The following is a 57,671-nucleotide window of genomic DNA, read 5'->3' on the forward strand; positions in this document are numbered from 1 at the left end:
GCTTTCACCGGGGTTTTGCTGGGACATGTTTAGAGTTTATCCAAAAGTCAGATACAGGAAGGGCCGCTAAGTGCGGCCCTTGCATGGTTGTTGCGATTCTGTCACCACCGGGAGCTGTACTTGGCGGTTGTAGTGGCGGTGGATCACCGGGTATCTGTTTTCGAAACCGCTGTGAATACATCCCTGTACGCTGCGTGAGCGACGTCCCTGTCGCTCACGCTTTCGAAAACAGATACCCGGCACTCCACCTTCGCGTCGAATTTCGGTATGGCTGCTCGGGCTTTACTTGCTGGCCCCCGCCGCCTCCACCTGTTTGTTGATAAACCAGGTCTGGGCGATGGAGATCAGGTTGTTCGCAATCCAGTACAGAACCAGACCCGCCGGGAACCACAGGAAGAAGAAGGTCATCATAACTGGCATCAGCTGCATGATCTTGGCCTGGGTGGGATCCGTGGGCTGCGGTTGCAGCTTCTGCATCAGCCACATGGTCAGGCCCATGATGACCGGCAGAATGAAGTAGGGGTCTTTTACCGACAGATCGTGAATCCAGCCGATCCAGGGCGCGTGGCGCAGCTCGACGGTTTCCATCAGCATCCAGTAGAGACCGATAAACACCGGCATCTGCAGCAGGATCGGCAGACAGCCTCCCACCGGGTTGATCTTCTCCCGGCGGTACAGCTTCATGGTCTCTTCCGCCAGTTTCTGGCGGTTGTCCTTGTACTGCTCCTGCAGCTTTTTCATCTGCGGCGCAAATTTGCGCATGCGCGCCATGGAGCGCAGGCCGGCGGCAGAGAGCGGGAACAGCAGTGCCTTGATGAACACGGTCAGCAGGATGATCGACCAGCCCCAGTTGTCCACGATGTGGTCGTGAATCCAGTTCAGGACCCGGAACATGGGTTTCGCCAGCCACCACAACCAACCGTAATCCACGGTCAGATCCAGGTAGGGCGAAGTTTTCTCCAGAGTGAAAACGTCTTTCGGACCAACATAAAAGAGTGCGTCGACAGTGCCTTGCTGGCCGGGCTCAATACGCTGCTGCGGGCTGGTAAAGCCCATGCTGTAAAGTCCGTTGCCGATCGGTTGCAGGTTAAAGGTATTTCGCTCTTCCTGGTTGGGAATCCAGGCACTCAGGAAGTAGTGCTGCACCATGGCTACCCAACCGCCCTGAATGGTTTCGGTGGTCGGCTTTTTGGCGATGTCTTCAAAATCCTGCTTGAAGTAGTTTTCTTCGCTGGTATGCAGAGCCGCACCAAGGAAGGGGGATACGCCGATGCCCACGTCCACCGGTGGCTCCAGGCTGTCGCGTACTATCTCGCCACAGATGCCGGCGAGCAGCGGCTTGCTGCGGCCGTTGTCGACCAGGTAGGAGACTTTTACCAGGTAGTCGCCGCGGGTAAAGGTGAAGCGCTTGGTAAAACCGATACCGCCTTGCTGCTGCTTGAGGTCGACGGTCAGGGTGTCCTTGCCTTCCTGCAGGGCGTATTCACTGGCGTCGCTGGTGAATAGCGGGCGTCCGGCAGAGCAATTGCCCTTTCCGCCCACCAGGCCGCTTTTGGCGACATAGGTGTGGCTGCGGGTCTGGTTGAGCAGGATCAGCGGGCGATCCGGTGTATTCAGCTTCTCGTAAAACTTGCGCAGGGCGACCTTGACGATATCACCGCCGTTGGGGTCGATCAGCAGGGTCAGGGTGTCGGTGTTTACCGTGATCAGCTGTGGCTGGCTGCTGCTGGCGCCAACTTCCGGAATGGCTCCTTCTTCGGGCAGCTCGCTGCTGCCGGCATTGCCTGGTTGTGCCTGGCTGCTGGGCAGGGTTTCGGTGTCACTGGCCTGGTGGTGGACCACGGTTTTCTGATCCAGGGTGGGGGCATGCTCTTCTTTGAAAGCATTCCACTGGTATATCAGTGCCAGGAGGACTGCGGCGATGCCGCCGACCAGCGTGTAGCGTTGCCAATCCATTATGTCGATAGCCTTTTTGCGGCGGCGGTCAGTCGGCCGCCGGAGGTTTATTGGTGGGTTGCGGGCCGGGAGGGACGTGATCCAGGCCGCCTGGATGCCAAGGGTGGCATTTTATAAGGCGGCGCACCGTTAAATAACCCCCTTTGCAGAATCCGTGGGTTTTTAATGCTTCTTCAGCATAACGGGAGCAGGTGGGGTAGAAGCGGCACTGATTGCCGACCCAGGGGCTGGCAATCAGGCGGTACAGGTGAATCAGCCGGATAGCCAACCAGGTCACTGCTGGTCCCCGCTCGTCGAAGTGTTCGGCGGCTGGGCTTGGGCGCTGGTCCTGGACTTGCCGCCGCGCCTTGGCTTGCGCCCCTGATTCGCCCGGGGTTTGTTGTTCTGGCCGTTATCCGGTTGCGGATTACGGGCCCGTTGATCCAGTTTGCGCCAAAGCTTGTTGAACACCTTGGCCAGTGCGGCACTGTCGAGCTCACCAGCGCCGGAACGTGCGAGTACTACGGCGTCCAGTGCAAAAAGCTGGTGCTGTTGCAGGCGAAAGGTTTCGCGGGCAATGCGCTTGATCAGATTGCGGTCGCAGGCGTTGCGAACGTGTTTTTTGGCGATGACCAGACCGAGTCTCGGGTGGCCGAGATCGTTGGGGCGGGCGAGGATCAGGAATTGAGGCTGTGCCGCGCGGACCGGGGCACTATCAAATACGGCGCGATACTGCGCCGCATTGAGCAGCCGCAGCGGCTTGGCGAATGCGAAGTCGCTGCGTGGGCACTGCATAGTGATTCAGAGCGTTGTAAAAGGTTGCTCGCTAAGCGGCAAACTTATGCGCACAGAACCTTGCGGCCTTTGGCACGACGACGGGCGAGTACCTTGCGTCCGCCTTTGGTGGCCATGCGAGCACGGAAACCGTGGGTACGCTTACGCTTCAAGTTGCTGGGCTGAAATGTACGTTTCATGGTGTTACTACCTGGAGTTATGTCCCGGAGTTATGTCCTGGAAGTTTACGAATCTGGGCCGCTTGCGGCTCTAGCCCGTAAATGCGGCACGCCTCTCCGGAATCCCTGGGGAAAGCCTTGGAGGCACTCCTTCGAAGCGGGCTATGCGCAGCGAAGGCGGCGGATTGTATAGAAACAAACCAATCAAATCAACGGAAATGGCCGATTAAGCGCAGAGAAATGCCTGCGCTGTTCCCGCGGACATTGCCCCTTCTATATATAAGGGGTGGTCGGTGGTATCGGGCGTCAAACAGATGGGACAGGCGTAAGCCCTTGTATTGCTTCGGGTATTCCTTGCGGTGCACCGGTTTACCCCAAGGTATCCACAAATGGCTGTGGATAACTTTTGCGAGGCTGGATCACTGGTCGCACGAAAATTATTCAAGTGTTTGATATTACAGGGCTTTCCCAGCGGGCGTGATCGGTAAAAGTCGTATTATTTGTGGATAACCCGGGGTGCAACCGATATACTGTCGGCCTTCTTTGAGGTGCTGCCCGGCGTTTTGGGATATGCCTGTTTTTTTGGCTTTTTCGCACCTCGATCCGTCTTTTAGGGGGTTCCTTGTCTGATTCCGTTTGGAAGCAGTGTGCTGCCTGTTTGCAGGATGAACTGTCACCGCAGCAGTTCAATACCTGGATTCGGCCACTGCGCGTCAGTGACGACAGTTCCGAGGGGGAGCTGCGCTTGGTGGCGCCAAATCGTTTTATCATCAATTGGGTAAGCGATAAGTTTCTCGATCGTATTCGCGAACTGGCGCAACAGTTTTCCGGTCGCTCTCTGCTGGTCGAAGTGGTAGCGATGGATCGTCGCACCTCGCGTTTCCGCCGTAACCTTTCCGGTATGGGCGCTGGACCAGAAGGGCATTACGACTCCCGTGTCTCTGCCCGTCAAGGCAACGATTATGGTAGCTCGCCCTCCGCGGGCAGTTTTTCTGCACCGGCACCCTCGCAGAGTGCTCCGGTACCCAGTTATCAATCCAGCTTTCAATACGGGGCTCCGCAAGCGCAGGGTAATGCCGGCGGTTACAGTGATAGCGGGGTGGGGCGGTCCATGTCGAGTGGGCGAGGTGGATCCGTATCGCCGCTCTCGTCACCTGTTTCTTCCGAAGTACACAACAATCTCGCGGCGGAAGAGGCCGGTGTCGATTCGTTGACCGCGGCCGAGCGGCTGCCGGCGGATCTGCATTCCGGTAGCCAGGTGATTGCCGCGCCGGTCAATAATGCCGGCCAGCGCAAGGTGGAAGTTGAGGGGGCGATCAAGCACGGCAGCTCTCTGAACCGCGGTTTTACCTTTGCTTCGTTTGTGGAAGGTAAGTCGAACCAACTGGGCCTGGCGGCGGCGCAGCAGATCGCCGATAACCCCGGTGGTGCCTATAACCCGCTGTTTATTTACGGCGGTGTGGGCCTGGGCAAGACCCACTTGATGCACGCTGTGGGTAATGCGCTGGTCGACCGCAACCCCAATGCCAAAGTGGTTTACCTGCATTCCGAGCGCTTTGTGGCGGATATGGTGAAGGCGCTTCAGCTCAATGCAATCAGCGATTTCAAGCGCTATTACCGTTCGGTGGATGCGCTGCTGATCGATGACATTCAGTTTTTTGCCGGCAAGGAGCGTTCCCAGGAGGAGTTCTTCCACACCTTCAACGCCTTGTTGGAGGGCGGGCAGCAGATCATTCTTACCTGTGATCGCTACCCCAAAGAGATTGATGGCCTCGAAGAGCGCCTCAAGTCCCGCTTCGGCTGGGGTTTGACGGTGGCGGTCGAGCCACCAGAGCTGGAAACCCGTGTAGCTATCCTGATGAAGAAGGCCGAGCAGGTCGGGGTAGACCTGCCTCACGACTCCGCGTTCTTTATTGCCCAGCGTATTCGCTCCAATGTGCGGGAGCTCGAGGGGGCGCTGCGCCGGGTGATCGCCAACGCCCAGTTCACCGGTCGCGCCATTGACGATATTCTGGTGCGCGAGGCGCTGAAAGACCTGTTGGCCCTACAGGACCGATTGGTCAGTGTGGACAACATCCAGCGCGTAGTGGCGGAGTATTACAAGATAAAAGTGGCCGATCTGTTATCCAAGCGGCGCAGTCGGTCTGTGGCGCGCCCACGGCAAGTGGCGATGTCTCTTGCAAAAGAGTTGACCAACCACAGCCTGCCGGAGATCGGTGATGCTTTCGGCGGCCGGGATCATACGACCGTGTTGCACGCCTGCCGCAAAATTAAGGAACTGCAGGAGTCCGACGGGGATATTCGTGAAGATGTGCGGCTGTTGACGCGCTCCCTGACAACCTGACGTTTATTGACGGATGAACTTGCCGGTGTAGCCATGGTTTTGAGTGGCTCACCGTTGAAAACAACGACTAGACCAATATCAAGGCAATAATTATGAAATTTAGCGTAAGCCGTGATGCCCTTTTGAAGCCGCTGCAACTGGTCGCTGGTGTGGTGGAAAAGCGCCAGACCCTGCCGGTGCTGGCCAATGTTCTCCTGCAGCTGCAAGGACAGGAGCTTTCGCTCACCGGTACCGACCTGGAGGTGGAGATCGTCGGCCGCCTGCAGCTGGACCAGCCGGCAGAAATGGAAGGCGAGGTCACGGTTCCGGCGCGCAAATTGCTGGATATCTGTCGCTCTTTGCCGGACGGTGCCGAGCTGAAGTTCGAGCGCGATGGTGAGCGCCTGGTTTTGCGCAGTGGTCGCAGCCGTTTCCAGCTTTCCACACTGCCAGCCAGCGATTTCCCGAACCAGGAAGAGACGACCGCACAAAGCCGTTTCAGCATCTCCCAGCGCGAGATCCGCCGCCTGATTGAGGCTACCGGTTTTGCCATGGCGCAGCAGGACGTACGCTATTACCTGAATGGTTTGCTGCTGGAGTGTCGCCCGCAGCAGTTGCGTGCGGTCGCTACTGACGGCCACCGCCTGGCGCTTTGCGATCGCGACGCGCCCGGGTTGAATGTTGAGTCCCCCATTCAGGCAATCGTGCCGCGCAAAGGGGTTCTGGAGCTGGCGCGCCTGCTGGAAGACAGCGATACCCCTGCAGAAGTGGTGCTGGGTAATAACCATATTCGGGTAAACAGCGGTCCATTCACCTTCACCTCCAAGCTGGTCGACGGTAAGTTCCCGGATTACGAGCGTGTTCTGCCCCGCGGCACTGGCAATGAGGTATTTGCGGATCGTCTGGCTTTGCGTCAGGCGTTCCAGCGTGCAGCGATCCTTTCCAATGAAAAATACCGCGGTGTGCGTTTGCAGTTGTCCGAAGGGCTGCTGCAGATAGTGGCAAACAACCCGGAGCAGGAAGAGGCTGAAGAGCAGTTGATGGTGGATTACCACGGCGATGCGCTGGAGATCGGCTTTAACGTGGGTTACCTGCTGGATGTCACGGCAGCGATTCACAGCGATCAGATTCGTATCGGTCTTGGTGATGCCAACAGCAGTGCGCTGCTGCAGCAGCCGGAACAGGGCGATGCGGTTTACGTCATCATGCCCATGCGCCTTTGATGTTCCTGTTCGGTTGGTGCTTCTGATTTTGATCTTTTTCAGTATCCAGCACGACAGCGCAAGTACACGAAAAACCGTCGCCCCCAAGGGGTGGCGGTTTTTTGCTATTGGTTGCGGTACTTTGTGTCGCATTTTTCCGGCGGCTCCGAGGTGTTCTTCATGGCATTGAGTCGTTTGCTGTTGAATAACTTTCGCAATATTGCCTCGGCAGATTTGGATCTGGCACCTGCGGTCAATCTGTTTTGCGGGGTAAACGGTAGTGGTAAAACCTCGTTGCTGGAAGCGGTACATATGCTGGGTACCGGCCGGTCTTTCCGATCGCGCCAGAGCCAGACAATGATTTCCTACGAGCTCGACAGCCTTTCGGTATTCGGGCGACTGATGGATGGCCTGTCCCTTGGTATTGAAAAGCGCAGGGATGGCCAGGGGCGAATCCGGATCAATCGGGAGCCTGCAGAATCCAGTTCTCAGCTTGCGGCCTGCTTACCCCTTCAGGTCATCAATAGTGACAGTTTCGCCGCGCTTGATGGTGGCCCGGGTGTTCGTCGTCAGTTGCTGGACTGGACAGTGTTCCACGTGGAACATTCATTTTCGGCGCACTGGAAAGCGTATCAAACGGCGTTGAAGCAGCGCAATGCACTGCTTCGTCGTGGTAAAATCGACTCTAATTTACTGGCTCCTTGGGACCAGCAGTTGGTCGCTAGTGGTGAATTGGTCGACGAGCATCGCCGAGAGGTCTTTACGAGACTGCAGCAACTTTTTAGGAGGCGGCTCGAAGATTTACCACCATCGGTATTCGGGTCTCTGGAATTGAAGTACCGCAGTGGCTGGAAAAAGGGGCTTCGTCTTGCGGATTCACTTTCCGAATCTTTGGAAGGTGACCTGAACCAGGGTTTTACCCGGGTGGGGCCGCACAGGGCCGATTTGCGATTCACCATTCACGGGCAACCGGCACACGACGTGCTTTCCCGGGGCCAGCAAAAAATGGCGGTCTGTGCATTGAGAACCGCCATGGCCGCGGTGATTGATGCTGACAGGAACCAGAGACCGGTGTTTTTGGTGGACGACCTGCCGTCGGAACTGGATGACGAGAATCAGCTGTTATTTGCCCGCTGGGTAAGTGATTGTGCCAGTCAGGTGTTGGTTACTGGTATCGATACTGCAGTGACTGCCGAGCCCTGGAGAAAACTGCCGCTCCCCTGGTCTCACCCCAGAATGTTCCACGTGGAACATGGGAGTGTTTCCCGCTGGCCAGAGCAGCAGAGCGACCAACAGTAACAAGTTACAGAATTGATCGGTTGAGGGCAGGGTGAGTAAGGTCTGGCCCGCTAGCAGTAAACAAAACAACCGCCGAATATTGAGATGAAGAAGGCCAGGCAAACGCCGGCGTTAATGGAGCAACAGAATGTCGCAAGAGAATAACTACGATTCCAGTAGCATCAAGGTACTCAAGGGCCTGGATGCGGTGCGCAAGCGCCCAGGAATGTATATTGGCGATACCGACGATGGCACCGGCCTGCACCACATGGTGTTCGAAGTAGTGGATAACTCCATTGACGAGGCGCTCGCTGGTCACTGCGACGAAATTAGAGTCACTATCCACCCAGATGAATCCGTCAGTGTTTCCGATAATGGCCGCGGTATTCCCACCGAAATGCACTCGGAAGAGGGGGTTTCTGCCGCGGAAGTGATTATGACCGTACTGCACGCTGGCGGTAAGTTTGATGACAACACCTACAAGGTATCCGGTGGTCTCCACGGTGTGGGTGTCTCGGTCGTAAACGCCCTGTCAGCAGAGCTGAAACTGACCATTCGTCGCGGTGGCAAAATTCATGAGCAGGTATACCGCCACGGTGTACCTGACGCGCCCCTGGCTGTCATTGGTGATACTGACAGCACCGGTACCGCGGTCCATTTCAAACCCTCTGCAGACACCTTCTCCAACATCGAATTTCACTTCGAACAGCTGGCCAAGCGCCTGCGTGAGCTGTCCTTCCTGAATTCCGGCGTGCGTATCGTGCTGAAGGACGAGCGCAGCGGTAAAGAGGAAGTCTACGAGTATGAGGGTGGCCTACGAGCTTTCGTCGAGTTCCTGAACCAGAACAAGACCCCCATTAACAAGGTGCTGCACTTCCAGAACCAGCGCGAAGACGGTATTGCCGTAGAGGTGGCGCTGCAGTGGAACGACTCCTTCCAGGAGAATATCTACTGCTACACCAACAATATCCCCCAGCGGGATGGCGGTACCCACCTGGCGGGCTTCCGTGCCGCCCTGACCCGGGGGCTCAACAACTACATTGAAAAAGAGGGCGTGGGCAAGAAAGACAAGGTCGCCACTACCGGTGACGATGCCCGTGAAGGCCTGACCGCGATCATTTCGGTCAAGGTTCCGGACCCGAAGTTCTCATCCCAGACCAAAGACAAGCTGGTTTCCTCGGAAGTGAAACCGGCGGTCGAGCAGGAAATGGGGTTGTCATTTAACGACTACCTGCTGGAAAACCCCCAGGAAGCCAAGGCGGTTGTCGGCAAAATGATCGATGCCGCACGCGCCCGGGAAGCGGCGCGCAAGGCGCGCGAAATGACCCGCCGTAAAGGCGCGCTGGATATCGCCGGTCTGCCCGGCAAGCTGGCGGACTGCCAGCAGAAAGATCCCGCGCTCTCCGAACTCTACCTGGTGGAGGGTGACTCCGCCGGTGGCTCTGCCAAGCAGGGGCGGGACAGACGTACCCAGGCGATCCTGCCATTGAAAGGTAAGATCCTGAATGTCGAGAAGGCCCGTTTCGACAAGATGCTGTCCAGTGCTGAAGTGGGTACCCTGATTACCGCCCTCGGCTGTGGCATCGGCAAGAGCGAATTCAACCCGGACAAGCTCCGTTACCACTCCATCATCATCATGACGGATGCGGACGTGGACGGTGCGCACATCCGGACTCTGCTACTGACCTTCTTCTTCCGTCAGATGCCGGAGCTGATCGAGCGCGGCCATATTTTTATTGCCCAGCCGCCGCTGTACAAAATCGGCAAGGGCAAACAGGAGCAATACCTCAAAGACGAGGCCGCCCTGACCCAGTTCCTCACCAATGCGGCACTGGAAAGCGCCACCCTGTTTGTAAACCCGGAAGCGCCGGGCCTGTCCGGTACCGCACTGGAATCCCTGGTAAAAGAGTATCGCTCGGTCATGGCCACCATTGACCGCCTGTCGCGTCTCTACCCGCAGGAAGTCCTACAGCGCATGGTTTACCTGCCGACGGTCAAAACCGAAGACCTGCAATCTCAGGCCGCCATGGAGCAATGGGCAGAACAGATGCAGGAGCAGCTGGAGCAGGAAGGGGAAGGCGGTGGTCGTCGCCACCAGGTTTCTGCGGTCCTCGACAGTGAGCGCAACCTGTATCTGCCCAAGGTCGATATCGTCGCCCACGGTGTCAGCAGCAGCTATACCGTGAGTCACGAGTTCTTTGACTCCGCCGAGTACCGCGCCATCTGCGGCCTGGGTGAGAAGATGCAGGGGCTGCTGGAAGAGGGCGCCTTTATCCAGCGCGGTGAAAAACAACAGCCGGTCTACAACTTCCCGGAAGCATTGACCTGGCTGATGAATGAGAGTCGTCGCGGCTATAGTATCCAGCGCTATAAGGGGCTGGGTGAGATGAACCCGGAGCAGCTGTGGGATACCACCATGAACCCGGAGAGCCGCCGTATGCTGCAGGTAACCGTGGAGGATGCCATCGCTGCAGACCAGATCTTCACCACTCTGATGGGCGACCAGGTAGAACCCCGTCGCGAGTTTATTGAAAGCAATGCACTGGCGGTGGAGAACCTGGACGTTTAAGTCTGCTGTCTCCGCCCCGGCACCAGATGCTGCAAAGCCCGATCCGCATAAGCCGATCGGGCTTTTTTATGCCGGGCACGTTCATTCACATCACTTAACCGGGTTAGCGAAAGGCCAGGCCAGCGAGCAAGTAGCCTCAGGCCACCCGGCAATTCATCTGGATCTCGTCCTGGTTTGCGGCTTTGTTATACGAACGTCCTGTTTCTGAAAAGCCGTGCTGTTGCAGGAAATAGCGACCGTGCAGGTTCTCTTCGAGTACACGGGCCTCCAGCTGGATGCGGCCGAATTTTGCCTGCGCCATCAACTCACTACCTACACCACGCCGCTGCTCGCCAGGGGAAACAAAGATGGTTTCCACCCGCAGATTGTCGCTGATGGTCACCAGTCCCTCGGCAATGTCACTTCCCGGGCGCGTGTAGACCCAGTGGCTGCTGCCGCCGGTGCATTCCGAACTAGCAGTGCGGCTGCGGCACTTGGCGGAGAGTTCACGCCTGAGTGCCCGGGCCTGTGCCATCCAGAACCTCACCGGCAAACTCGGGTGGTTGCTACAGGCCAGGTGCAGCCAAAGCTGTGACAGGCGTTCGACATCGGATTCCTGAAGCGGTCTCAGCATAGCCCCTCCGTTTTGGTGCAGAGTTAGCGCCAAATTTTAATCTGCCACTTCGTTGCTCCCAATTAGTGGTCTTGTCTTCAGAGGTTAGTTGGCACGCCAGTCTGTAAAAAAGTGGAAAGCAGACCCTGACAATTATGTTATAAAAAAATATAATCGTTCTCATTAATAAACACGATGATGAGACGCCAGACTAATAACAGCTCTTACGAGTGAGTCTTGCGAATAGATAAGGAGAGCCCGTGCGCCGATTTCCCCTCGCCCCGATCACTGTTGCCATCGCCTTTGCCTCCGGACTTTCTGGCCAAGCCGCCAGTGCCGAAGAATCGGAAGTCCTGGAAACCATTTCAGTGCTCGGTTCTGAACTGGAAGTGAAGAAACTCCCTGGATCCGCACATCTGGTCAGTGCGGAAGACCTGCAAAAATTCGAATATGTGGATATCAACCGCATGATTCGCGCGGTACCCGGTGTGTATGTGCGCGAGGAAGACGGCTACGGCCTGCGCCCGAATATCGGTATTCGGGGCGCAGATGGTGGCCGCTCTGGCAAAATCTCGCTGATGGAAGATGGCGTGTTGGTGGCGCCGGCGCCTTACTCGGGCCCGGAAGCCTACTACTTCCCCACCGCTGGTCGCCTGGACAGCATTGAAGTACTCAAGGGCCCGGCAACCCTGAAATACGGCCCCTTCACCGTGGGTGGCGCGGTGAACATGATCAGCACCCCAATCCCCACCAGCAGCGCCGGCGCGGTAAAACTGGAAGCGGGGCAGTACGGGGAAAATCGCCTGCATACTTACTACGGCAGCAGCAGCGACACCACCGGCTGGCTGGTGGAAACCCACCAGCAACGAGCCGAAGGTTTCCGCGATATCGACCGTGCCGGTGAGGCGGATATCGCCAAGGAAGACTACCTGCTGAAAGGGCGTCTGAAGTCGTCCGAAGGCGCAGCCAACGCACAGCAGCTGGATGTCAAATTACAGTATTCCGAAGAAGATTCCGGAATGAGTTATCTGGGGCTCACCGATGCCGACTTCGCCGCCGACCCCAATCGCCGCTATGGCATCAGCGCCCTGGATGAAATGCAGAACCGCCACAGCAGCATACAGCTGAACCACAGTATTGCGCTCAGCGATGGCTTCAGTGTGAATACCCAGGCCTACTACAACAAGTTCAAGCGCGACTGGTTCAAGGTGAGCCTCGGCGGCCTGATCAGTAATGCCAACGGGGGAGACGCCGACGCCCAGGCCATTCTGGACGGCACCATGGACTACGATTTTGGGATAAAGCACAACGATCGCAGCTATATGGCGCGCGGTGTGCAAGTAAGCGCTAACTGGCAATTGAAGACTGGCGAAGTGCAGCACGACCTGGAGTTCGGCCTGCGCCGACACCAGGACGAAGTCGACCGCTATCAGCCCACCGAAAACTACCGCCAGGAAAATGGTGAGCTGGTGTATCTGGATACCGGCGATGTCAGCGCCAGCAATAACCGGGTGGAAGATGCGGACGCCACTTCCCTTTTTGTTTACGACCAGGTGGTGCTGACTGACCGCCTGTCATTGACTGCGACCCTGCGTTACGAAGACATTAAAACCGGCCAGCAGCGCTACCAGGACAAGGAGCGCACCGAGAAGGGCAGCAGCCTTTCCAATGCGCTGGACGAGTGGCTTCCAGGTCTGGGGATGACTTACACGCTGACCGAAGCCGTGACCCTGCTAGCGGGTGTCCATCGCGGCTTTGCCCCTCCGGGCGGCGATTCCTCCGACGGTGAGGCCGGTGACCTGTCCACCAACTACGAGTGGGGCGCACGCTTCGACAACGGCAACCTGGCAGCAGAATTCATCGCTTTCTACAGCGACTATGAGAGCACGGTGCAAAACTGCTCGGTAGCGGTTCCCTGCGTTAATGGCAATGACAGTGGCAGCTATGCCCTGGGTGAATCCATCATCCGGGGCTTTGAAGCCAGCCTGGGCACCCAGTGGTCGCTGGCGAACGGCTGGTTGATTCCGCTGCAGACGAGTTATACCTACACCGACGCTGAGATCAGTAAAGACAGCCTGGACTACATTGCTTCCGGCGGTAGCGAAGGACTCGCGATGGGCGATAATTTTGCCTATCTGCCGGAAAGTGTATTCGCGGTAACCACAGGCATTGATAGTGGCGCCAGCTGGCGACTGAACCTGAGCGCCGCCTACCAGGACGATATGTGTGTCAACAACGGCTGCAACCGGGGCGGTACCGATCGATTTGATCGTACCGAATCCCTTTGGGTCGTGGATGCTGCCGCGCACTACGATTTCAGTGAAGACTTTGCCGGCTACCTGAAAGTCGACAATCTGCTGGATGATCAGGCGATCATCAACCGCGCGCCAGATGGCGCTCGCGCTAATCGCCCGCGCACCGCATCGGTGGGTGTGACCTATCAATTCTAACGATCGTCTCAATTCTGACGGTCGTCGTTCAGTCGACGCCTGACAGAATTTACCAAAACCCCCGGTACTAGTACCGGGGGTTTTTTTTACCTGAAATAAACGCCAACAACTGGCGTGAAAAAACTCATCGGGTTTCTGCTGGCAGTATCAACCTGGTTAAAATACCTAACCGATTGGTCAATAAAGGTTGGGTGCTTTGGGAACTCAAAACAATAATACGTCGGGCAGCGTCAGTGCGTTCAGCGGTCATCAACGTGTTGCCCAGGGCCACATCAGCAGTGTCGCCCTCCAGCTAAAGCGAAGCTTGAGCGGTGCGGAACTGGATTCCGTGCTGATCTTTGATGACGAAAGCAGTGATCCGGTAGAAGTGGATTTCAGCGGTAGTGAGGAGGAGCTATTGGCGCGCTTACCGGCACTGCAGGAAGCACGCGGAAATGGCGACTCTCACGATGTCCCTGAAACAGGCAGGGGTGCCGGTAATGAACTGTACCGCCTGTTGAGGCTGAATCAACGTCAGCAGGCGTGGCTTGAATCGCACGCGGCAAACCCGGCTGCCGCAATCAAAAGCCTGATCGACAGCGCCATAACAACAGCCACGGGTTTTGCGGCCAACACGGCGTCCGACGCTTGGCCGAAAACGGCGGAGAGGGCGGAAACGAGGGGCCCGGGTAACACCGCCACAGCGCGTGAAGCGACAAGACGCTCGATCATCGCTTTGGGTAAATCCTTGCCGGGTTATGACAGTGCGCTCGCGGCCCTGCAAAACGGCGATGAAAACACCTTCTTTCGCATTATTGAACAATGGCCACGGGGACTATCCGCACACCTGAAAAAACTCGCCCAAATGGCGTTCAGTAATTAAGGTGCGCCTGACGATATCGCTGCGGAGAGGTTATTGGGGAGGTCGTTGGGAGTTTATTGGAGGGGCTGTTGGAGAGATTCTTGTCGCTGCCATCTCCATTGCCCGTACTGCGAGGTTATGGGCAATCCGGGCCGCTCATGTGAATATGGGGTATCGAAAATACCGGTAAGCTTGAGAAGGGGCACACTGACATGGGTGAATACACGCAGCAGCAGGGTTACCTGGAACCCACCGATAAATCGTCCGTCGCCATGTTCAAGCGGCAACTGAAAGGGCAGGTGGTCATGCTGAATCTTTTGCGTTTTCAGGACGTGGCGGATTACCGCAACTTTCCCGCATTGAAACCGCAAGAGCCCATCTCCGGCGCTGCGGCCTACAAGAAATACATGGCCCACGCCGGGCCTATCTTGAACCGGCACGGCGGTGAGCTGGTCTTTGTCGGCGACGGTGGCCACTTTTATATCGGCCCGTCCGATGAACACTGGGATCTGGCCATGCTGGTGAAATACCCGTCACAGCAGGTGTTCATCGATTTCACCAGCGACCCTGAGTATCTTGCGGGGATAGGGCACAGGTCGGCAGCGCTGGCGGATTCCCGCCTGCTGCCCCTGAGCCCAAAGATGCCCTAGGACCGAGGGGCGTCAGCTAGCTTTCGACTAGACGTTACCGCCTGCCGACAGGTGCACAAAGTGCGCCTTGAGGTAGCGGGTTTCTGGAATGGCCGGGTGGATCGGGTGATCTGCCCCCTGGCCGCCACTGCCGATAATGTTGATGGATTTATCCAGGTGGCGACCGGCGCCGCGCAGGATTTCCAGTAGTGTGTCGGATTCGAGATGCATGGAGCAGGAGGCGCTGACCAGCAGCCCGTTCTTCTCCAGCAGACGCAGCGCCAGTTCGTTGATGTGACGGTAGGCTGCCTCCCCGGATTTCTGATCCTTGCGGCGTTTGATGAACGCGGGCGGGTCCAACACGATGGCGTCGTAGCGCTCGCCGGCGTTGATCAGCTCTTTCATGGCATCGATCGCCTTACCCTGAATGGTAATCAGGTCATCCTTGCGGTTGTGCAGCGCCGCATTTTCCTCGCACCAGTCCAGCGCCTGCCCGGAAGCATCCACACAGGTCACCTCTTTTGCGCCGTTAGCAAGTGCTTGCACACCCCAGCCGCCGGCGTAGGAAAACAGATCCAGTACCCGCTGGCCTTTCACCCACTGGTTCAGGCGCGCACGGTTTTCACGGTGGTCGTAGAACCAGCCGGTTTTCTGCCCTTCAAACACTGGAGCCAGCAGGGCCACGCCGTTCTCTTCGAAGGGGGCCATCTTTGGCACTTCACCGTGTACCACTTCGCACACTTCTGGAAGTTCCTCGACCTTGCGCCCCTGGTGGTCATTGCGCAGCAGTATGCCCTTGGGGTTCACCAGTGCTACCAGCCCGTCGACGATATCCGGCAGCAGGTTTTCCATACCCCAGCTGCTGATCTGTACCACCAGGTAGTCGCCGAAGCGATCTACCACCAGCCCGGGCAAACCATCGGAGTCGCCGTATACCATGCGGTAACTGGGGTGGGGGAAATAGCGTTGGCGCAGGGCCAGGGCATTTTCCAGGCGGCGGTGCAGTTGTTTGCGGGTAAACGGGCCCTTGCGGGAAACCAGCCGCGCGCAGATCAGCTGATTGGGATTGACCAGCGCGTAACCCAGGCTATTTTCCTTGCTGTCGAGAATTTCACACTGGCTGCCGGGGGCCAGTCCTTTGAGAGGACTGCGCTGGGTGTCGACCTCGTTACTGTAAATCCACAGGTGGCCGAGTTTGAGGCGGCGCTCGGCGCGCGGGTTGAGGATCAGTTGTTGCACAGTGGGAAACTCCGGGTTTGCGGGGGGCGCCATTGTTGGTATCTGCCGCAATGATTACAAGCATTCTGTGCATAACCATAGTGGAAATCGAACTGGAGACGGTGCCAAACCGTCGGGCACAAAAAAGCCCGGGGCCGAACGGCCACCGGGCTTGTTGCAGAAATCTCTAGGGAGATTTTCGCTGAGCCTTACCGGGTGTTGATCATCACCTCGGTAGCCGCGATCACGCCCGAGTCATTCTGGTGCTGGAGCATACCGAGTGCGCGGGTTCCCGCGGGCAGTCCATCCCATTCCAGATAGAGGTTGCCAGTGCTGCCCACGGAAGCTGAAGCCGGGCCATCCACCCGGGTATTGCCCGCATCACCCTGCAGGTTGAAGTTGAACAGGGTATAGGGGGTGGCGCCAGCCGCCGAGGCGTAGTCCACGACAAGTGCTGCATAAATACCTGGGGTTGGGTTGACCAGGTCGACCTGCTCGGCAGATGTGGGCGAGCCACTGCTGCCGACGAGCGGGAAGCCGGATGTATCGGGCCCCAATACCTGTAGGTCCAGGTCGTCGGAGCCATCGCCAGCACCGACATCGGCGTCAAACAGGGCGATACGCGACAGTGAGGTTCCTTCGGGGATTTCGAAGATAACCACCGTATAGTCACCGTCCTCCACATAACCCGGGAAGGGTGCGCCCACCGCGAGACCGTTAACCGCCGCGCTGAAGCTACCGTCGTAGCCAAAGACCACGGGGATATTCAGGCTACCGGCAGTGCCCTCTGCAGATACGGATACTGGTGCGGAAATGGGCACAGGGCGCACGGCGATGGGACTGCGCACCTTGCGCAAACCCTGCGACCAGCTTAGGGAACCGAATGCCCACTCACCCATGGCCGCTTCTGCCGTTGCGGTGAAGGTCACTTCAAAGGTCGCGGTCTCGCCTTCTTTCAGGCGCAGGATGCGCGGCGAAACCTGCACCTGGACGCCAGCGGGTGCATCCACTTCCGCCCAGTACCACTGGGTGCCTTTGGCGACGCTGGTCACCCGGCGGGTGATGGTCTGGCTGCCCACCAGTTCGGCGATGCCGATGGATGGCAGGTTGAGGTCGGAAGAATCGGTGGAGAAACCGTAACCCTCAAGGTACTCGCAGTCCGAGTCCGGCATCATTTGGGGCTGGTTTTCCGCGCCACACAGGAAGGCGTAGTAGTCGTACAAGCCGGCGTCATATACCAGGCCCGGGAAAAATGCATTGGCGGGTTGCACCATGCCGGCGCCGATATCGAAGGGGTCCGCCGCCGTTTCACCGAAGGATTTTTTCATGTTCTGGCGCGCGCTGGTCATCAGCGCCGAGCGCGCCATCGCCGGCGTCCATTCGGGGTGTGCCTGTTTCAGCAGTGCCATGACACCGGCAATGTGCGGGCTGGCCATGGACGTGCCGCTCAGCGCACCGAAGGTCTCACCGGAACCGACCGGGGAAATACCCGCAACAATACTCACACCCGGCGCGGCGATATCCGGCTTGATGATATCCGGAGCACCGGCGTTGGCACCGCGAGAAGAGAAGCCGGCAATGCGGTTGTCACGGGACACCTGAATTTCCGCACTCAGGCTACCGCTGACGTCACCGCTGCCGGCCAGAGTCATACCGTCCGGGTGGCGAATCATAATCCCCGGGATACTGGTGCCGTCCGCCGACATGGTAATGGGATCCATACGATCAGGCGCCGCACCGTCATTGAAAACCACGATGGCGCTGGCGCCGGCAGCGGCCGCGTTATTGTATTTGTCCGTGAAAGCACAGGCGCCGCGGATGATCAGTGCAATATTGCCGGCCATCGCCTCGCTGTTGGTCAGCGGGGTACAGCCATCCAGTGGTTCGGCGCTGACGACGGTGCCGGAAATGGTACCGTTATCGGCCAACCTAGCCGGGCCGGAACCTTCGAGACCCTCGAAAATACCGGCAAGGCTTCCCGGCGCACTGACTTCCAGGCCGGTGCCGAAACTCTGATTGTCTTCGGTTGCACCCACCGAGGTTACCCAGGGAACACCGGAAGGCGTGCCGATGGTTTCATTGCCCGGGCCGGAATTGCCGGCAGAGACGGCTACAAACACACCGGCATCGGCGGCATATAGGAAAGCGATGTCATCTGGGCCGTTGAAGGTAGTGCTGGCGCCACCAACGGAAAAGTTGATCACGTCGACGCCGTCTTTTACCGCCTGGTCGATGGCGGCCATGGAATCGGAAGAGAAGCAGCCGCTGTCGTCTGGGTCGGGCGCATCCCAACATACTTTGTACACCGCAACCCGCGCGCGCGGCGCGACACCACTGAGGGTACCGGTCGCTTCACCCTGCATTATCCCCTCAACCCCGAAATTACCGGCGGCAGTGGTGGCAGTGTGAGTGCCGTGGCCGTCGGCATCGCGCGCCGACAGAAACTCATAATCGGCGAGGCTATTTACGGACAGGAAGCCACTGGAAAACGCTTCCGCTTTTACCAGTTTGTTGTTGCAGTCGAACGGCAGGTCGTCGCTGTTGAACTCGGTATTACCGAAATCGCAGCCGGCTCCGGAAAATGATTCCGGCACGGCATCGTAGAGAATCGGTCGACCACGGTTGCCGCGCTTGGGTGTGCGGGTGTCTTCCAGGCTCGGGTGCTCCGGGTGGATACCGGAGTCGATCACGCCGATCACGACGTCTTCACCGGTGGCGCCCAGCAGCCAGGGCCCGGGGGTATTGTCCAGGCCCAGGTAGCTGTAGGTGGAATTGGTCTGGGGCTTCATCAAGCGGTCTTCCCAGATGCCCACCACGTCCTTGCGATCGCGCAGCAGCTCCGCCTGGGATGCGGTCATCTGTGCGGCGAAACCATTAAAGGCCACTTCGTAATCGTGTACCTTGCGCGCCCCCGGAACGGCGGCCAGCGCGTCGTTGCGGCGCTCGGCCAGAAAAGCCGCGTAGTGTTTTATCGGGCTGCTGGAGAAATCCAGTTTGCGGTTTTTCTGGGGTTTGGTGGCGGCGAGCCCGGTGATATTACCTTCATAGGCGATCAGCGGTTTATCGGCCAGCTGTACGATGTAGGTTTTGTGTTTTTTTGCTGCTGGCGACGGCAGCGTGTTCGGTTCGTTGGCGAATGCAGCGGCGGATAGCGCACTACACAACAGCGTTGAAAAAATAACGCCAAAAGATTTCCCCCCAAAGGTTCGCTTACGCGACCCGGGTGTGTGCAAAAAACTCATAAAATTGCCCCGTAAAATAAAAAACCTGTACCGGATTTGCTTTTGGCAAACGGCCGCAGGAAGTTCCGTGAGATAAGCGGAAAAGATCGAGACGGAGCGATTGGATAGGTGTCTGCGGTTGGTGGTAACCAACGATGTGAAACCCTTTACAGCCAGGTCGTTCCGTCAACCTCTGATCCTCTCTTTGTCCTTCAAGAAAGGCGTGTGTCGCGCGGTATTATTCTTCCGTGAAAGGCGCGGCACCGGATCCCTCTATTTGGTTTCTACGGTAACCAAATAGGTGAGGCAATATGCTGGCGTTAATTGGATTGTTTAGCGGAAAAAAAGCTGGCTGCTTCACAATACTGTCATCAATTACAACCTGATAGCGGTTAGTAATTTAGTACGGAATTGCCAGTCAGAACTATTTGAATTGGATGGAAAGCGATTTTTATCGGGGTGGGAGGAGGATAAAATCTGCAAATTTCTGCAGATCGTCAAACACCGCAGTGTGCGTCAGAGACGGGTCCGGATTTTGGATGAGCTGCTGTAGGGTCTGTTCACCGCGACCGGTTTTTACCAGCACGGGTTTACAATTTTTTGCCACTGCACACTGAAGATCCTTCAACTGGTCGCCGACAAAAAAACAGTCGTGCAGAGAAGTATCAAATTCTGCCTCTATAGCGTCCAGCAATCCTGTTTTGGGTTTGCGACAGCGGCAATGGTCTTCGTCGCTGTGGGGGCAATAAAAAATACCTGCAACTTCGCCGCCCGCGTCTTCCACCAGTGCGCGCAGTTTTGCGTGCATGGCTTCGAGATCGTCGAGATCAAACAGCCCCAGTGCGAGGCCATTTTGGTTGGTAGCCACCGCCAGCTGAAAGCCGGCCTGACTCAGGCGCGCCATGGCTTCGATACTGCCGGCAATCGGCGTCCAGTCATCGGCACTGGTAACGTGATCGTCCCCTTGCTGATTGATGACACCGTCGCGATCGAGAATGATGATGGCCATGGGTTAGCGCTTTTAAAAAGAAAAACCGGTTTGCGGGAGCCTGTTAACGGGCTCCCGCAAAGAGCGTCAAGAACTTACTTGGCCGGCGCCAGTAGCGAAATATCCGCAGCTTCCAGGAAGAGCCCGCGCAGCTGGGCCAAGAGCGCCAGGCGGTTGTTGCGCAGCTGTTCGTCGTCGGCCATTACCATCACGCCATCGAAGAAATTGTCGACGGTCTCGCGCAAACCGGAGAGACCGGCGAGGCCCTCTTCAAAGCGGGCTTCTGCGTAGAGTGGTGCCACCGCATCGGCCGCATCGCGAATCGCCAGGTAGAGCGCTTTTTCTGCGTCTTCCTGCAACAGCGACTGGTCCACATCGATGGGTGCGGGGCCTTCGAGTTTGGCGAGAATGTTGGACACACGCTTGTTGGCGGCCGCCAGCGCTTCTGCTTCCGGCAGCTTGCTGAAGCTGTGTACCGCTTTAACCCGGTTGTCGATATCCAGTGGACGCGACAGTTTGCGCGCGGAAACGGCGAGGAACACTTCGGCCTTGATGCCGGCGTCTTCGTAGCGGGCGCGGAAGCGCTCGATCATGTAAGCCAGGGTCTGCTCGACCACGGTTTCGTGCTCTGCCAGTGCGGTGCGCGGGTAACCGTCGCGGGCCAGGGTGAGCAGTTCGCGCAGGTCCAGGTCGATATTCTTTTCCACCAGCAGGCGTAGTACACCCAGACTGGCGCGGCGCAGTGCGAAGGGATCGCGAGAGCCGCTGGGCGGCTGGCCGATTCCGAAAATACCGACGAGGGTGTCGATACGATCGGCGAGGGCGACGATGGTACCGGTCTCGGTTTGCGGCAAATCATCGCCGGCAAACTTCGGCATGTATTGCTCGTACATGGCCTTGGCCACATCCAGCGGCTCGCCGTCGTTTTCCGCATAGTAGTAACCGGCAATGCCCTGCATATCCGCAAACTCGAACACCATCTCGGTGACCAGGTCGGATTTACACAGCTGTGCGGCGCGCTGGGCCAGCGCGGCATCGCCACCGGTTTTCTCGGCGATGGCGGCAGCCAGTCGCGCCAGGCGTTCGGTCTTGTCGTAGACGGTGCCGAGCTTTTGCTGGAAGACGATGGTCTTGAGCTTTTCGCGACGCGCTTCCAGGCTGATTTTCTTGTCGGTGTCGAAGAAGAAAGCGGCATCGGAAAGGCGCGGGCGGATAACCCGCTCGTTGCCTTCAATGACCTGCCGGGCATCGGTGCTTTCAATATTGGAAACGGTAATAAAGAAGGGCATCAGCTTGCCGTCTTCATCCACCACGTGGAAATACTTCTGATGCTCCTTCATGGAGGAAATCAGGGCTTCCGCCGGCACATCCAGGAAGCGCTTTTCGAAGCGCCCGGTGAGCGCCACCGGCCATTCCACCAGCGCGGTCACTTCATTCAGCAAATCGTCGTCGATCACGGCATCGCCGTTGACGTTGTTGGCTTCCGCCTGCACCTGTTCGCGAATCATCTCGCGGCGCTCGGCGAAGTCCGCAACCACATAGCCCGGTTCGCGCAGCTGTTGCACATAGTCATTGGCCGAGGCCACAGTGAGTTCGCGATTGCAGTGGAAGCGGTGGCCGCGGGTGGTATTGCCCGACTTCAGGCCCAGCACTTCGGCATCGACGGTCTCGTTGCCGAGCAGCATCAACAGCCAGTGCACCGGGCGTACGAATTCTTCTTTGCGCGCGCCCCAGCGCATGCGCTTTGGAATGGGCAGTTGCGCCAGGGATTTACTGACGATATCGCCCAGCAGATCTTTGGTGGCGGCACCTTTCTGCTCACTGATAAAGGCCAGGCGCTCGCCCTTGTCGGTTTCGACCCGCGCCAGCTGGTCAACGGTGACACCAGCACCACGGGCGAATCCTTCCGCGGCTTTGGTGGGCTTGCCGTCTTTATCGAACGCAGCGGCCACCGCCGGGCCGTGTTTTTCGACCTGCTTGTCCTGCTGCTGTTCGGCGAGATTGCATACCACCACCGCCAGGCGGCGGGGGCTGGCGTAAGCCTGGACTTCGCCGTGTTCCAGTTCGGCGTCCTGCAGACCCTGTTGAATACCGTCGGCGAAGGCCTGCATCAGTTTGTGCAGGGCTTTTGGGGGCAGCTCTTCGGTGCCCAGCTCAACCAGAAAATCCTGAGCCATTACTTCTTCTCCTTCTTCGCTGCGGCTTTTTCCGCCTGGGCCAGCACTTCGCTGCGAATATCGTCCGCGGCGAGGGGGAAGCCCAGGGATTTGCGCGCGTCAAAATAGGCCTGGGCCACGGCGCGGGCGAGGGTGCGCACGCGCAAAATAAAGCGCTGGCGCTCGGTCACGGAAATGGCGTGACGGGCATCCAGCAGGTTGAACGCGTGGGAAGCCTTCATCACCTGTTCATAGGCCGGCAGCGGCAGGCCGAGTTCGATCAGGCGCTGGCTCTCGCGCTCGCAGTGATCGAAGGTGGCGAACAGGAATTCCACATCTGCGTGTTCAAAGTTGTAGTGGGACATTTCCACTTCGTTCTGGTGGAACACATCGCCGTAAGTCACCGGGGTACCGTCGGCGTTGCGGGTCCACACCAGGTCGTAGATGGACTCCACATTCTGCAGGTACATGGCGATACGCTCGATACCGTAGGTAATCTCGCCGGTTACCGGGTAGCACTCGAGGCCGCCCACCTGCTGGAAGTAGGTGAACTGAGTGACTTCCATCCCGTTCAGCCACACTTCCCAGCCGAGACCCCAGGCGCCCAGGGTGGGGGATTCCCAGTTATCTTCCACAAAGCGGATATCGTGCACCGCTGGATCAATGCCCAGCGCGCGCAGACTGTCGAGATAGAGCTCCTGAATATTCGCCGGTGACGGCTTCATTACTACCTGGTACTGGTAGTAGTGCTGCAGGCGGTTGGGGTTTTCACCGTAGCGGCCGTCGGTGGGGCGGCGGCAGGGCTGTACATAGGCGGCGTTCCAGGTTTCCGGGCCGATGGCACGCAGGAAGGTGGCGGGGTGAAAGGTGCCGGCGCCCACTTCCATATCCAGAGGCTGTAGAATGACGCACCCTTGGCGCGCCCAGTATTCCTGCAGGGTAAAAATCAGTCCCTGGAAGGTGCTCAGATCCTGCGCCGGGGCAGAATGGCTGGTTTGTTGCTCGGACACCGCTATCTCCGGTTTCAGCTGGGTGAAAAGACAAGGGGCGCAATTATAGCGGCAGCGGGTTGCGCACTAAACAGCGGGTAACAGATTGAAGGGTGATTGGGGTCGATTGACGGCCGATTGGGGGAATTAAATGGCGATAAAACGACCATACTCCCAAGGATTTGAAAATATAGAGCGTTTTGGGGCATTTGCCCCGGTAAGAAGGAAGTAGTCAGGTTGGATATCAAAGGGCAATTATCAGCGGGCGCGCTGAAACTGTTGGGCAGGCTGCCACTGCGCTGGTCGCGACGTCTTGCCGGCTTTGTCGGTTTCTGCGCCGTCTGCGCCCGTGGCGAGAGCCTGCGGGTCAGCCGTATCAATTTGCAGCTTTGCTATCCGGAAATGCCGGCAAAAGCGCGGGAAAGGCTGGCCCGCGCCAGCGTGATCAATACCGCGATGACCGGGCTTGAGGTGGCCAGCCTGTGGCGCCAGCCCTGGAGTCGCGGCGAAGACAGTATCGTGCGGGTACGCAACCAGCAGCTGCTGACCGAGGGCGTGGAAGAGGGCCGCGGTGTCCTGGTGCTGGTACCGCATATTGGCAACTGGGAGATTTTCGGCCAGTACCTGGCAACGGTGGGGCCCACCACCAGCCTCTATGCGCCCCCCAAGATTGAAGCCCTGGACCCGGTGATCCGCGAGGGCCGCGAGAAAACCGGCGCCAAGCTGGTACCCACCAACATTCGCGGTGTGCGCGCCCTGCTCAAGGCGCTGAAAGACGGCGGTATTGTCGGCGTGCTGCCGGACCAGGCGCCGGATCTGTCCGGCGGCGACTTTGCGCCCTTCTTCGGTCGGCCGACATTGACCATGACCCTGGCGTTCAATCTGATCCAGCGCACCGGCTGCAAGGTGATCTTTGGCTTCGGCAAGCGCGTCGAGGGGGGATTCGAGCTGGTGATGTTGCCGGCGGAGCAGGCCATTTTCAGTGACGAGGTCAAGGTTTCACTGGCGGCCCTCAACCGCGGGGTCGAAGCCTGTATCGCCGAGGCACCGGAGCAGTACCAGTGGGAGTACAAGCGTTTCCGGCGGATTCCCGAGGGCAAGAGCGGGATCTATCGCAAAAGCTGAACCGCACCCGGGTCCTCTGGGCGCGTTTGCCACGCGCCGAAAACCACCTGCAGTCATCCATCCGCAGTATTTTCCGGGATTTTTGCCCTTAAGCGCTCTATTGCCAATACTTGTATGGCAATAGCCGCTGCCGCGGTAAATATCCGGGAGAATTCATGAGCCAGGCTTCGGCGTCCAGCGGGCACTCCATTTGGCGCCACCTTCCCAATGCCGTGTCTTTGTTGCGGATTCTGCTGATTCTGCCGATCGTCTATTTTTCCCTGCAGGAGCATAACGGCCTGGCGTTATGCCTCTACGTCGTGGCGGCACTCAGTGATTTTGTCGATGGTTGGCTGGCGCGCCGTTACCGCTGGCAGAGCAAGTTCGGCATGCTTGCCGATCCGGTGGCGGATCGTGTGTTTATCCTCAGCATGATTCCGTTGCTGTGGCACCTGGGATCCATCAACCCGGTATATGGCGCGTTGCTGGCGTTCCGTTGCGCGCTGCAACTCAGTGTCGTTCCCGTCATCGTTTTGTGGCTCAAGCGTTCCTTTGGTATTCGTGCCAAATGGTTGCAGCTGAGCGCCACCATCATCACTTTTTCCGTACTGGGAATGGGATTTGCCGAGCAGGCCAGTTACCTGTGGCCGCCGGTATCGACCGGGACAGAAATCATTTTTGAGCGCACCTTTGGCGCCCTGACGGTGATTGGCGTATTGCTGGAAATCCTGGTGTTGATCCGCTTCCTGCCGCGCTACCTGCACGTATTACAGAAAAGAAAAAACACCTTCGAATAGCGGGCGGCGTAGGGCTTCGGGCCAAGTGAAAGTCGGACTCAGTGTCGCCAGAAGGCCGGCGTCAACAGCACCAGCAGGGTGAAAATTTCCAGACGACCCATCAGCATCGCAAGAATCAGAAAGCACTTCGCGATCTCGTTCACTTCACCGTAATGCGCCGCCGCATCACCCAATGCAGGACCGATATTGCTCAGGCAGGAAGCCACGGTGGAAAACGAGGTTACAAAATTTTCGCCGGTCGCCATCACCACAATGGTGAGAATGAAAAACGACAGGATATAGACCGCGAAAAATCCCCACACCGCATCGGTCACCCGCGGCGGGACTATCTTGCGATTAACCTTGATGGGCACCACCGCGTTGGGGTGCACCAGGCGGTTCAGTTCGCGCAGACCGGATTTCACAATCAGCATAACCCGCACTGCTTTAATGCCCCCGGACGTGGAGCCGGCGCAGGCACCCATGATGCCGATCATCAGCAGGATGTAGGGCAGGAATGCGGGCCACAGGGCGAAACTTTCCGAGCCGAAGCCGGCGGTGGTGCCGATGGATACCACCTGGAAAACCCCGTGCAGGATACTGCCGCGCATATCGAAGGTGCCCGAGGTATAGAGGTAGCCGACAATGATGCCGCAGGCCCCGAGCGTGACCAGGATGTAAAAGCGGAACTCGGAATCTTTCCAGTAGTGTTTAACGGTCTTGTTGCTGAAGGCGTAAAAGTGCAGGCCGAAGTTGATGGCCGCGGTCAGCATGAAGATCACCGCAATGGCCATGATCGCGTGGTTGTTGGCGTAGAAGCCCATACTTGCGTCGTGGGTGGAGAAACCGCCGTTGGCAACGGTGGAAAAGGCGTGGCCGACGGCATCAAAAACGGTCATGCCCGCCCACCAGTAGCCGATGCCGCAGAGCACGGTCAGCGCGATATAAATCACAAACAGCGCGCGCGCGGTTTCCGCGATGCGCGGTGTCAGTTTGGTATCTTTTACCGGCCCCGGCATTTCCGCCTTGTACAGCTGCATACCACCGATACCGAGCATCGGCAGGATCGCCAGTGCGATAACAATTACCCCGATACCGCCAAACCACTGCAGTTGTTGCCGGTAATAGAGAATCGCGGGGGGCAGGGTGTCCAGACCGACAATGGTGGTGGCACCGGTGGTGGTGAGCCCGGAAATGGATTCGAAAATCGAGTCCACCACGCTTAAATCCGGCTGTGCACTGATGATCAGGGGCAGGGCACCGAAACTGCCGAGAATCAGCCAGAAGAAGGAGGTCACCACGAAGCCGTCGCGGGTGCGCAGATCCTGCTTGAGATCGTGCACCGGCAGCCACATAAACAGGCCGGTGAGCAGGGTGATGCCGAAAGCCACCGCGAAAGCGATGTGGGTGCCATCTTCGTACCACAGGGATACGCCGATGGGCGGCAGCAGCGTCAGGCTGAACACCGTCAGCAAAATGCCGAATACGCGGGCTATGACTGCTAATCGCATTGCGTTTATTCCGCCCTATCGTCCGACATCAGAAAAAGCTGAAGCCGACCTGGAACAGCTGTTCCACGTGGCGGGTGTGGCGACGGTCGACCAGGAACACGATGACGTGGTCGTCCGGCTCGACAACGATATTGTCATGGGCGATGAGCACCTGACTCTCGCCATCGCGCTCGCGAACAATGGCGCCGATGGAGGCGCCTTCCGGCAGGTCGATATCCTCGATTTTTTTGCCCACTACCTTTGAGGTGCGACTGTCGCCGTGGGCGATGACTTCGATGGCTTCGGCAGCACCGCGGCGCAGCTGGTGCACATTGACCATGTCGCCCTTGCGCACATGGGTGAGCAGGCTGCCGATGGTGTTCTGCTGCGGTGAAATGGCAATGTCGATTTCGCCCCCCTGCACCAGGTCCACATAGGCGCGGTTGTTGATCAGCGCCATTACCTTGCGGGTGCCGAGGCGCTTGGCCAGCAGCGACGACATGATGTTGGCCTCGTCATCATTGGTGAGTGCGAGGAATACATCGGTGTCTTCGATGTTTTCTTCCAGCAGCAGATCCTGATCCGAGGCGCTGCCGTGCAGCACGATGCTGTTACTGAGTTCTTCCGACAGGAAAATACAGCGGTCGTGATCCTGTTCGATCACCTTAACCGAGTAGCGGTTTTCCAGCTTGTGTGCGAGGCGCAGGCCGATGTTGCCGCCGCCGGCGATGGTGATGCGCTTGTAGCCCTGTTCCAGCCGGCGCAGTTCGCTCATCACGGCGCGGATGTCCTGCTTGGCGGCGATGAAGAAGACTTCGTCACCGGCCTCGATCACGGTGGAGCCCTGGGGAATGATGGGGCTGTTGCGGCGATAAATGGCGGCGACGCGGGTATCGACCTTGGGCATGTGTTCGCGCAGGTAGCGCAGCTGGTGTCCTACTAGTGGTCCGCCCTGAACCGCGCGTACGGCGACCAGCTGTACGCGGCCGTCGGCGAAGTCGAGTACTTGCAGCGCGCCAGGATGTTCAATCAGTCGCGCGATGTATTCGGAGACGATCTGCTCGGGGCTGATGAGGACGTCGATGGGGATGGATTCGGTAGAGAAGAGCTCCGGATACTGCAGGTAGGCGGAGGCGCGCACGCGGGCGATTTTCAGGGTAACCCGGAACAGGGAGTGGGCGATCTGGCAGGCGGCCATGTTGGTTTCGTCGTTATTGGTGACGGCAACCAAGATGTCGGCGTCTTCAATGCCGGCTTCCTGCAGTATGTCCGGGTGGGAGGCGTGGCCGACGACGACGCCGATATCGATGCGGTCGCGCAGCTCGCGCAGGGTTTTCTCGTCGCTGTCTACCAGAACAATGTCGTTGCGTTCAGAGGCCAGGCTTTCCGCCAGGGAGCCGCCGACCTGGCCGGCGCCGAGAATAACAATTTTCATAGTTGGGTTTCGGGGCCTGTTTTCTGGCCCTGTCATTTCTGGCTTTAGTGCCTTGTCCGCTTAGTGCTTTTTTGGCTGGTGCGGTGGCGCCGGGGTACCGGGTGTGGGTTTTCAGGACCGCTGTGAACCCATCCCTGGGCGCTGCGGCGCAAACATCCTGTTTGCGACGCTCCTGAAAACCCACACCCGGCACCCCTGCTTCAATTCTTACTTTTTTACTTCGTAAGCAATTGTTGCCGGCTTTTGTGCGATCAACTTTCTGGCTCTGCCTTATCGATCTTGGCGTAGTAGAAGCCATCGCCCCCGTGAATACCGGGCAGCAATTGCATCCCCGCATCCTGCGGCAGCCCCCAGGGCTTATCGTTGATCAATTGCGGCGTATTGTCCCTCGCATCCGGTGTCTCCGCAATGAAGCGCGCCACTTGTTCGCTGTTTTCCTCAGGGAGTATGGAACAGGTTGCGTAGAGCAGGGTGCCGCCAGGCTTTAGCAGGCGCCACATGGCGCGCAGGATTTTGCCCTGGAGCTGGGCCAGCTCGGCGATATCTTCCGGGCGGCGCAGCAGTTTGATGTCGGGGTTGCGACGGATGACGCCGGTGGCGGAGCAGGGGGCGTCGAGGAGGATGCGGTCGTACTGTTCTCCATCCCACCAGTGTTCGGGCTCGGCGGCGTCGGCGCAGATCAGTTGGGCGCTCATGCCGAGGCGTTCGAGGTTTTCGATGACGCGGTCGAGGCGCTCTTCTTCGATATCCAGGGCGGTGAGGTCGAGGTCCGGTTGTAGCTCCAATAAATGACAGGTTTTGCCGCCGGGGGCGGCGCAGGCGTCGAGGACTTTTTCGCCGGGCTGCGGTGCCAGGAGCGGTGCGGCGAGCTGGGCGGACTGGTCCTGGATGCTGACGAGGCCGTCTTCAAAACCGGGCAGGCGGGTGACGGCGACGGGGTTTTCGAGGACGATGCCGGCGTCGGAATACTCACAGGGCTGGCCGGGGATTTCGGCACTCGCGAGTTGTTTGAGGTAATCATCGCGGCTGGTTTTGGCGGTGTTTACCCGCAGGGTCATAGGCGGGTTGCTGTTGTTGGCGGTGAAGATGGTTCTGGCTTCACTACCCCAGGCGGCCTTGATCGCTTGTTGTAGCCACTCGGGGTGGGCGGAGCTGAACTGGGGGTTGCCGGAGAGTTTGCGAGTAAGTGTTTCCTTATTGCGCAGGGCATTGCGCAGCACGCCATTGACCACGCCGGAGGCATGGCCGAGCTTGAGCGCGCGGGTGGCTTCCACGGTAGCGCCGATGGCAGCGTGGTCGGGAATGCGAGTGTATTCCAGCTGGTAGAGGCCCACCAGCATCAGCGCGGCAAGTTCTTCATCTTTGAGCGGTTTTTTCGACAGTTTGCCGAGGATCAGCTCCAATCGCGGCGCGAAGCGCGCGGTGCCGTAGCAGAGCTCGCGCAACAGCGCGCGGTTCTTGCCGCCGGCCTCATCATCGCCCAACTGTTTTTCGGCCCAGGGCAGCAGCCGCTGCAGCGAGCCGCGGTCCTGTTGCAGGCGGGCGATAACCCGGGCTGCGAGTGCGCGAGGATCATTCATGGTGCTGGCCTGTGATTGTTGCCTAGCTGAGTGCCCTTGCTGAACAGATCGCGGTAACCCTTGAGGATCTCCGACACCGGCAGGGCCTTCTTGCCCGGCAATTGTAGTTGAGTCAGGCGCAATGCCTCGCGACCACAGGCCACCAGAATACCTTCATCATCGGCACACAGAATCGTTCCGGGTGCATCGGTGTGGCAGCCCTGTTCCAGTTTTGCCGTGTAAACGCGCAGTCGCTGGGGTTTGCCCTTGGCATCCGCATATTCGGTCCAGCACACCGGAAAGGGGTTAAAGGCACGCACCTTGCGTTCGATCCCGGCAGCCGGCTCATTCCAGTCGATACACACTTCTTCCTTGGTGATTTTGCTGGCGTAATTGGCCAGCGTATCGTCCTGAACCCGCGGCTCGGCGGTACCGCTTTCCAGTAGGTTCAGGGCTTCCAGCAGCGCCGGCCCACCCAGTCCCGCCAGTTTGTCGTGCAGGCTGCCACCTGTTTCCCCGGCAGAAATCGGCGTGCGCACCTCAACCAGCACCGGGCCAGTATCCAGCCCTGCCTCCATCTGCATGATTGCCACACCGCTCTCCGCATCACCGGCTTCAACCGCTCGCTGAATCGGCGCCGCACCACGCCAGCGCGGCAGCAGGGAAGCGTGCACATTCACGCAACCCAGACGCGGCGTATCCAGCACGGCCTGGGGCAGGATCAGCCCGTAAGCCACTACCACCATCACATCCGCATTCAGCGCGGCAAGTTCCGCCTGCGCCGCCTCATCCCGCAGGGAAAGCGGCTGATAGACCGGAATCTCGTGCTCCAGTGCCAGCTGTTTAACCGGGCTCGCCAGCAACTTCTTGCCGCGCCCAGCAGGGCGATCCGGCTGGCTGTAGACGGCAATGACATTGTGCTGGCTGTCGAGCAGGGCTTGCAGGTGCTCGGCGGCAAAGTCGGGGGTGCCGGCGAAGATGATATTCAGGCTCATGTGAGTACTTTTAACTATGAGGAAGCGGACTCAACAACGAAGTCCACAAATAAGATGCGAAGTCGGGGTGCCGGGAGTGGGTTTTCAGGATCGTCGCAAACAGGATGTTTGCGCCGAAGCGCCCAGGGATGGGTTCACAGCGGTCCTGAAAACCCACTCCCGGTGCCCCGACGCCACCGGGACTTAAAAAGAAACACCCAGGATCAGGCTTTCTGCCGATGCGCCTTTTCCAGCTTGGAACGAATACGGTTCCGCTTGAGCGGCGAGATGTAATCCACAAACAGCTTGCCATCGAGGTGATCGATCTCGTGCTGGATACACACCGCCAGCAGGCCTTCCGCCTCCAGTGCGTAGGCCTCGCCGTCGCGATCCAGCGCCTTCAGGCGGATCTTGCGCGGACGCTGTACCGTCTCATAGAAACCGGGTACCGACAGACAACCTTCATCGTACTTGTGGATCTCCGGATCCAGCACCTCAACCTCCGGGTTGATCAGCACCAGAGGCTCACTCTGATCCTCCGACACGTCAATCACCACAATGCGCTCATGCACATTGATCTGCGTTGCCGCCAGGCCAACGCCCGGAGCCTCATACATGGTTTCGAACATATCCGCGATCAGCGTGCGGTGCTCATCAGTCACCTCAGTCACCGGTTCGGCAACCTTGCGCAGACGGGGATCGGGAAATTCTAGGATTTCGAGTTTGGCCATAACACCTGTGACAAACTTCTAGTCTTAGTGGAACTTGCGCTGATAACATAATGATCGCGCTTGAAATTTGCTGCTTGGGGGGCGGTTTTCGCACATTGGCAAAATTGCCAATACACGCCATTTGCGCCCCCGCAACCGATGGCTCAGGCCACTCCGGTTCAGCGTGGTGGGATTATAGCCATATAAAGCACCAGTGATAGCCATATAGAAAGAAAGCCGAAAGCGATAAAAAAGCGAAAGCGAAAAGCATAGGAATGCTTCCATGAAAAAAATAATCCTGGCCGCCGCCGCAACCCTGCTGGCGACCTTCGGCCTGCAGGCGCAAGATTCCCGCCTGAAGGCGGACCATCCGGACACTTATACCGTCCAGAAGGGCGACACCCTGTGGGATATCTCCGGACAATTCCTCTCCCAGCCCTGGTACTGGCCGGAAATCTGGCAAGTGAACCCGCAAGTGGAAAACCCACACCTTATTTACCCCGGCGACCGCCTCAATCTGGTCTACATCGACGGCCAGCCGCGCCTGGAACTGGAGCGCGCTCCCACCGCCTATAAACTGTCCCCGGCCAGCAACAACCGCCTGGGCCCGTCCGTGCGTCGTGAGCCGATTGGCAGCGCGATTCCCGCGATTCCGCTGGATGCCATCAACGCCTTCCTGTCCCGCACCCGCATTGTGGGCCCCAACGCCTTCCAGGGTGTGCCCTACGTGATCTCCGGGCAGGACCAGCGCATCCTGATGGGCGCCGGTGAAAAAATTTACGCCCGCGGTGATTTCCGTGAGCCATTGTCCTCCTACGGGATCTACCGTCCGGGCCCGGTCTACGCCGACCCCTATACCGGTGAAGAACTGGGCCAGCAGGCCCTGGATATCGGCTCCGTCGACCTGCGCCAGCTGGATGCGGACAACGCCAACAGCGAATTCGCCGTGGCCACCATGGACGTAACCCGCACCGCCCGCGATATCCGCCTGCAGGATCGCCTGCTGCCGGTAGAAGAGCGCTCCATCGCTGCATTGTTCCAGCCCGGCGCCCCCTCGGTACCGGTGGATGGGGTGATTCTCGGTGTGGATGAAGGCGTAACCCAGATTGCCAAGTACGACGTGGTGATCATGAACCGCGGCCTGCGCGAAGGCCTGGAGCCCGGCCATGTACTGGCTATCTACAAGCGCGGCGCCACCGTGCGCGACCAGCTCGCCCGCCAGAGCGTCAAACTGCCCGACGAGCGCGCCGGCCTGCTGATGGTGTTCCGCAGCTTTGAAAAAATGAGCCTGGGTCTGGTGCTGGAAGCGGACAAGCCGCTGGCCGTGATGGATTTTGTCCGCAATCCGTAATTCCATCACAGGGAACCCCTGAAAAACTACTGCGCGGGCGCCTGGAGGCGTCCGTCTTGTAGAAAGAACCAAAACATAGAACGGTATTTCGCATGGATGCGTTGACCGCCACCCTCGCGCTAATGCGCCTCGAGGGCCTTGGCATTGGCAGCTACTGGCAACTGGTAGAGCGTTTTGGCTCCGCCTGCGCCGCACTGCAGCAGCCCCCCGAATCTCTCTCCCGCAAGCTTCCCGATCGCGCCCGCACACAGCTGGCGGAATTCCAGCGTATCGAACTCGACAGTGAACTGGGCCAGTGGGCCCTGGCCGAGCGCCAGCGCTGTGCCGAAGAGTGCGTCTATCTGCTGCACTGCGAGGACGACAATTACCCGGCGCTGCTGAAGGAAATTTCGCGGCCGCCGCCGATTCTCTACGTATCCGGTGCCATTGACGCCCTGGCTCTGCCGCAAATAGCGATGGTGGGCGCGCGCCGTGCCACCCGCGCCGGGCTCGACAATGCCGAGGCCTTTGCCGCCGACCTGGCCGCGGCCGGATTCGGGATTACCTCCGGCCTGGCCCTGGGTGTGGATGCCGCGGCACACAGGGGCGCCCTCAAGGGCGGTGGCAAAACCATCGCGGTGCTGGGTACCGGCGTCGACCGGCTTTATCCTCTGCGCAATGTGGTGCTGGCGGAGGAGATTCTCGCCGCCGACGGTGCCATCGTCAGTGAAATGCCCCTGGGCACGGCGCCGGAGGCCGGCAACTTTCCCCGTCGCAATCGCATTATCTCCGGGCTCAGCCTCGGTACCTTGCTGGTGGAAGCCGCGGTGCGCTCGGGCTCACTGATCACCGCGCGGCTGGCGCTGGAGCAGAATCGCGAGGTATTCGCCATCCCCGGGTCCATCCACAATCCAATGGCGCGCGGTTGCCACCATATGATCAAGCACGGTGCCAACCTGGTGGAGACCAGTGACGATATCGTGCAGCACCTGCACGGGTTTCTTGAGGGAATGGTGCGGCAGCCCGGGCTGTTTGAAAACACGGACGTTGCGCTAGATCCAAATATGCCGGACGAACAACGGCAGTTGATCCGGGCCCTTGGCAGCGATCCCCGCAGTATCGAACAGTTGGCCCGGGACACCGGCGGCGATGCCGGCGACCTGATGGCCGGGCTGTTGCAGCTGGAGCTGGAGGGACTGGTGGAGCAGCTTCCCGGCGGCTATCAGCTGACCGGTAGCGGCGCAAAAACCCTGACCGCGCTGGCCGAATAACGCAAAAGCCGCTAGGGTCACTCCCTGAATCATTCAGGGAGTCTTCCTCTATGCCATCCTTCTCCTACCCTGCGGCCATGAATAAGCCAACCACACCGCGCTTATCCGTTGGATCCCTGTTAAAACGCCTGTGTAGCGGTAGTGCCATCATCTCGGCGCTGGCCAGTGTTCCGGCTATCGCCGCAGAAAAAGGCGAAATTTTCCTCGACCAGCTCAAGCTGCCAGAAGGTTTCAAGATCGAGGTCTACGCCAAAGATGTTCCCAACGCCCGCCATATGACCCGCGGCGACAAGGGCACCCTGTTTGTTGGCTCCATGCGTGAAGGCAAGGTCTACGCGGTACTGGATACCGATGGCGACCAGAAGGCCGATGCGGTGAAGGTGATCGCAGAAGGGCTAAAACTGCCCACTGGCGTCGCCTTCAAGGATGGCGACCTCTATGTAAGTGCCACCACCAGCATCCTGCGCTTCGACGATATCGAGTCCCGCCTCGACAACCCTCCCGCGCCCGTCACCATTACCGAGCAGTTCCCGGACAAGCACCACGGCTGGAAATACATCGCCTTCGGCCCCGACGGCTGGCTCTACGTGCCGATCGGCGCCCCGTGCAACATCTGCGATGAGAAGGACTACGCCAATATCCAGCGCCTGAAAATCGAGGGCGACAAAGTGGTCAAGACCGAAACCTGGGCGGAAGGGGTTCGCAATACCGTGGGCTTTACCTGGCATCCGCAGACCAAAGCCCTGTGGTTTACCGACAACGGCCGCGACATGCTCGGTGACGACACGCCACCCTGTGAGCTGAATACGGCGCCGGTGGCGGGCAAGCACTTCGGCTATCCCTATTGCCACGGCGGCGACATCATCGATCCGGAGTTTGGAAAAGGAGAGGGGGGTGAGGGCAAACAGTGCAGCGCCTTCGTGCCGCCGGTACAGAAGCTGGGGCCCCATGTGGCGCCGCTGGGTGTGAAGTTCTACACCGGCAGCCAGTTTCCGGACCACTACAAAAACCAGGTCCTGATCGCCGAACACGGCTCCTGGAACCGCAGCAACAAGATCGGTTACCGGGTAACCATGGTGACCCTGAACGACAAAGGGGAGGCGACTTCCTACAAACCATTTATCGATGGCTGGTTGCAGGGTGAGGAAAACTGGGGTCGACCAGTGGACCTGCTGGTGATGCCCGACGGAGCAATTCTGGTCTCTGACGACTACGCAGGAGCCATCTATCGCGTCAGCTACGACGGCTGAACCCGGCCCGCGGTTACCGGAGCTGCGTCAGGGCGCTACCTTGTCTAGGCTTCTGGTATCCGCTAAATTCCCGCGCTCCCAGAACTTTGCCACCGGTGCGACCGGTTCTGAACGCGTAAGCGCCTGCGAAACACCATTGCACAGTGATCTGTGTTGCGCAGGTGCAGACCAAGATGCAAGCGAGACCAGACTGTGTCAGACAATAAATTTTCCGCTGCCCTCAGTACCCCGCTGACGATTGCCTCTGCCGTGCGCCTGCTGGAAGCCGGCAGCGTCATCGCCCATCCCACGGAATCCGTATGGGGTCTGGCCTGTGATCCGAACAATCCCGATGCAGTCGCCCGCCTGCTCAGGCTCAAGAACCGGCCGTTGGAAAAAGGACTGATCCTGGTGTCCGGCGATCAGCACCACTTTGATTCCCTGCTGCACAACCTCAGTGGCGACCAACGCGCGCGCATCGACGAAACCTGGCCGGGTCCGGTAACCTGGCTGGTGCCACATTTTGATCAGGTACCGCCGTGGGTCTCCGGCATTCACCACAGTGTTGCCCTGCGCCACACCAACCACGGGTTTACCGCCGCATTAACGCGCGCCTTTGGCGGTGCTATCGTGTCTACCTCCGCTAACCCGGCGGGCTGCCAGCCGGCGCGGCACAAGTTCCAGGTGCTGCGCTATTTCGGTAGTGAGCTGGATTTTGTTGGCGGCGGCAATACCGGCGGCCGCACTGCTCCCAGTGAAATCCGTGATGCTGCCAGTGGCCGCATCGTGCGCGCGGGCTGAGCCGAGTCCGCGCCCGAACCCTGTCGATTCCGCCCAATAATTTTCGTGAGCATGCCATGAGCGATGTAAATATCCAGGCCGTCAAAGAGTATCTGTTGAATCTGCAGGACCGGATCTGCGTGGCCTTGTCCGCAGTAGACGGCGCAGAATTTGTGGAGGACGCCTGGGAGCGCGAGGGGGGCGGCGGTGGCCGCACCCGGGTGCTGGAGAACGGCCAGGTGATCGAGAAGGGCGGGGTGAATTTTTCCCATGTGCACGGCGACAAGCTGCCGCCGTCGGCGACCAATGCGCGCCCTGAGCTGGCGGGTCGCTCTTTTGAGGCTATGGGTGTGAGCCTGGTGATCCATCCGCGCAATCCCTACGCGCCCACCAGTCATGCGAATGTACGCCTGTTTGTGGCGCAGAAAGAGGGCGCTGAACCGGTGTGGTGGTTTGGTGGCGGTTACGACCTGACGCCTTACTACGGTTTTGAGGAAGATGTGGTGCACTGGCATCAGACGGCGAAAGATGCCTGTGCGCCTTTTGGAGAAGATATTTATCCGCGATTCAAGAAGTGGTGCGATGAGTATTTTTATCTGAAGCATCGGGATGAGGCGCGCGGTGTGGGCGGACTCTTTTTTGATGATTTTAATGAGGGCGGCTTTGAGAAGGCGTTTGGGTTTATGCAGGCGGTTGGCGATTCTTATATCGATGCCTATCTGCCGATTTTGAAGAAACGCAAAGATGCCGAATACGGTGAGCGCGAGCGCGATTTCCAGTTGTACCGTCGCGGTCGTTATGTGGAATTCAATCTGGTGTTTGACCGCGGGACTTTGTTTGGTTTGCAGAGTGGCGGTCGCACGGAATCTATCCTGATGTCGCTGCCGCCGGAAGTGCGCTGGCGCTATGACTGGCAGCCGGAAGAGGGCAGCGCCGAGGCCAAGCTCTATAGCGACTTTTTGCCGCACCGGGATTGGATCTAATTTGATCCTGTGGCGGTGCCGCTACCGTGTGTCCCTTTGCGAGACACGCCGTGAACCCATCCCTGGGGGCTCTTCTAAAACATCCCTGTTTTAGAAGGTCTCGCAAAGGGACACACGGCATCGACACCTTCGCGGAAAGTTCAGTGATTTTTAATCAAAGTGGTGCAAGCTGCTTTTAAAGGAATTCGCCATGCACAAGGCTCGTCTGGAAGATATCAATAAACTTTTTCTGGAATACCGTCGCCTGTTCGAAGCCCGTGATGCCGAACAGATTGCCGACTTCTACCGTTTTCCCCTCCATTACTATTTTTCCAACGGAAAAAAATCCGAACTCTCCCGCGAATATTTTATTGGCCGGGTAAAAAAGCTTTTGCACCTCTATCAAACGCTGGGTGTCACCCAGATTGTCGGCGCGGTGACGGATGTGATCGAGTTGAATGAAAACACCAGCCTGGCGACATTGAACTGGGTGTTGCTGGATGCGAGCGGTGAAAAGCCGAGGCAGATTTACAGTGCAATCACGCGCTATATGGTGTGCGAGTTTGACGGCGAATTGAAAATCAATGGTCTAATTGGTGTAAATGAAACTAAGCAACTTAAATATGCGATCAAAGGTCGGAGTTAAATGTCTTGATTGATAAAATAATTGAAGATGTTTCTGATATTGTTGCAATAATTGCTGCTGTTATTTCGTTGCTTGCGTTAGTAATGGCAATTTTAAGTTACCGAGTTTCAAGGCGTGCATTGAGAATATCTGAACAGGAGTTCGCAGAGAAAAAACTGCCCTTGAAAGAGTATTTAATTGATTCTTTCCGATTTGATGATGGGGAAAGGCGATTTATAGCTTTTTCTTTAAGGTTTTCAAATGTTTCTGCATCGAGTAGGACACTTTCTACTTTTGATCTTGAAGTGCACCTTGCTGATGGCCAGAAAATATTTTGTTCACCATATAATTATATTTTGCCGAATCATCTTCTCTTTGGCCAAGAGATGTTGGGTGTACCGTTGAATATAAGCCCCAAAACAGTGGTATCTGGGTGGGTGGTTTTCGCGATCCCAAGAAAGGCTTTTGGCTTCTCGGCGATTGAAAAATATAAGGTGAGCGCAAAAACCGATGATAATTTTGACGTTAGCATGGAAGTATTTTTAGTTCGGTATTGTGATGTTAAAGAAGAAGTCAAAATATAGTGATAATCATTTCGTTCCCGTAGTTCGCACGGGTGGAATTGCTACTGCTGAACTTGGAGAGGGGCGTCTGATTCCGGTTTTGATTCTTGATTGCAAAAATCATAAAAGCTTACTGGAGTTGATATATTTGCATGAAGATTCTCCGCCTGGGGATGTAAAGTGTACTTGGGGAGCAAATAGCAAGTTTTTTTATTTGTTATTTGATTTCTCAAGGCCCACCGAAGTGAGTTGTGGAGTCAAGTTCGAAATATCCAGCCAATGGAGGGTTGCCGACGGAATAGTGCGGGCCAAGGGTGTTTATTTGCAACCAATTGATTCCGGTGAAAATGTTCTGGCTGGAATACATAATTCGAAAGTGTTAGTGGAGGTTTCGCCTGAGGCAAAAATGGAAGATTGGGATGCGAGAATTATCAAGTTTCTTCGAAAAAAACTCAGAAAAAATGGTTTCACAAGAAAAGACTCAATTTCTGCATCTAAGTCGACTCTAGATGAAAATAGAGAATTTTGGGCGCAAAAAGTTAATTAAATGATTAGACGCACAGATATTTATGCCGTCATTGGTAATCCGATCACGCAGTCAATGTCTCCGGTGATTCACGCGGCCTTTGCCGAAGAGACCAATCAGGATCTGGAGTACGGAAAGCTGTTTGCAGAAGTGGACGACTTCAAGGTGGTGGTGGATGAGTTTTTTTCTTCCGGGGCTAAAGGACTGAATGTCACAGCGCCTTTTAAGCTGGACGCGTTTGAATATGCCAATGAACTGACCGAGCGCGCGCATGCCGCGGGTGCGGTGAATACCCTGGCGCGACAGCCTGATGGAACGTTTCTTGGTGACAATACCGACGGCCCCGGGCTGGTGTCGGATATTCGCGATCACCTGGGCTGGACGATCGCGGGCAAAAAGGTACTGGTGCTGGGCGCCGGCGGTGCTACCCGCGGTACTCTGCTGCCGCTGCTGAACGAAAAGCCGATGCAGTTGCATATCGCTAATCGCACCGCGTCCAAGGCACAACAGCTGGCCGAAGAATTTGCCGGGTATGGCGAGCTGACTGCCAGCGGCCTCGACGACATTCCCGCGGGCTTTGAGCTGATTATCAACGCCAGCGCTGCAGGCCTGTCCGGTGAGCGGCCGCAGATCAGTGAGGCCGTAATTGGGCCCGATTGCTGCGCCTACGACATGGTTTACGGTGCCGAGCCGACGGCATTTATGTGCTGGGCGGCGCCACTTGGCGCGAAGACCGCCGACGGACTGGGCATGCTGGTGGGGCAGGCGGCGGAGGCGTTTGCCCTGTGGCGCGGGGTACGCCCGTCGGTAGAGCCCGTGTTGGCAATGTTGCGCGATGAGTTACGTCGCAAACAGTAAACGGACGCCAGCTTAACCGACCAGAACCGTTTCTTCCCTGAAACTCTTCAACACCATGCGGTCACGGATAGGTGCCGTGACCGCCACGCCACACTATCGTTAGCCTTGGAATCGCTGTCCCGGCCGGGAATTTTCGGCCCGTGTTCGGCGTGAGGCATGGGGTTTCTGCGGTCGATGCGCTAAAACGCTGTAGAAATCCGCTGAAACTGGCCGGAAAACGCCGCGCAGCGTACTTTTCCGGCCGAGTTTTGGTATCCTCTCGCCCCTAATTTTTGGGCCCGGTCGGCGTTAACTGTCGTATGCGGTTAGGCGAGGCCCCGTTTTCCCTGGCTCTTTCCCGCTGCCATCGGCAATTTTCGACCCCGCGGCACCGGCGAAACACTGGAGTTATCCACAAGTGAAACAGCTTCCCTTCGAGAAAGTCACCATCGTAATGGGCTCCCAGTCCGACTGGCCGACCATGGAAATGGCGACAAAGCCACTGACCGATCTGGGTGTGGCCTTCGCCACCGCCGTGGTGTCTGCCCACCGCACGCCCCAGCGCATGGTGGAGTTTGCGACCACTGCCCACGAGCGCGGTACCCAGGTGATCATCGCCGGTGCCGGCGGTTCCGCGCACCTGCCGGGCATGATCGCGGCCATGACCCCGCTGCCGGTCATCGGTGTGCCGGTGGCGAGCAAGTTCATGACCGGTATGGATAGCCTGCTGTCCATCGTGCAGATGCCCAAGGGCGTTGCCGTTGCCACCCAGGCGGTGGGCGCTTCCGGCGCCTTCAACGCTGGCCTGATGGCGGCGCAGATACTGTCCCTGACAGACCCGGAACTGCAGAAGCGTCTTATCCAGTGGCGCGAACAGCAGAGTGCGGGCGTGCCGTTCGAAGTCGAATAATCAGAAGTTGAATAAGCCGGTTTGAGATTACTGAACGTTTACGAGGTGTAGCGGAAAATGACGGTCAGACGCGTAGGTATTGTTGGTTGCGGCCAGCTGGCACAGATGATGGCCCAGGAGGCTCGCCCGCTGGGAATCGAGTTCAGTTTCCTCGCCGAGGGCGGTGAGAACACCACTTGTGTGGAAGGGCTGGGCACCATTGTCGACGCTGGGGATGGCGCGGATATCGAAGCGCTGTACAAAGCCATGGGTAGTCCGGAAGTGATCACCGCTGAGCGCGAAGGTGTGGATGCCGAACTGCTGCGCGCACTGGAAAAGTTCTGTCCGGTGTACCCGCGCCCGGACGCGTTTGAAAAAACCCAGCACCGCGTGCGTGAAAAAACCGCAATCACCGAGGCGGGCCTGCCGGTGGCCCCTTTCCGCCCTGCTAACAATTACGATGAAATCTGTGCGGCGGTGAAAGAGCTGGGTTATCCATCGTTTATCAAAAGCTGTGAACACGGCTACGACGGTAAGAATCAGTGGCGGGTGAACAGCGATCAGGACCTGGCCGCGATTGCAGACCAGGTGCCCGCGCAGGAATACGTGGTAGAGAAGGGCATCAACTTCTCCCGCGAAGTTTCCCTGATCGGCGCGCGCACCGCCGACGGCAAGGTGGTGACCTATCCGCTGGCAGAAAATGATCACTACAAGGGTACGCTGCTGGTTTCCACCGCACCGGCTCCGCATGTGGATGAAAAGCTGCAGACTACTGCGGAGGAATATCTCTCTACTCTGATGAATGCCTGGGATTACGTGGGCGTGCTGGCGATGGAGTGCTTCGTCACCGACGACGGCCTGCTGATTAACGAGCTGGCTCCGCGGGTGCACAACAGTGGTCACTGGACTTTGGCCGGCGCCAAGACCAGCCAGTTTGCCAATCACGTGCGCGCGATTCTCGGTATGCCGCTGGGCGAAACCGGCTGCGATCGCGTGGCGGTAATGATCAATATGCTGGGTGTGGATAAAAAGCCGGAGCTGGCCAATGAGGGTGTCTGGTCTTACGGTAAGGAGCTGCGCCCGGGCCGCAAAATGGGCCACGTGATCTTGCTGGACGACACTCAGGACGCGTTGGCCGCGCGCATCGACAGCATGCTTGAAGAACTCTACGGCCCGAGCAAACGCCCCGCCTGATTATTCTGGTGGCGGTGACGCTACCGGGTACAGCTTTGTGAGACACGGGCTAGGCGCCCCCCCTCAACCCACCCATGGGGGCTCTTCTGCGAGGTCCCTCTCGCAGAAGGTCTCACAAAGCTGTACCCGGCATCGCCACCTTCGCCCCCGACTCTTTAGATATTTACAACTTCTGAAATCCTAACTCTCCTACATTCATTTCAAATGAATCTGGCATACTGGGACCCAATTTCTCTGCAATTTATATTGCGGCAGTTTTTAGTTTTTGGGGGTTAGCCAGTGCGAGAATTTATAAAAAATCTTTCCATCTGTTTTACCGCCGGCGCTGTCGCCGGGCTGGGTTATGCACTCGGTTTGTGGGCGTTGGGCCACTACGGTATTACGCGCGCGCTATCGGTCGATATAGCCCCCTACCTTTCCAATGCTTACATCTACCAGCGTGTTGTATGGGGCGGTGTCTGCGGGCTTATTTTCCTGCTGCCGTGGCGCAAGAGCTGGGTTTCCCGCGGTTTTCTGCTGTCACTGATTCCCGCCGGGATTCTGCTGTTGGTGTTGTTGCCCATGCGCGGTCTGGGTATCGGCGCACTGGCGCTCGGAACCCTGACGCCGCTGGTGATTGTTCTGGCCTGTGCCGCAGGTGGGATTGCCGGGTCTGCATGGCTCAGAGCACAGGGAAAATAAATTGGTAGAAGTGGCAGGGAGCCAGTCGTTTGCGAAATCTCAGTCTCGATCAGCTGCAGTTGTTTGTCAGTGCCTGTGAGCTCGGCTCTTTTTCTGCGGTAGCGCGTGATGTCGGTCGCGCGCAGTCCGCGGTGAGTGCGCAAATCCAGAACCTGGAACTGGATCTCGGTCTCGAGCTGTTTGATCGCAGCGGCAAGTTTCCTAAGCCCACGGGCGTTGCACTGGCATTGCTGCCCCTGGCTCACCAGGCCATTGGCCAGCTGCGCCGCCTGCAACAGGCGGCGGATTCCTATGAGCGGGGCGAAGAGTCACAGCTGCGAATTCTGTTTGAAGAGCAGGTGATGCCGGATCGGCTTAACGATATGCTCGCTGCATTTGCCGAACAGTTTCCCAATACGTTGATCCATGCCAGCAGTGTCGGTGGCGACGATGCCGTTGGCCAGATAGGCCGGGGCGAGGCGGATTTTGCGTTCGTAACCGCCCGCGATACTTACCCGGGAGAAGTGAGCTCCAACAATCTCGGGCAACAGCAGATACTCACCCTTGCCGCGCCGGAGCACCCCCTTGCACAAATGCCCGCTGCCAGTCTGGCCGAGGCCGCTGACCACCGGCAGATTCTGATTGCCGGTAGCAGTGCCACTGCTACGGCAGACCGCGGCCATATCAATCCACAGAACCAGGTCGCCGCACAATGCTGGCGTACGGACTCCCTGCTGCAGGGGCTGGAGCTGGCCAGTAAAGGGGTGGGTTGGATCAATGCGCCCTTCGAGTTGGCGCGCCCATTTCTGAAAAGTGGCCGCCTGGTGGAGTTGAACCTTACCAGTGCGCTCTCCGCCTGGAGCCTCGGTGTCGATCTGCTCTGGTCCAATCGCACACCCCAGGGTGTCGCCGGGCGCTGGTTCGCGCGCGAGGCGCACCGCCTTTATGGCAACTACTACAGTCCTCCCCAGTAGAACGCCGCTCACCTATCTATAAATCCGATAGATACCAACTTTTCCCAAAGTAATTTCCAGTAGAAACTGCGTTCCAATTTTGAATGGAAGCGGTGAGGTACGCGCATGAGCGAATTCTGGTCCTGGATCGGCTACAGCCTTGTATTGGGGGTCGGTGCAACCTTGGCTTGCGACCTCTGGGGGCAGCTGGTGCGCCTGGTTACGGGCATTCCCCCACTGGATTGGCGTCTTGTAGGCCGCTGGCTGGGGCATATGCCCGGCCAGTTCCGCCACGACAGTATTGGCAGGGCGCGGCCGGTTCGCGGAGAGGCCCTACTGGGCTGGACCGCCCACTACCTTACCGGGGTGCTGCTGGCCGCGGCGCTGCTGGGCCTATTCGGCATCGACTGGGTGGAGACCCCCCGTTTTTTTGAAGCGCTCGGATTCGGTCTGGCAACGGTGCTGTTGCCGTTTTTTATCATGCAGCCGGCGCTGGGAGCCGGCATTGCCGCGCGCCGCACCCCGCAGCCAATGCGCGCGCGATTATTGAGTTTGTGCACCCACGGCGCTTTTGGCGTGGGGCTCTGGTGTAGCGCGATACTGCTCAATGCGCTGCATGGATAATTTTGGTCAAAAATCGGAGGTGAATCATGGATAGCAAATTCGCACAGCAACAACTCACTGCATTTGGCGAACACTACCGCTACGACGTCGGTTACCTGCAGGAATTTTTGCAGGTGGCACCGGAGGGGTTTGAAATTTTCCAGGGCTTCCAACCCCTTTCCACCTACCGGTCGAAGCTGCCGCTGGATATTTACTGGGTCAGTCGCTTGGCGGCGATGCAGGTAGCGGACTGCGGGGAATGCCTGCAGTTATCGGTGCGCATGGCGCTGGAGGCAGGGGTGGATAAGGCGCTGGTGAAGTCGTGCATCGAGGGTGGCAGCCGACTGCCAGAGAACCTGAAAGACATTTTCGATTTTGCCACGGCGGTGGCGAGCTATCGCGTGATTGACCCGCAGCTGGATACGCGCATCGATCAGCAGCTGGACAAGGCCCAGCGTATCGAGCTGGGCATTTGTGTGGCGACCGCGTCGGTGTACCCGACCATCAAGCGCGCGCTGGGTATTGCCCAGCGCTGTAGCCTGATGGAAATTGAATACGCCGCGTGAGCGGCGCCGGGTCATTACTTCAATATCAGGCCCGCGGCAATGGTCAACATCATTGCGGCAATACCGAAGTCGATAAACCGCCATACCGTTGGGCGCGCCAGCCAGGGCGAGAGCCAGGCAGCGCCCAGCGCCAGGCCAAAAAACCATGTGATGGACGCGCTAACCGCGCCCAGTGCATAGGCCCCGGGCTCTGTCTGTTGTGCGCCGAGTGATCCAACCAATAGCACGGTGTCCAGATAGACATGGGGATTGAGCAGTGTCACCGCCAGTGCCATCAGCAATACCTTGGCCATAGAGCGGGCCTTTTCTGTTTTGCGGTTTTGCAGACCCACGGGGCGCAGGGCGCGGACGAGTGCCTGAATACCGTACCAGGTCAGGAAGGCCGCTCCGCCCCACCGCGCCACCGCGATTAATTGCGGACTTTCCACAAGCAGTGCCGCGAGTCCAAAAACCCCGATACAGATGAGAATCGCATCGCAGAGTGCACAGATTGCTGCCACCTGGATGTGGTATTCCCGCCGAACCCCCTGCGTTAGCAAAAAGGCATTCTGTGCGCCAATCGCAATAATCAGGCCCGCACCGAGCATTAACCCACTGAAATAGCTGTGCAACATCGTATTTGCGTACTCGAAAATCCGAAACAGTGGCTAGTCTGTAGCGAACCTTGCTATAAGAAAAACAAGTTTTACTAATCCTATATTAGAAAAATTAATATGTTCGATTACAAACTGCTGGCCGCACTCGCTGCGGTGGTGGAGCAGACCGGGTTTGAGCGGGCCGCACTGGCGCTGGGTTTGTCACAGTCCGCGGTTTCCCAGCGCATCAAGCTGCTGGAGGCCCGTGTCGGTCAGCCGGTATTGCTGCGTGGATCGCCGCCCAGGCCCACGGAAGTGGGGCGCCGTCTGCTGAACCATGTGCAACAAGTGCGCCTGCTGGAGCGGGATATTCAGGGCCAGATCCCCGCGTTGATGGAAGCGGGGACGGGGCCAGAAAGACTGAGGATTGCCATCAATGCCGACAGTCTGGCGACCTGGTGGGCCCCCGCTATTTCGACATTTTGCAGCGCACGCAACCTGGTGCTGGATCTGGTGGTCGAGGATCAGGAAGTGGGACTCAAGCGCATGCGAACCGGTGACGTGGCTGCGTGTGTGTGCGGCGCGGCGAAGGCGGTGTCTGGTGCGCGCAGTATTGCCCTCGGTGCCATGCGCTATCGCGCTCTGGCTAGTCCTGCGTACATTCGCCGCTATTTTCCGCAGGGTGTCGATACCGTCACGCTGGCAAAATCGCCCGCGGTAGTCTTTGGTCCGGATGATTCCCTGCAGCATCGCTACCTGGAGTCGCTAGGGTTTGACGGGGCTTTTCCGTATCACCTGTGCCCCTCGTCAGAGGGATTTGTGCGCCTGGTGGCCAATGGTCTTGGCTGGGGGCTGGTGCCGGAATTACAGGCGCAAGAGGCTCTGGCGAGGGGCGAGTTGGTAGAGCTGTTGCCGGAGCGGCCCATTGATGTGCCGCTCTATTGGCACCACTGGCGCACGGGCGGTGAGCTGTTGGAGGCGCTCACCGGCGAGCTGTTGCGCACCGCCGGCAAGCTGCTGGTAGCCACGGGCAGCTAGCAAACAACCCGATTTCTCCGCTCCGGATTATCCGGGCTTGCGCGCAAGCGGCTGGCACATGCAGTGCACGCCGCCACCGCCGGCGGTGATCATGGAGATATCCGGGTCGATCACTTCCAGGCCGTGGGCGCGGCATTTTTCTTTCAATTCGGTGTTGTCGGACGGCAGCATGACGCGGTCGTTGCCGAGCGCCACCACGTTCACACCGAGCTCCATCACCTGCGGGTAGGAGATGTCGATAATTTCGAAGTTGCGGGATTTGAACCACTGCACCAGTTCCGGTTCGACGGCATCCACACATACGGCGACGAGTTTTTCTGCCAGTGCGGCTACCAGCACGTCGATGTGCAGGAAGTAGGGGTCAAACTCGTAGCCCTTCACTTCCCAGCCTTCTTTTTCGATCCAGCTTTTCATCTGGTTGAAGCCCTGGGGTGAGGTGCGCTCGCCGCTGTAGCCACACAGGATGACACCGGGTTCCAGCACCATAAAGTCGCCGCCCTCTAAACTGCCGGCGGTGATGATGTCGTAAATGGGGATGTCGAGTTTCTGGTAGGTCTTTACTACATCGACCCATTCGCCGCGGCGCCAGGGGGAGTACATCTGGGTGACGATGGGGCCCCAGGGGGTCATGACGCTGCTGTCGCGGGCGTAGAGCTGGTAGGGCAGGTTGGCGTCGGCGGGCAGCAGGTGGGTGGTGACGCCGGCGTGTTTGTAGGCGTCGAGCATTTCCTGGTGCTGGCGTTTGGCGACGGCGGCGTCGAACTGACGGCCGAGGCGCACGGAGCGGCGGGAGGCGGCATTGCCCATCTGCCAGGTGTAGTTGTCGATGGGGCCGACGAGCAGGTCGGTGAGGACGCCGTATTCGGAGTCGATGCCCCAGTTTTTCAGTGGCGCGGTATCGCCGTTGTCATTGCGGTGTTTGTAAGTAAATTCGGTCATTGTGGTTCTCTGCGAGTTCGGTGGTTTACGGGAGCTCTGTTTCGGCTCCGTGGCGCTCCTGCTACCGGTGACCAATCGCGAGACACGCCGTGAACCCATCCCTGGGGGCTCTTCTAAAACATCCCTGTTTTAGAAGGTCTCGCGAATGGCCCCCGGCATCAGGAGCTTCGCGTTGAATTTATTTACTCTGTTAGAGAGATATTTAGGCCGCGCTTTTTGCCATTTTCAGCATCGCGTGCAGCAGCACGTTTGCGCCGGCTTCCAGATCTTCTGGCTCCGCGTTTTCCGCTTCGTTGTGGCTCAGGCCTTTTTCGCAGGGCACGAAGATCATGCTGGTGGGCGCTACGCGGGAGATGTACACGGAGTCGTGGCCGGCACCGGAGACCATCTCTTTGTTGCTGTAGCCGAGTTCGGCCACTGAGCTGCGCACGGCTTCGACACACTTGGGGTCAAAGGCGACGGCCGGGGAGCGCCATTCGTCGCGGATATCGTGTTCGAGGCCGATGTCGTCGGCGACGCGGGCGGCGATTTCGCGGAAGCGCTGGTCCATGGCGTCAAGGATTTTCTGGTCCGGGTGGCGCAGGTCGACGGCGAGGACGAGCTTTTCTGGCACGGTGTTGCGGCTGCCGGGTTCGACGCGGATGTCGCCGAAGGTGGCGCGGGCCCAGGGGCCGTGCTCGGCGGCGAGTTTGTAGAGTTCGTCGAGGATGCGGTGCAGGCCCATAAACGGGTCGCGACGGGTTTCCATGGGGCTGGGGCCGGCGTGGCAGGGCTGGCCGATGAGGGTGAGGTCGTACCAGTACATGCCCTGCACGCCGCTCAATACGCCGATGGTTTTCTGTTCGGCTTCCAGAATGGGGCCCTGTTCGATGTGTACCTCGAAGGCGGCGGCGAGCGGGCGCGGTTTGGCGGGGGTGTCGCCCTTGTAGCCGATGCGCGCGAGTTCTTCGCCGAAGGTTTTACCCTCTTTGTCCTTACGGGCGTAGGCGTAGTCGAGATCGAACTCTCCGGCCCAGACCCCGGAGCCGATCATGGCGGGGGAGAAGCGAGCGCCTTCCTCGTTGGTCCACACGGCAACTTCCAGCGGCGCTTCGGTTTCGATGTCGGCGTCGTTCAGGCTGCGCACCACTTCGAGGCCGGCGAGCACGCCGTAAACACCGTCAAACTTGCCGCCGGTGGGCTGGGTGTCGAGGTGCGAGCCTGTGAGCACCGGTGGCAGATCCGGGTTTTTACCGGGGCGTTGGGCGAAGATATTCCCCACTTCATCGAAAGTGACGCTGCAACCGGCATCCTGGCACCACTTTACGAAGAGGTCACGGCCCTGTTTGTCGAGGTCGGTGAGGGCCTGGCGGTTGCAGCCGCCCTTGTCGGTGGCGCCGATGGCGGCCATCTCCATCAGGGAGCCCCACAGGCGCAGGCCATTGATGCGCACTTGAGGGGCGCGGACTTGGTGGGTGTCGGTCATGGAATGCATCCGGAGTTTTATTGTGTGAATGGATGTATAGGGTTTAGCACAAGTCTATGGTTTGATTTTGCGAACACAATTAACATTTAATTGCCGTATTGGTGCCAAAAAGGCACCGTAGCGAGAATCAAGTTATGGCCGCCGAACTCCGAAATCTGTCCCTGACCTCCCTGCGCAGCTTTTATGCGGTGGGGCGTCATTGCCATCTGCGGCGGGCGGCGGAGGAGCTGCATGTGTCGCACCCGGCGCTCAGCCGCCAGATCCGTGAGCTGGAGGAGCGGTTGGGGACGCCGCTGTTTCTGCGTACCGGCAACCGCCTGTCGCTGACCGCGGCGGGCAAGCGCTTGCACCGGGCGGTGTCCGATGCGTTCGGGCGGTTGGAGCAGGGGTTGCTGACCCTGGACCCGGGCAATCTGTCCGGCGAGGTGGTGATCGCCACCACCGCCACCATTGCCAGCCGCTGGCTGCTGCGGATTCTGGCGGAGGTACAACAGCGCTATCCCGAGATTCGCCTGCGGGTGACCACCATCGAGCCGCGCGCGCGGCACCTGGGCGATGAAGCGGATATCGCCATTTGCCTGGGTGAGCCGGAAGCGCCGGCGCGGCAGGTGACGCCGCTGTATCAGGAACACTATCTGCCGGTGGCGAGTCCGCAGCTGCTGCGCGCGCGGGAGGACCTGAGTCGATCGCTGCGGCCGCTGGACCTGCTGGCGCTGCCGCTGCTGCACGATCGCCAGCAGCAGTGGCGCGGCTGGTTTACCGCCCAGGGGGTGGACTATGCGCCGTCGGTGAATGGCGTGTCCTTGGACTACGCCTATCAGGCCATCGAGGCTGCGCGCCTGGGGATGGGTGTGGCGCTGGCGGATCGGCTGGAGGTGAGTGAAGATCTGAAAAGCGGGCGCCTGGCCACGGTAATCGAGCGCTCCTACACCATCGGCCAGTCCCTGTATCTGGTGAATGATCACAGCGGTGCCATCAACCAGCGCACCCGGCTGGTGCTGGAGCGGGTGTTTCGCTGGCTGGAGAGCCGGGGGGCGTCGCTGGCGCCGGAAGCCAAAACCCTGCAGCAAGAACTCACGGTGGCCGCCGGCGCCGCACCGCAGCAGCCGTAATACTCCACTCCGCGACATCTCAAAGGATCGCTGCCCAGCCATATCACCTGTTCAGGTGATTGGGCCCCGCTTGACCTTCCCGCATACTGAATAATCATTCGAAAAAGTCTAACTATTGCGCAGATTGTCCGTTTGGTAGACGATGCGTGTTCAGAGTGTGCGTGGAATATCGCGCCATGGGTCGCAAGCGTCGTGAGAGCCAGTTCCCGCGGCAAAACTGCAGCAAACAAGTCGAGCAAGATGGAAAACCATAACAAGATCTATATCGATGGCCAGTGGATCGAGTCCACCTCCGGCGACTGGCTGGAAACCATCAATCCTGCAACCGAATCCACGATTACCCGAGTGCCTGCGGGCAGCGTGTCCGATGTGGATCGCGCCGTGCAAGCCGCAGCCCGCGCTTTCGACGCCTGGGCCAATACCCCCGCCAGCGAGCGCCGCGCGCTGCTGTTGCGCGCCGCCGACCTGATGGAAGCCCGCCAGGATGAATTGGTGGCAGCGGTATCCGACAGTCTGGGCTGTCCCCGCCATATCACCGGCTGGCTGCATGTAGAGGGCCCCATCGAGGCCATGCGCCTGTTCGCCGAGCACACCGGGATCACCGAAGAGACCGCCGAACACGGCCACTCCCTGGTGTGGCGCGAAGCGGTGGGCGTGTGTGGTTTTATCAATCCCTGGAATTACCCCCTGCACCAGTTCGTGGGCAAGGTCGGCGCCGCGCTGGCGGCGGGCTGCACCATGGTGGTCAAACCGTCCGAGCAGACGCCGTTGCAGGATTACCTGATGGCGGAAATTTTCCACGGGGCGGGCCTGCCGGCAGGCGTGTTCAACCTGGTGCCCGGTCGCGGCCCGGTCGTTGGCCAGGCGCTGTGTGAACACCCGCTGGTGGACATGCTGTCGTTCACCGGTTCGACCCGCGCCGGTATCGAAATTGCAAAGGCCTGTGCGCCGACGGTAAAACGCGTGACCCAGGAGCTGGGTGGCAAGTCCCCCTACATCATCACCGCCGACAGCGACTTCACCGCGGCGGTCCGTTACGGCGTGGACGACGTGATGATCAACAGCGGACAGACCTGCACTGCGCTCACCCGCATGCTGGTACCCCAGAGCCGCTACGACGAAGCGCTGGAAATTATTCGCGCGCGCGTGGCCGAGATCGAAGTGGGCATGGACGAAAATGCGTTTATGGGCCCGCTGTCGTCCCTGCGCCAGTGGCAGCAGGTGCAGGACTATATCCAGATTGGTCTCGAAGAGGGGGCAACCCTGCTGTGTGGTGGCGCGGGCAAACCGGAAGGGCTGGAGAAAGGCTTCTATGCGCGGCCGACGGTATTTGCCCATGTAAACAACGATATGCGTATCGCCCGCGAGGAAATTTTCGGCCCGGTACTGTGTGTGATCGCCTACGGCGATCTGGAGCAGGCGGTGACGATCGCCAACGATACTCCTTACGGTCTGTCGTCCGGTGTTTACGCCAAGGATCACAAGGGCGCGCTGGCCATCGCACGGCGCATTCGCGCCGGCCTGTGTTTCGTCAACGGTGGCGAGTTCAACTATCAAGCGCCGTTTGGTGGTTACAAGCAGAGCGGCAACGGCCGCGAATTTTCCCACCACGGGGTGGAAGAATTTACCGAAATCAAATCTGCGCAACTGGGTGTGCCCGCGGAGTAATCCGCGGCGCGCCGGCTGAAACTGACAAATAAAATAATCACCGCGGGAGAAGCTCCGTGACAGAAGTAGCCGTCAAAAAGAATCTCGGTAAACGGGACATGATCCTGTTTACCGTCTCCGCCATCCTGCTGGTGGATACCCTCGCAGCCACCGCCGCCATCGGTACCTCGAGTATTTTCTGGTGGCTGTTCCTGGGCCTGTTTTTCTTTGTACCTTTTGCCCTGGTGTCTGCGGAACTCGGCTGCGCCTATCCGGAAAAAGGTGGCATCTACGCCTGGGTGCGCGATGCCTTCGGCGGGCGCTGGGCGTCGCGCATCAGCTGGAGCTACTGGGTCAACGTGGCGATCTGGATGCCGGCGATTTTTATCCTGTTTGCCGGTGTGGCAAAACAGTTGTTCTGGCCGGACATGGGTGTCGCCGCGCAGATTGGTCTCGGTATCGCGCTGACCTGGATCGCGGTAATTGCTAACGTGGTCACCCTCAGTGTGGGCAAGTGGGTGCCCAATATCGGTGCCATCTTCAAGATCATAATCTTTACCGCAATTATCGCCGGTGCGGTGGTTTACGCCGGTGAAAACGGTCTCGCCAATCCGATCACCTTTGACAGCATCAAGCCGAACCTGGGCGACAGCCTGCAGTACATCCCCGCGATCATCTACGGCATGCTCGGTTTCGAGCTGATCAGCTCGAGCAGTGAGGAAATGCGCAATCCGCAGAGGGATGTGCCCCGTTCAATTCTGGTGTCCGGTGCCATCATTCTCGCGCTGTACACCCTCGGCACCACCGCCATTCTCGCGGCCATCCCAGCCGGCGAAATTGATCTGGTCGAGGGGCTGGTAGACACCCTGCGTCTGTTCTTCGCGCAGCTGCCCTATGGCAATGCGTTGGTCATGGCGCTGGGAATTGCCGCGCTCTATACCTTCTTTTCCAACGGTGTTACCTGGGCCATCGGCGGCAACCGCGCTGCGGCAGAAGCGGCGGAAGAGGGCGAGTTGCCGAAAGCGTTTGCAATCAAAAGCCGTAGTCGCAATACGCCGGTGGGTGCCGCGGTACTCATGGGCGCAATGAGTACGCTGATCCTGGTGCTGTACGGTTTTCTGGTGAACTCCAACGAAGACCTGTTCTGGTCGCTGTTCGCCTTCAGCGGGGTGATATTCCTGCTGCCTTATGTAGGGATGTTTCTGGCATTTCTGAAGATGCGCCGTGTTGACGGTGCCCGTGCGCGCCCTTTCCGCGTGCCTGGTGGCGAAAGCTTTGTGCGTGTGCTGACCTATTTCTGCGTGGCGATACTCGCCGGCAGTATTTTCCTGTTTATTTACACCCCGGGTGAGGGCGTGCAGTGGCCGGTGCTGATCGGTTCCATCGTTACTCTGTTGCTGGGTGAGCTGGCGATCCTGTGGGCTGAAAAACAAAACGGTAAGGGCGGGAATGAAACCTCCAATGCATTGCCCGTTTAAATAACGAAACGCTCGGCGAAGGTGCCGATGCCGGGTATCCCTTTGTGAGACCGTCTGCGGCCAGGACGGCCGCAGCCGAGCCCCCAGGGATGGGTTTACGGCGTGTCTCACAAAGGGATACCCGGTAGCGGTACCGCCTCGATATTTGTAAGTGCCTCCAATTTTTTCTACCCGCTTTCTGCGGGTTTTCGTGTTTCCACAAAACCCGAACAAAAACTCGGTTTCCTCACCCGTTGGGGTGATACCTGAATTTTGATTCGGTTTTTATAGTCTCCCTCACGATAAGACAGATAACAGAGCCTCAGGGAGATCGACATGGAATCAATGGGCAGTGCCAGCCGGCGCTTTAGCAAAAACTCACTCGCGGTTGCCGTCACCGGCGTCTTGCTGTCTGCAGTGGGTGTGTCCCCAATCGCCTTCGCCAACCAGATTGAAGAAGTATCGGTTACCGCGCAGAAGCGCGAACAGTCGGTGAACGACATCGGCGTGTCCGCCAATGCCTTCAGCGGCGAAATGATGCAGAACCTGGGCATCGACAGTGCCGTCGACCTGGGCGCGCACACGCCTGGTCTGGTCACCGTCAACAGCACCTCTGGCGGCACTCCGGTATTCGCCATCCGCGGTATCGGCCTCGACGATTTCAGCCCCAACAACAGCAGCGGCGTCGGCATTTACACCGACGAAGTGTTTGCCAGCAACCCGTCTTTTCTCGGCGGCCAGCTGTTCGATATCGAGCGGGTGGAAGTGTTAAAAGGTCCCCAGGGCACCCTCTACGGCAAGAACACCACCGGCGGTGCGATCAATTTCATCAGCGCCAAGCCCACCAGCGAAATTGAAGCGTTTGTGGATGCGGGTATCGGTAACTTCGGCGCCCGGGAAATGACCGGCGTGGTCAGCGGTGAGATCAGTGGCGAAGTACTGGGACGCCTGAGCCTGAATATGTCCAAGGCCGACGGCTGGCAGGAAGATCCGCAGACCGGGCGCGAGTTCGGCGGCGTGGACCGTTCCGCGGGCCGCGGCCAGGTCTCTTTCCCGTTCGCGGATAACGGCGAGGCGCTGGTGAAGGTGTACTTCAGCTCCGACAAGTCCACCCCGGTTTCACCGCAGGTCAGCGGACTCGGTGACGCCTTTGGCGATCCCTCGTTTGATGTGCTCAACAGCAGCAACGATGCGTCCATCGTCAATGTGGGTGACCTGAAAGTGGCGCGCGATGAGTCCGGTCACGGTGCCTCCCTCAACCTGAGTTACGGCTTCGAGACCTTTGATGTCATCTCCATCAGTGCGATCGACGCTTACGACCGCAAGGTAGTGGATAACTACGGCGGCTCCTCTGCGGCGATTCTCGACCTGTATCAGGACAACGAGATCAGCCAGTGGTCACAGGAATTCCGCGTTGTCAGCAACGGCGACGGCGCGACCAACTGGGTGGCCGGAGTGAACATTTCCGAAGACACCGTGAACGTGCGCGATGTGTTCGACGATTCCTTCTTCGTCACCGATTCCGTAGCCAGCACCTTTGTGCTGGACCCGGCGGATGTTTCCGTGCAGGGCTGGGACCTGCTTAGCGCGGAATACGAGCAGGTAACCCAATCCTGGGGTGCTTACCTGCACACCGAAACCGCACTGGGTGATGCATTCAACCTGATCGCCGGTATTCGTTACAGCGCGGACGACCGCAGCTTTGATGGCATCTCCACCAACCACGACGATGTGTACTCGTTCATTGACACCATCGCCGAACTGAACGACAGCAGCAGTGAAAGCGCGGTGACCGGCAAGCTGGGTCTCGACTGGCAGCTGCACGACGACCTGCTGCTCTATGCCAACGTGTCCAACAGCTACAAGGCCGGTGCCTACTACGGCGCGGCGATTCTCGACGATGCCAGCTGGGCCTATGTGGAGCCGGAAAAAGTTCTGTCCTATGAGATGGGCTTTAAGGCCACTCTGTTCGATGCCTCGCTGCAGTTGAACGGTGCCCTGTTCAGCCTCGACTACACCGATCGCCAGTCCCTGGTGACCATCATCGTCGATGACTTCAGTAACTACCTGGAATTCCCGGTGGCGGACACCACCCTGGTCAACGTGCCCGAATCCACAACCAACGGCTTCGAGCTGGACCTGCACTGGCTGCCCACCGACAACCTGACCGTGATGGCCGGTGTCGCCTACCTGGATAGCGAAGTGACCAAAGCGCCGAGCACTGCAGACATGCGCGGCATTGCCGCCGACCCTTCGGTGAATGACAACGCCGACGGTGTAAACCAGCTGTTCGTGGATGCCCTGGCCGCACCGCTGCCCGCCGGCGCCTCCCTGTCGCAGGCACCTGAATGGAGCTACAACAGCCTGGTGGCTTACGACCTGCCGCTCGCCGAATACAACCTGCGCTTACAGACCAGCTACACCTACAGCGATGAAATGACCGCGCAGCTGGCGGATGAAAACGCGCTGTCCGGACCGGTGCATTCCTGGGATGCGGAAGCCTCGCTGAGCGATGCCGACGAGCGCTGGGAAATCAGCGGCTGGATAAAAAACATTGAGGACAGCAGCGCGGAGACCTATGCCTTCTCCAGCTTTGCTGGCCGTTCTTACTATCGCCAGGCGCCGACCACCTTCGGGGTATCGGTTCGCTACAACATTTTCTAAATCCGCGCCGGCGATAACGCGATGATGAAGAGGTAATTATGTGTGACCCACAGACCAGGGCTGACGCCCTGGACGCACTACAAAAAACGACCTTCTTTCCCTACTGGCTGGATGCGCCGCAGCGCCCGGGTGACGAGCCCGCGCTGCAGCGTCCCCTGGAATGCGACCTGCTGATTGTCGGCGGTGGCTTTACCGGTCTCTGGGCCGCGGTCCAGGCCAAGGAAGCCAATCCCGAGCGCGATGTTGTGCTGATTGAAGCCAACAGCATCGCCATCGGCGCCTCCGGACGTCCGGCGGCGATCCTGTCCACTTCGGTGATGCACGGGCTGGCCAATGCGCAGCGTCTGTTTCCCGAAGACATGGATACCCTGGAGCAATTGGGTAAGGAAAACCTGGACGGCTTCCGCGAAACGATCGAGCGCTACGGTATCGAGTGCGACCTGGAGTGGGGTGGTGAACTCACCGTTGCTGTCGGTGACGAGGGTATCGAGGATATCGAAAAGGAATACGAGCTGTACCGCCACTATGGCCACGATGCACACCTATTGGACAAAGACGCTGTCCAGCAGGAAGTGAAGTCGCCGTTGTTCAATGGCGGCCTCTGGTCGAAACAACGCAGCGGCACCGTGCACCCAGCGAAACTCGCCTGGGGCCTGAAAAAAGTGGCAATGGAACTGGGTGTACAGATTTACGAAAACACGCCCATGCTCAGCAACGCGAAAAACAGAAAGGGCGTGTTGGTAAAAACACCGAAAGGCCGTGTGCAGGCGAACAAAGTGTTGCTCGCGACCAATGCGTTTGCCTCCGGCAATAAAAAAATTCGCAATCGCGTTGCGGCGATCCGCGACCGCATTGTGGTGACTGAACCACTGAGCGAAGAGCAGCTGGCAAGCATCGGCTGGAAAAATCGCCAGGGTATTTACGATACCCGCACCCAGCTGAATTACATGCGCCTGACCGCGGACAATCGCATCCTGTTCGGTGGTCGCCTGGACTACTTTTTCGGCAACAATACCGACCCGGAAGACGATAAGGCACCGGAACCTTATGTGCGTCTGGTGGATAATTTTTACCGCACCTTTCCGTCACTGCGCGGCATTCAGTTCAGTCACGCCTGGAGTGGCCCGATTGCACTGACCACGCGTATGGCGGTGCACTACCAGCACTATCACGGCGGCAAAATGCTGTATGCCGGTGGCTATTCCGGATTCGGTGTGACTGCGACACGTTTCGGCGCGCGGGTTGGCCTTGCAATCCTGGACGATAAAAAAGTCCCGGAACGGTCACTGAATTTTGCCTGCTCGCAGCCGGCGTATATTCCGCCGGAACCTTTTCGGTGGGTCGGTGCAAAGATCACCATGTATGCGCTGGATACCCTGGACGAAAAACGCGGTTGGCGCATTCCCTGGGTACGTATGGTGGAGAAGATGGGTTTCCCCATCACCCAGAAATAGTTTAGTTCTTGTTGTTTGATTTCCGTGTTGTGGAATCTTGCCCGCGCTGTCACTGCAACGTCTACCTCGTAGGAGTCGTTATTTAGAAGTGACTTTTTAGAAGTGACTTTTTAGAAGTGGCTATGCGCGGGCTTTTTTATTTTTCGAGGCTGGTCAATGGATCGGGATCGCTTCCCGAATGGTGGCGCAGGGCGCTGATAAACAGGTAGAACAACTCGGACTGGGAAGTGACGTCGAGTTTGGAGTAAATATGCTTGCGGTGGGTTTTGATGGTGTCCACGCTGGCATCGAGCTTTTCCGCCATGGACTTGATCGAGTGTCCACGCATGGTCATATGCAGTACTTCACATTCCCGATTGGTCAGAAGTGAGCTGCCGAAATTTTCCAGTGCGCTTTCAAGGCGTTTGCCAAACGATTCACTCTGGCTTTCGCTGCGGCTGTGATTGCGTATCCACTTGCGCAGAATATTTTCCACCAGCGGTAACAGTGAGCGAAGCAGCGCAATTTCGTTCGCGGAAAAGCGACCATTGCCGAGATCGGAAGCGCGTCCGATGGACAGGCTGGCAATAATTCCTTCTTTGCCGCGCATCAGGTAGCAGGCCTCATCACCCAGGTTGGCTTCGCGATAATAGCGGCGGAAGTACTCGGTCTGGCCAAACGCATCCGGCGCTACTTCGCGCAGCAAAAAGAAACCTTCCTTCTTATCATCCATCGCCGCGCGATAGAAAGGGTCGAACAGATAAGCCCCCTCCACATATCGATCCACCTGAATACTGTGTTGCTCATTGGCCAGCAGACGATGGTGGGTAACCTCCGGGGCAGCATCGGCGGGGTAGAGAATCGCCATACTGCTGTTTCCCTGCACCAAAAGTTCGGCGCCGCGCAGTAATTCGTAGATACGCTGTGAATCTGTCTCGCAATCTAGCAGATTGGCAACACA

The 57,671-nt window shown here is 58.5% G+C and carries 50 protein-coding genes (2 of these 50 cut by a window edge); 30 read left to right on the plus strand and 20 right to left on the minus strand.

The genetic code is table 11. The annotated features are described in order from the left end of the window. From mnmE to rpmH, 5 genes are all read right to left on the minus strand, one after another. Window positions 1–27, minus strand: partial view of a tRNA uridine-5-carboxymethylaminomethyl(34) synthesis GTPase MnmE gene (mnmE, locus tag M0G74_RS12310; protein WP_248217411.1) — the 5' end (the start) only. The gene continues 1,359 nt to the left of window position 1, outside the view; the window shows 27 of its 1,386 coding nt (coding positions 1–27); its start codon is at window positions 25–27; the stop codon falls past the left edge of the window. Window positions 28–282: 255 nt separating this feature from the next. Next, the gene (gene yidC / locus M0G74_RS12315) at window positions 283–1,956 is read right to left on the minus strand and encodes a membrane protein insertase YidC (protein WP_248217412.1); all 1,674 of its coding nucleotides are present in this window, start codon (window positions 1,954–1,956) and stop codon (window positions 283–285) included. Window positions 1,957–1,984: 28 nt separating this feature from the next. Beyond that, window positions 1,985–2,233: a membrane protein insertion efficiency factor YidD gene (gene yidD / locus M0G74_RS12320; protein ID WP_160151872.1), complete on the minus strand. Its 249-nt coding sequence runs from the start codon at window positions 2,231–2,233 to the stop codon at window positions 1,985–1,987. Further along, window positions 2,230–2,730 (minus strand): ribonuclease P protein component, encoded by a 501-nt coding sequence (gene rnpA / locus M0G74_RS12325; RefSeq protein ID WP_282450159.1) that lies wholly within the window; start codon window positions 2,728–2,730, stop codon window positions 2,230–2,232. The genes yidD and rnpA overlap by 4 nt, the downstream gene beginning before the upstream one ends. Window positions 2,731–2,774: 44 nt before the next feature. After that, window positions 2,775–2,909, minus strand: a complete 135-nt coding sequence (gene rpmH / locus M0G74_RS12330; protein ID WP_160151870.1) for a 50S ribosomal protein L34 — start codon at window positions 2,907–2,909, stop codon at window positions 2,775–2,777. A gap of 601 nt (window positions 2,910–3,510) precedes the next feature. Between rpmH and dnaA the strand changes: the two genes are divergently transcribed. From dnaA to gyrB, 4 genes are all read left to right on the plus strand, one after another. Then, window positions 3,511–5,232 (plus strand): chromosomal replication initiator protein DnaA, encoded by a 1,722-nt coding sequence (dnaA, locus tag M0G74_RS12335; RefSeq protein WP_248217414.1) that lies wholly within the window; start codon window positions 3,511–3,513, stop codon window positions 5,230–5,232. A 92-nt stretch (window positions 5,233–5,324) separates the two neighbouring features. Next, window positions 5,325–6,434, plus strand: a complete 1,110-nt coding sequence (gene dnaN / locus M0G74_RS12340) for a DNA polymerase III subunit beta (protein WP_248217416.1) — start codon at window positions 5,325–5,327, stop codon at window positions 6,432–6,434. A gap of 159 nt (window positions 6,435–6,593) precedes the next feature. Next, on the plus strand, window positions 6,594–7,712 hold the full coding sequence (gene recF, locus M0G74_RS12345; RefSeq protein ID WP_248217418.1) for a DNA replication/repair protein RecF: 1,119 nt from the start codon (window positions 6,594–6,596) through the stop codon (window positions 7,710–7,712). Between the two features lie 127 nt (window positions 7,713–7,839). Continuing rightward, window positions 7,840–10,260, plus strand: coding sequence for a DNA topoisomerase (ATP-hydrolyzing) subunit B (gene gyrB / locus M0G74_RS12350; RefSeq protein ID WP_248217420.1), 2,421 nt, complete (start codon window positions 7,840–7,842; stop codon window positions 10,258–10,260). A gap of 136 nt (window positions 10,261–10,396) precedes the next feature. Here the strand turns inward: gyrB and M0G74_RS12355 are convergent, their stop codons facing one another. Beyond that, a complete protein-coding gene (locus tag M0G74_RS12355) occupies window positions 10,397–10,873 on the minus strand; it encodes a GNAT family N-acetyltransferase (RefSeq protein ID WP_248217422.1) in 477 nt (158 codons plus the stop codon). Window positions 10,874–11,112: 239 nt separating this feature from the next. On the opposite strand from M0G74_RS12355, the gene M0G74_RS12360 reads away from it, so the two are divergent. The 3 genes from M0G74_RS12360 to M0G74_RS12370 all read left to right on the plus strand — a co-directional run bounded on the left by M0G74_RS12360 (window position 11,113) and on the right by M0G74_RS12370 (window position 14,793). After that, window positions 11,113–13,302: a TonB-dependent receptor gene (locus tag M0G74_RS12360; protein ID WP_248217425.1), complete on the plus strand. Its 2,190-nt coding sequence runs from the start codon at window positions 11,113–11,115 to the stop codon at window positions 13,300–13,302. A 196-nt stretch (window positions 13,303–13,498) separates the two neighbouring features. Further along, a complete protein-coding gene (locus tag M0G74_RS12365) occupies window positions 13,499–14,164 on the plus strand; it encodes a DUF2239 family protein (protein ID WP_248217428.1) in 666 nt (221 codons plus the stop codon). Window positions 14,165–14,355: 191 nt separating this feature from the next. Next, window positions 14,356–14,793, plus strand: a complete 438-nt coding sequence (locus tag M0G74_RS12370) for a DUF1330 domain-containing protein (protein WP_248217431.1) — start codon at window positions 14,356–14,358, stop codon at window positions 14,791–14,793. A gap of 27 nt (window positions 14,794–14,820) precedes the next feature. Here M0G74_RS12370 and M0G74_RS12375 read toward each other — a convergent pair whose 3' ends face one another. From M0G74_RS12375 to glyQ, 5 genes are all read right to left on the minus strand, one after another. Further along, window positions 14,821–16,044 (minus strand): class I SAM-dependent rRNA methyltransferase, encoded by a 1,224-nt coding sequence (locus M0G74_RS12375; protein ID WP_248217433.1) that lies wholly within the window; start codon window positions 16,042–16,044, stop codon window positions 14,821–14,823. A gap of 155 nt (window positions 16,045–16,199) precedes the next feature. Beyond that, a complete protein-coding gene (locus M0G74_RS12380) occupies window positions 16,200–19,232 on the minus strand; it encodes a S8 family serine peptidase (protein ID WP_248217435.1) in 3,033 nt (1,010 codons plus the stop codon). 430 nt (window positions 19,233–19,662) lie between these two features. Beyond that, the gene (gene gmhB, locus M0G74_RS12385; protein ID WP_248217436.1) at window positions 19,663–20,220 is read right to left on the minus strand and encodes a D-glycero-beta-D-manno-heptose 1,7-bisphosphate 7-phosphatase; all 558 of its coding nucleotides are present in this window, start codon (window positions 20,218–20,220) and stop codon (window positions 19,663–19,665) included. Window positions 20,221–20,294: 74 nt separating this feature from the next. Next, complete coding sequence (glyS, locus tag M0G74_RS12390) at window positions 20,295–22,376, minus strand: glycine--tRNA ligase subunit beta (protein WP_248217438.1); 2,082 nt, start codon at window positions 22,374–22,376, stop codon at window positions 20,295–20,297. Then, window positions 22,376–23,365: a glycine--tRNA ligase subunit alpha gene (gene glyQ, locus M0G74_RS12395; protein WP_248217441.1), complete on the minus strand. Its 990-nt coding sequence runs from the start codon at window positions 23,363–23,365 to the stop codon at window positions 22,376–22,378. The genes glyS and glyQ overlap by 1 nt, the downstream gene beginning before the upstream one ends. 216 nt (window positions 23,366–23,581) lie before the next feature. Here glyQ and M0G74_RS12400 point away from each other — a divergent pair, with 216 nt between their 5' ends. Together M0G74_RS12400 and M0G74_RS12405 are read left to right on the plus strand one after the other, a co-directional pair. Next, a complete protein-coding gene (locus M0G74_RS12400) occupies window positions 23,582–24,469 on the plus strand; it encodes a lysophospholipid acyltransferase family protein (protein WP_248217443.1) in 888 nt (295 codons plus the stop codon). Between the two features lie 155 nt (window positions 24,470–24,624). Next, window positions 24,625–25,245 (plus strand): CDP-alcohol phosphatidyltransferase family protein, encoded by a 621-nt coding sequence (locus M0G74_RS12405; protein ID WP_160151855.1) that lies wholly within the window; start codon window positions 24,625–24,627, stop codon window positions 25,243–25,245. A gap of 38 nt (window positions 25,246–25,283) precedes the next feature. Here the strand turns inward: M0G74_RS12405 and M0G74_RS12410 are convergent, their stop codons facing one another. From M0G74_RS12410 to def, 5 genes are all read right to left on the minus strand, one after another. After that, entirely contained in the window at window positions 25,284–26,735 is a 1,452-nt protein-coding gene (locus tag M0G74_RS12410) for a TrkH family potassium uptake protein (RefSeq protein WP_160151854.1), read from the minus strand. Between the two features lie 28 nt (window positions 26,736–26,763). Continuing rightward, the gene (gene trkA, locus M0G74_RS12415; RefSeq protein WP_160151853.1) at window positions 26,764–28,149 is read right to left on the minus strand and encodes a Trk system potassium transporter TrkA; all 1,386 of its coding nucleotides are present in this window, start codon (window positions 28,147–28,149) and stop codon (window positions 26,764–26,766) included. A gap of 251 nt (window positions 28,150–28,400) precedes the next feature. Further along, entirely contained in the window at window positions 28,401–29,729 is a 1,329-nt protein-coding gene (rsmB, locus tag M0G74_RS12420; RefSeq protein WP_248217445.1) for a 16S rRNA (cytosine(967)-C(5))-methyltransferase RsmB, read from the minus strand. Then, window positions 29,726–30,703 (minus strand): methionyl-tRNA formyltransferase, encoded by a 978-nt coding sequence (gene fmt / locus M0G74_RS12425; protein ID WP_248217447.1) that lies wholly within the window; start codon window positions 30,701–30,703, stop codon window positions 29,726–29,728. Before fmt ends, rsmB begins: the two co-directional genes overlap by 4 nt. 203 nt (window positions 30,704–30,906) lie before the next feature. Beyond that, window positions 30,907–31,413 carry a peptide deformylase gene (gene def, locus M0G74_RS12430; RefSeq protein WP_160151850.1) on the minus strand — a complete coding sequence of 169 codons (507 nt, stop codon included), beginning with the start codon at window positions 31,411–31,413 and terminating at the stop codon, window positions 30,907–30,909. A 262-nt stretch (window positions 31,414–31,675) separates the two neighbouring features. On the opposite strand from def, the gene M0G74_RS12435 reads away from it, so the two are divergent. The 15 genes from M0G74_RS12435 to M0G74_RS12505 all read left to right on the plus strand — a co-directional run bounded on the left by M0G74_RS12435 (window position 31,676) and on the right by M0G74_RS12505 (window position 44,380). After that, complete coding sequence (locus M0G74_RS12435; protein WP_248217450.1) at window positions 31,676–32,743, plus strand: LysM domain-containing protein; 1,068 nt, start codon at window positions 31,676–31,678, stop codon at window positions 32,741–32,743. Between the two features lie 92 nt (window positions 32,744–32,835). Beyond that, window positions 32,836–33,993 carry a DNA-processing protein DprA gene (gene dprA / locus M0G74_RS12440; protein WP_248217451.1) on the plus strand — a complete coding sequence of 386 codons (1,158 nt, stop codon included), beginning with the start codon at window positions 32,836–32,838 and terminating at the stop codon, window positions 33,991–33,993. A gap of 50 nt (window positions 33,994–34,043) precedes the next feature. Next, complete coding sequence (locus M0G74_RS12445; RefSeq protein WP_248217453.1) at window positions 34,044–35,243, plus strand: PQQ-dependent sugar dehydrogenase; 1,200 nt, start codon at window positions 34,044–34,046, stop codon at window positions 35,241–35,243. 192 nt (window positions 35,244–35,435) lie between these two features. Further along, window positions 35,436–36,023: a Sua5/YciO/YrdC/YwlC family protein gene (locus tag M0G74_RS12450; RefSeq protein ID WP_248217454.1), complete on the plus strand. Its 588-nt coding sequence runs from the start codon at window positions 35,436–35,438 to the stop codon at window positions 36,021–36,023. Between the two features lie 56 nt (window positions 36,024–36,079). After that, on the plus strand, window positions 36,080–36,985 hold the full coding sequence (gene hemF / locus M0G74_RS12455) for an oxygen-dependent coproporphyrinogen oxidase (protein WP_248217455.1): 906 nt from the start codon (window positions 36,080–36,082) through the stop codon (window positions 36,983–36,985). 190 nt (window positions 36,986–37,175) lie between these two features. Next, window positions 37,176–37,610 (plus strand): hypothetical protein, encoded by a 435-nt coding sequence (locus tag M0G74_RS12460; RefSeq protein ID WP_248217458.1) that lies wholly within the window; start codon window positions 37,176–37,178, stop codon window positions 37,608–37,610. Window positions 37,611–37,615: 5 nt separating this feature from the next. Then, window positions 37,616–38,173, plus strand: a complete 558-nt coding sequence (locus tag M0G74_RS12465) for a hypothetical protein (RefSeq protein ID WP_248217460.1) — start codon at window positions 37,616–37,618, stop codon at window positions 38,171–38,173. Next, window positions 38,148–38,699 (plus strand): hypothetical protein, encoded by a 552-nt coding sequence (locus M0G74_RS12470; protein WP_248217461.1) that lies wholly within the window; start codon window positions 38,148–38,150, stop codon window positions 38,697–38,699. Before M0G74_RS12465 ends, M0G74_RS12470 begins: the two co-directional genes overlap by 26 nt. Beyond that, window positions 38,700–39,536: a shikimate dehydrogenase gene (gene aroE / locus M0G74_RS12475; RefSeq protein WP_248217463.1), complete on the plus strand. Its 837-nt coding sequence runs from the start codon at window positions 38,700–38,702 to the stop codon at window positions 39,534–39,536. A 397-nt stretch (window positions 39,537–39,933) separates the two neighbouring features. Beyond that, complete coding sequence (gene purE / locus M0G74_RS12480; protein WP_248217465.1) at window positions 39,934–40,425, plus strand: 5-(carboxyamino)imidazole ribonucleotide mutase; 492 nt, start codon at window positions 39,934–39,936, stop codon at window positions 40,423–40,425. A 57-nt stretch (window positions 40,426–40,482) separates the two neighbouring features. Further along, window positions 40,483–41,598 (plus strand): 5-(carboxyamino)imidazole ribonucleotide synthase, encoded by a 1,116-nt coding sequence (locus tag M0G74_RS12485; RefSeq protein ID WP_248217467.1) that lies wholly within the window; start codon window positions 40,483–40,485, stop codon window positions 41,596–41,598. Window positions 41,599–41,877: 279 nt separating this feature from the next. After that, on the plus strand, window positions 41,878–42,279 hold the full coding sequence (locus tag M0G74_RS12490; protein ID WP_248217468.1) for a hypothetical protein: 402 nt from the start codon (window positions 41,878–41,880) through the stop codon (window positions 42,277–42,279). Window positions 42,280–42,308: 29 nt separating this feature from the next. Then, window positions 42,309–43,232: a LysR family transcriptional regulator gene (locus M0G74_RS12495; protein ID WP_248217470.1), complete on the plus strand. Its 924-nt coding sequence runs from the start codon at window positions 42,309–42,311 to the stop codon at window positions 43,230–43,232. Window positions 43,233–43,337: 105 nt separating this feature from the next. Further along, window positions 43,338–43,835 carry a DUF2938 family protein gene (locus M0G74_RS12500; RefSeq protein WP_248217472.1) on the plus strand — a complete coding sequence of 166 codons (498 nt, stop codon included), beginning with the start codon at window positions 43,338–43,340 and terminating at the stop codon, window positions 43,833–43,835. A 26-nt stretch (window positions 43,836–43,861) separates the two neighbouring features. Then, window positions 43,862–44,380 carry a hypothetical protein gene (locus tag M0G74_RS12505; protein ID WP_248217474.1) on the plus strand — a complete coding sequence of 173 codons (519 nt, stop codon included), beginning with the start codon at window positions 43,862–43,864 and terminating at the stop codon, window positions 44,378–44,380. 14 nt (window positions 44,381–44,394) lie between these two features. Here the strand turns inward: M0G74_RS12505 and M0G74_RS12510 are convergent, their stop codons facing one another. Continuing rightward, window positions 44,395–44,994: a LysE/ArgO family amino acid transporter gene (locus M0G74_RS12510; RefSeq protein WP_248217475.1), complete on the minus strand. Its 600-nt coding sequence runs from the start codon at window positions 44,992–44,994 to the stop codon at window positions 44,395–44,397. A 99-nt stretch (window positions 44,995–45,093) separates the two neighbouring features. Here M0G74_RS12510 and M0G74_RS12515 point away from each other — a divergent pair, with 99 nt between their 5' ends. Next, the gene (locus M0G74_RS12515; protein WP_248217477.1) at window positions 45,094–45,993 is read left to right on the plus strand and encodes a LysR family transcriptional regulator ArgP; all 900 of its coding nucleotides are present in this window, start codon (window positions 45,094–45,096) and stop codon (window positions 45,991–45,993) included. A gap of 27 nt (window positions 45,994–46,020) precedes the next feature. Here the strand turns inward: M0G74_RS12515 and M0G74_RS12520 are convergent, their stop codons facing one another. After that, window positions 46,021–46,932, minus strand: coding sequence for an arginine deiminase family protein (locus M0G74_RS12520; RefSeq protein ID WP_248217478.1), 912 nt, complete (start codon window positions 46,930–46,932; stop codon window positions 46,021–46,023). 202 nt (window positions 46,933–47,134) lie between these two features. After that, entirely contained in the window at window positions 47,135–48,397 is a 1,263-nt protein-coding gene (locus tag M0G74_RS12525) for a Zn-dependent hydrolase (RefSeq protein WP_248217480.1), read from the minus strand. A gap of 134 nt (window positions 48,398–48,531) precedes the next feature. Between M0G74_RS12525 and M0G74_RS12530 the strand changes: the two genes are divergently transcribed. The 5 genes from M0G74_RS12530 to M0G74_RS12550 all read left to right on the plus strand — a co-directional run bounded on the left by M0G74_RS12530 (window position 48,532) and on the right by M0G74_RS12550 (window position 56,731). Then, a complete protein-coding gene (locus M0G74_RS12530) occupies window positions 48,532–49,509 on the plus strand; it encodes a LysR substrate-binding domain-containing protein (protein WP_248217481.1) in 978 nt (325 codons plus the stop codon). Between the two features lie 240 nt (window positions 49,510–49,749). Further along, complete coding sequence (locus M0G74_RS12535; RefSeq protein ID WP_248217483.1) at window positions 49,750–51,177, plus strand: aldehyde dehydrogenase family protein; 1,428 nt, start codon at window positions 49,750–49,752, stop codon at window positions 51,175–51,177. A gap of 56 nt (window positions 51,178–51,233) precedes the next feature. Next, on the plus strand, window positions 51,234–52,634 hold the full coding sequence (locus M0G74_RS12540; RefSeq protein ID WP_248217485.1) for an APC family permease: 1,401 nt from the start codon (window positions 51,234–51,236) through the stop codon (window positions 52,632–52,634). Window positions 52,635–52,949: 315 nt separating this feature from the next. Further along, window positions 52,950–55,277 carry a TonB-dependent receptor gene (locus M0G74_RS12545; protein ID WP_248217486.1) on the plus strand — a complete coding sequence of 776 codons (2,328 nt, stop codon included), beginning with the start codon at window positions 52,950–52,952 and terminating at the stop codon, window positions 55,275–55,277. A gap of 38 nt (window positions 55,278–55,315) precedes the next feature. Then, window positions 55,316–56,731 carry an FAD-dependent oxidoreductase gene (locus M0G74_RS12550; protein WP_248217488.1) on the plus strand — a complete coding sequence of 472 codons (1,416 nt, stop codon included), beginning with the start codon at window positions 55,316–55,318 and terminating at the stop codon, window positions 56,729–56,731. Between the two features lie 136 nt (window positions 56,732–56,867). Here M0G74_RS12550 and M0G74_RS12555 read toward each other — a convergent pair whose 3' ends face one another. Next, window positions 56,868–57,671, minus strand: partial view of a helix-turn-helix transcriptional regulator gene (locus tag M0G74_RS12555; RefSeq protein WP_248217489.1) — the 3' portion only. It continues 45 nt past the right edge of the window; the window shows 804 of its 849 coding nt (coding positions 46–849); the start codon falls outside the window, past its right edge — the gene reads right to left on this strand; it ends in the stop codon at window positions 56,868–56,870.

The organism is Microbulbifer sp. CAU 1566 (assembly GCF_023156515.1).
GTDB lineage: Bacteria > Pseudomonadota > Gammaproteobacteria > Pseudomonadales > Cellvibrionaceae > Microbulbifer.

What these genes read in the sequence shown, in the direction of transcription:
- yidC (WP_248217412.1), bottom strand. Translation starts at nt 1,956, where the DNA reads ATGGATTGGCAACGCTACACGCTGGTCGGCGGCATCGCCGCAGTCCTC.
- rnpA (WP_282450159.1), bottom strand. Translation starts at nt 2,730, where the DNA reads ATGCAGTGCCCACGCAGCGACTTCGCATTCGCCAAGCCGCTGCGGCTG.
- rpmH (WP_160151870.1), bottom strand. Translation starts at nt 2,909, where the DNA reads ATGAAACGTACATTTCAGCCCAGCAACTTGAAGCGTAAGCGTACCCAC.
- dnaN (WP_248217416.1), top strand. Translation starts at nt 5,325, where the DNA reads ATGAAATTTAGCGTAAGCCGTGATGCCCTTTTGAAGCCGCTGCAACTG.
- recF (WP_248217418.1), top strand. Translation starts at nt 6,594, where the DNA reads ATGGCATTGAGTCGTTTGCTGTTGAATAACTTTCGCAATATTGCCTCG.
- gyrB (WP_248217420.1), top strand. Translation starts at nt 7,840, where the DNA reads ATGTCGCAAGAGAATAACTACGATTCCAGTAGCATCAAGGTACTCAAG.
- M0G74_RS12355 (WP_248217422.1), bottom strand. Translation starts at nt 10,873, where the DNA reads ATGCTGAGACCGCTTCAGGAATCCGATGTCGAACGCCTGTCACAGCTT.
- M0G74_RS12370 (WP_248217431.1), top strand. Translation starts at nt 14,356, where the DNA reads ATGGGTGAATACACGCAGCAGCAGGGTTACCTGGAACCCACCGATAAA.
- M0G74_RS12375 (WP_248217433.1), bottom strand. Translation starts at nt 16,044, where the DNA reads ATGGCGCCCCCCGCAAACCCGGAGTTTCCCACTGTGCAACAACTGATC.
- M0G74_RS12380 (WP_248217435.1), bottom strand. Translation starts at nt 19,232, where the DNA reads ATGAGTTTTTTGCACACACCCGGGTCGCGTAAGCGAACCTTTGGGGGG.
- gmhB (WP_248217436.1), bottom strand. Translation starts at nt 20,220, where the DNA reads ATGGCCATCATCATTCTCGATCGCGACGGTGTCATCAATCAGCAAGGG.
- glyS (WP_248217438.1), bottom strand. Translation starts at nt 22,376, where the DNA reads ATGGCTCAGGATTTTCTGGTTGAGCTGGGCACCGAAGAGCTGCCCCCA.
- M0G74_RS12405 (WP_160151855.1), top strand. Translation starts at nt 24,625, where the DNA reads ATGAGCCAGGCTTCGGCGTCCAGCGGGCACTCCATTTGGCGCCACCTT.
- M0G74_RS12410 (WP_160151854.1), bottom strand. Translation starts at nt 26,735, where the DNA reads ATGCGATTAGCAGTCATAGCCCGCGTATTCGGCATTTTGCTGACGGTG.
- trkA (WP_160151853.1), bottom strand. Translation starts at nt 28,149, where the DNA reads ATGAAAATTGTTATTCTCGGCGCCGGCCAGGTCGGCGGCTCCCTGGCG.
- rsmB (WP_248217445.1), bottom strand. Translation starts at nt 29,729, where the DNA reads ATGAATGATCCTCGCGCACTCGCAGCCCGGGTTATCGCCCGCCTGCAA.
- fmt (WP_248217447.1), bottom strand. Translation starts at nt 30,703, where the DNA reads ATGAGCCTGAATATCATCTTCGCCGGCACCCCCGACTTTGCCGCCGAG.
- def (WP_160151850.1), bottom strand. Translation starts at nt 31,413, where the DNA reads ATGGCCAAACTCGAAATCCTAGAATTTCCCGATCCCCGTCTGCGCAAG.
- M0G74_RS12435 (WP_248217450.1), top strand. Translation starts at nt 31,676, where the DNA reads ATGAAAAAAATAATCCTGGCCGCCGCCGCAACCCTGCTGGCGACCTTC.
- dprA (WP_248217451.1), top strand. Translation starts at nt 32,836, where the DNA reads ATGGATGCGTTGACCGCCACCCTCGCGCTAATGCGCCTCGAGGGCCTT.
- M0G74_RS12445 (WP_248217453.1), top strand. Translation starts at nt 34,044, where the DNA reads ATGCCATCCTTCTCCTACCCTGCGGCCATGAATAAGCCAACCACACCG.
- hemF (WP_248217455.1), top strand. Translation starts at nt 36,080, where the DNA reads ATGAGCGATGTAAATATCCAGGCCGTCAAAGAGTATCTGTTGAATCTG.
- M0G74_RS12460 (WP_248217458.1), top strand. Translation starts at nt 37,176, where the DNA reads ATGCACAAGGCTCGTCTGGAAGATATCAATAAACTTTTTCTGGAATAC.
- M0G74_RS12470 (WP_248217461.1), top strand. Translation starts at nt 38,148, where the DNA reads ATGTTAAAGAAGAAGTCAAAATATAGTGATAATCATTTCGTTCCCGTA.
- aroE (WP_248217463.1), top strand. Translation starts at nt 38,700, where the DNA reads ATGATTAGACGCACAGATATTTATGCCGTCATTGGTAATCCGATCACG.
- M0G74_RS12485 (WP_248217467.1), top strand. Translation starts at nt 40,483, where the DNA reads ATGACGGTCAGACGCGTAGGTATTGTTGGTTGCGGCCAGCTGGCACAG.
- M0G74_RS12500 (WP_248217472.1), top strand. Translation starts at nt 43,338, where the DNA reads ATGAGCGAATTCTGGTCCTGGATCGGCTACAGCCTTGTATTGGGGGTC.
- M0G74_RS12505 (WP_248217474.1), top strand. Translation starts at nt 43,862, where the DNA reads ATGGATAGCAAATTCGCACAGCAACAACTCACTGCATTTGGCGAACAC.
- M0G74_RS12510 (WP_248217475.1), bottom strand. Translation starts at nt 44,994, where the DNA reads ATGTTGCACAGCTATTTCAGTGGGTTAATGCTCGGTGCGGGCCTGATT.
- M0G74_RS12515 (WP_248217477.1), top strand. Translation starts at nt 45,094, where the DNA reads ATGTTCGATTACAAACTGCTGGCCGCACTCGCTGCGGTGGTGGAGCAG.
- M0G74_RS12520 (WP_248217478.1), bottom strand. Translation starts at nt 46,932, where the DNA reads ATGACCGAATTTACTTACAAACACCGCAATGACAACGGCGATACCGCG.
- M0G74_RS12525 (WP_248217480.1), bottom strand. Translation starts at nt 48,397, where the DNA reads ATGACCGACACCCACCAAGTCCGCGCCCCTCAAGTGCGCATCAATGGC.
- M0G74_RS12530 (WP_248217481.1), top strand. Translation starts at nt 48,532, where the DNA reads ATGGCCGCCGAACTCCGAAATCTGTCCCTGACCTCCCTGCGCAGCTTT.
- M0G74_RS12535 (WP_248217483.1), top strand. Translation starts at nt 49,750, where the DNA reads ATGGAAAACCATAACAAGATCTATATCGATGGCCAGTGGATCGAGTCC.
- M0G74_RS12545 (WP_248217486.1), top strand. Translation starts at nt 52,950, where the DNA reads ATGGAATCAATGGGCAGTGCCAGCCGGCGCTTTAGCAAAAACTCACTC.
- M0G74_RS12550 (WP_248217488.1), top strand. Translation starts at nt 55,316, where the DNA reads ATGTGTGACCCACAGACCAGGGCTGACGCCCTGGACGCACTACAAAAA.